This window comes from Streptomyces cirratus, from assembly GCF_014650775.1.
Classification (GTDB): Bacteria; Actinomycetota; Actinomycetes; order Streptomycetales; family Streptomycetaceae; genus Streptomyces; species Streptomyces cirratus.
Map to the genome: position 1 here is coordinate 114,071 of NZ_BMVP01000010.1, position 57,671 is coordinate 171,741.

Annotated in this window: 41 protein-coding genes (1 of these 41 cut by a window edge); 9 read left to right on the plus strand and 32 right to left on the minus strand. The window is 72.1% G+C overall.

Features of this window, described 5'->3' with window-relative positions; all coding sequences use genetic code 11:
• Positions 1–1,119: the 5' portion of a CobW family GTP-binding protein gene (locus IE207_RS23125; RefSeq protein ID WP_229873911.1), read on the minus strand. Its footprint begins 24 nt before the window's first position; 1,119 of the gene's 1,143 nt are visible here — the first part of the coding sequence; its start codon is at positions 1,117–1,119; its stop codon lies beyond the left edge, outside the window.
• 14 nt (positions 1,120–1,133) lie between these two features.
• The gene (locus IE207_RS23130; RefSeq protein ID WP_190186277.1) at positions 1,134–2,285 is read right to left on the minus strand and encodes a citrate synthase/methylcitrate synthase; all 1,152 of its coding nucleotides are present in this window, start codon (positions 2,283–2,285) and stop codon (positions 1,134–1,136) included.
• 70 nt (positions 2,286–2,355) lie between these two features.
• Here IE207_RS23130 and IE207_RS23135 point away from each other — a divergent pair, with 70 nt between their 5' ends.
• From IE207_RS23135 to IE207_RS23145, 3 genes are all read left to right on the plus strand, one after another.
• Positions 2,356–3,603 carry a citrate synthase gene (locus IE207_RS23135; protein WP_190186193.1) on the plus strand — a complete coding sequence of 416 codons (1,248 nt, stop codon included), beginning with the start codon at positions 2,356–2,358 and terminating at the stop codon, positions 3,601–3,603.
• 890 nt (positions 3,604–4,493) lie between these two features.
• On the plus strand, positions 4,494–6,110 hold the full coding sequence (locus tag IE207_RS23140) for an ATP-binding protein (RefSeq protein ID WP_190186194.1): 1,617 nt from the start codon (positions 4,494–4,496) through the stop codon (positions 6,108–6,110).
• Positions 6,107–6,811 carry a DUF7342 family protein gene (locus tag IE207_RS23145; protein ID WP_190186195.1) on the plus strand — a complete coding sequence of 235 codons (705 nt, stop codon included), beginning with the start codon at positions 6,107–6,109 and terminating at the stop codon, positions 6,809–6,811. Before IE207_RS23140 ends, IE207_RS23145 begins: the two co-directional genes overlap by 4 nt.
• Before the next feature lie 90 nt (positions 6,812–6,901).
• Here IE207_RS23145 and IE207_RS23150 read toward each other — a convergent pair whose 3' ends face one another.
• The 3 genes from IE207_RS23150 to IE207_RS23160 form a co-directional block, all read right to left on the minus strand.
• Positions 6,902–8,494 (minus strand): monocarboxylic acid transporter, encoded by a 1,593-nt coding sequence (locus IE207_RS23150; RefSeq protein ID WP_190186196.1) that lies wholly within the window; start codon positions 8,492–8,494, stop codon positions 6,902–6,904.
• A complete protein-coding gene (locus IE207_RS23155) occupies positions 8,491–8,976 on the minus strand; it encodes a DUF485 domain-containing protein (protein WP_190186197.1) in 486 nt (161 codons plus the stop codon). Before IE207_RS23155 ends, IE207_RS23150 begins: the two co-directional genes overlap by 4 nt.
• Positions 8,977–9,129: 153 nt before the next feature.
• A complete protein-coding gene (locus IE207_RS23160; protein WP_190186198.1) occupies positions 9,130–11,250 on the minus strand; it encodes a DNA gyrase/topoisomerase IV subunit B in 2,121 nt (706 codons plus the stop codon).
• 446 nt (positions 11,251–11,696) lie between these two features.
• Here IE207_RS23160 and IE207_RS23165 point away from each other — a divergent pair, with 446 nt between their 5' ends.
• Positions 11,697–11,933 (plus strand): DUF7455 domain-containing protein, encoded by a 237-nt coding sequence (locus tag IE207_RS23165; protein ID WP_030239625.1) that lies wholly within the window; start codon positions 11,697–11,699, stop codon positions 11,931–11,933.
• 90 nt (positions 11,934–12,023) lie between these two features.
• On the opposite strand, the gene IE207_RS23170 is transcribed toward IE207_RS23165, so the two are convergent.
• The 7 genes from IE207_RS23170 to IE207_RS23200 all read right to left on the minus strand — a co-directional run bounded on the left by IE207_RS23170 (position 12,024) and on the right by IE207_RS23200 (position 23,003).
• Positions 12,024–12,986, minus strand: coding sequence for a S1 family peptidase (locus IE207_RS23170; RefSeq protein ID WP_190186199.1), 963 nt, complete (start codon positions 12,984–12,986; stop codon positions 12,024–12,026).
• A 124-nt stretch (positions 12,987–13,110) separates the two neighbouring features.
• Positions 13,111–14,685, minus strand: a complete 1,575-nt coding sequence (locus IE207_RS23175) for an RNA polymerase sigma factor (protein ID WP_190186200.1) — start codon at positions 14,683–14,685, stop codon at positions 13,111–13,113.
• Positions 14,686–15,120: 435 nt separating this feature from the next.
• Entirely contained in the window at positions 15,121–16,008 is an 888-nt protein-coding gene (locus tag IE207_RS23180; RefSeq protein ID WP_190186201.1) for a FadR/GntR family transcriptional regulator, read from the minus strand.
• 205 nt (positions 16,009–16,213) lie between these two features.
• On the minus strand, positions 16,214–18,187 hold the full coding sequence (locus IE207_RS23185) for an ATP-binding cassette domain-containing protein (RefSeq protein ID WP_190186202.1): 1,974 nt from the start codon (positions 18,185–18,187) through the stop codon (positions 16,214–16,216).
• Positions 18,188–18,456: 269 nt separating this feature from the next.
• On the minus strand, positions 18,457–19,203 hold the full coding sequence (locus IE207_RS23190) for an NUDIX hydrolase (RefSeq protein ID WP_190186203.1): 747 nt from the start codon (positions 19,201–19,203) through the stop codon (positions 18,457–18,459).
• A 69-nt stretch (positions 19,204–19,272) separates the two neighbouring features.
• On the minus strand, positions 19,273–21,240 hold the full coding sequence (locus IE207_RS23195) for an amylo-alpha-1,6-glucosidase (protein WP_190186204.1): 1,968 nt from the start codon (positions 21,238–21,240) through the stop codon (positions 19,273–19,275).
• Between the two features lie 500 nt (positions 21,241–21,740).
• Positions 21,741–23,003 carry a DUF4192 domain-containing protein gene (locus IE207_RS23200; protein WP_190186205.1) on the minus strand — a complete coding sequence of 421 codons (1,263 nt, stop codon included), beginning with the start codon at positions 23,001–23,003 and terminating at the stop codon, positions 21,741–21,743.
• A gap of 131 nt (positions 23,004–23,134) precedes the next feature.
• On the opposite strand from IE207_RS23200, the gene IE207_RS23205 reads away from it, so the two are divergent.
• Together IE207_RS23205 and IE207_RS23210 are read left to right on the plus strand one after the other, a co-directional pair.
• The gene (locus IE207_RS23205; protein ID WP_190186206.1) at positions 23,135–25,294 is read left to right on the plus strand and encodes a RecQ family ATP-dependent DNA helicase; all 2,160 of its coding nucleotides are present in this window, start codon (positions 23,135–23,137) and stop codon (positions 25,292–25,294) included.
• Between the two features lie 214 nt (positions 25,295–25,508).
• A complete protein-coding gene (locus IE207_RS23210; RefSeq protein WP_190186207.1) occupies positions 25,509–26,138 on the plus strand; it encodes a hypothetical protein in 630 nt (209 codons plus the stop codon).
• 265 nt (positions 26,139–26,403) lie between these two features.
• Here the strand turns inward: IE207_RS23210 and IE207_RS23215 are convergent, their stop codons facing one another.
• The 3 genes from IE207_RS23215 to IE207_RS23225 form a co-directional block, all read right to left on the minus strand.
• The gene (locus tag IE207_RS23215) at positions 26,404–27,060 is read right to left on the minus strand and encodes a hypothetical protein (protein ID WP_190186208.1); all 657 of its coding nucleotides are present in this window, start codon (positions 27,058–27,060) and stop codon (positions 26,404–26,406) included.
• A gap of 59 nt (positions 27,061–27,119) precedes the next feature.
• Entirely contained in the window at positions 27,120–27,830 is a 711-nt protein-coding gene (rnhB, locus tag IE207_RS23220) for a ribonuclease HII (RefSeq protein WP_190186209.1), read from the minus strand.
• Positions 27,831–27,911: 81 nt separating this feature from the next.
• A complete protein-coding gene (locus tag IE207_RS23225; RefSeq protein WP_190186210.1) occupies positions 27,912–28,514 on the minus strand; it encodes a TetR/AcrR family transcriptional regulator in 603 nt (200 codons plus the stop codon).
• Between the two features lie 140 nt (positions 28,515–28,654).
• Here IE207_RS23225 and IE207_RS23230 point away from each other — a divergent pair, with 140 nt between their 5' ends.
• Positions 28,655–30,208 (plus strand): MFS transporter, encoded by a 1,554-nt coding sequence (locus IE207_RS23230; RefSeq protein ID WP_190186211.1) that lies wholly within the window; start codon positions 28,655–28,657, stop codon positions 30,206–30,208.
• 113 nt (positions 30,209–30,321) lie between these two features.
• Here the strand turns inward: IE207_RS23230 and IE207_RS23235 are convergent, their stop codons facing one another.
• The 6 genes from IE207_RS23235 to nrdR all read right to left on the minus strand — a co-directional run bounded on the left by IE207_RS23235 (position 30,322) and on the right by nrdR (position 37,227).
• Positions 30,322–31,236: an ADP-ribosylglycohydrolase family protein gene (locus IE207_RS23235; protein WP_190186212.1), complete on the minus strand. Its 915-nt coding sequence runs from the start codon at positions 31,234–31,236 to the stop codon at positions 30,322–30,324.
• A gap of 11 nt (positions 31,237–31,247) precedes the next feature.
• Complete coding sequence (locus IE207_RS23240; protein WP_190186213.1) at positions 31,248–31,907, minus strand: histidine phosphatase family protein; 660 nt, start codon at positions 31,905–31,907, stop codon at positions 31,248–31,250.
• A gap of 72 nt (positions 31,908–31,979) precedes the next feature.
• Positions 31,980–32,585, minus strand: coding sequence for a YdbC family protein (locus tag IE207_RS23245; protein ID WP_190186214.1), 606 nt, complete (start codon positions 32,583–32,585; stop codon positions 31,980–31,982).
• 32 nt (positions 32,586–32,617) lie between these two features.
• Entirely contained in the window at positions 32,618–33,460 is an 843-nt protein-coding gene (locus tag IE207_RS23250) for an arylamine N-acetyltransferase family protein (protein ID WP_190186215.1), read from the minus strand.
• A gap of 219 nt (positions 33,461–33,679) precedes the next feature.
• Positions 33,680–36,565, minus strand: a complete 2,886-nt coding sequence (locus IE207_RS23255; RefSeq protein WP_190186216.1) for a vitamin B12-dependent ribonucleotide reductase — start codon at positions 36,563–36,565, stop codon at positions 33,680–33,682.
• A gap of 146 nt (positions 36,566–36,711) precedes the next feature.
• A complete protein-coding gene (nrdR, locus tag IE207_RS23260) occupies positions 36,712–37,227 on the minus strand; it encodes a transcriptional regulator NrdR (RefSeq protein ID WP_136212708.1) in 516 nt (171 codons plus the stop codon).
• 470 nt (positions 37,228–37,697) lie between these two features.
• On the opposite strand from nrdR, the gene lexA reads away from it, so the two are divergent.
• Positions 37,698–38,489: a transcriptional repressor LexA gene (gene lexA, locus IE207_RS23265; RefSeq protein ID WP_190186217.1), complete on the plus strand. Its 792-nt coding sequence runs from the start codon at positions 37,698–37,700 to the stop codon at positions 38,487–38,489.
• Between the two features lie 117 nt (positions 38,490–38,606).
• Here lexA and IE207_RS23270 read toward each other — a convergent pair whose 3' ends face one another.
• The 5 genes from IE207_RS23270 to IE207_RS23290 all read right to left on the minus strand — a co-directional run bounded on the left by IE207_RS23270 (position 38,607) and on the right by IE207_RS23290 (position 47,659).
• Entirely contained in the window at positions 38,607–40,577 is a 1,971-nt protein-coding gene (locus IE207_RS23270; RefSeq protein WP_190186218.1) for an ATP-dependent DNA helicase, read from the minus strand.
• 52 nt (positions 40,578–40,629) lie between these two features.
• On the minus strand, positions 40,630–42,357 hold the full coding sequence (locus IE207_RS23275; protein WP_190186278.1) for an IucA/IucC family protein: 1,728 nt from the start codon (positions 42,355–42,357) through the stop codon (positions 40,630–40,632).
• Between the two features lie 282 nt (positions 42,358–42,639).
• On the minus strand, positions 42,640–43,329 hold the full coding sequence (locus tag IE207_RS23280; RefSeq protein ID WP_229873913.1) for a GNAT family N-acetyltransferase: 690 nt from the start codon (positions 43,327–43,329) through the stop codon (positions 42,640–42,642).
• A gap of 33 nt (positions 43,330–43,362) precedes the next feature.
• Entirely contained in the window at positions 43,363–45,630 is a 2,268-nt protein-coding gene (locus tag IE207_RS23285; protein ID WP_190186219.1) for an IucA/IucC family protein, read from the minus strand.
• Between the two features lie 619 nt (positions 45,631–46,249).
• Positions 46,250–47,659, minus strand: a complete 1,410-nt coding sequence (locus IE207_RS23290; protein ID WP_373304756.1) for a diaminobutyrate--2-oxoglutarate transaminase family protein — start codon at positions 47,657–47,659, stop codon at positions 46,250–46,252.
• Between the two features lie 288 nt (positions 47,660–47,947).
• On the opposite strand from IE207_RS23290, the gene IE207_RS23295 reads away from it, so the two are divergent.
• A complete protein-coding gene (locus tag IE207_RS23295) occupies positions 47,948–49,126 on the plus strand; it encodes a trypsin-like serine peptidase (RefSeq protein WP_190186221.1) in 1,179 nt (392 codons plus the stop codon).
• Between the two features lie 84 nt (positions 49,127–49,210).
• On the opposite strand, the gene hflX is transcribed toward IE207_RS23295, so the two are convergent.
• From hflX to miaA, 6 genes are all read right to left on the minus strand, one after another.
• Positions 49,211–50,716: a GTPase HflX gene (hflX, locus tag IE207_RS23300; protein ID WP_190186222.1), complete on the minus strand. Its 1,506-nt coding sequence runs from the start codon at positions 50,714–50,716 to the stop codon at positions 49,211–49,213.
• A gap of 242 nt (positions 50,717–50,958) precedes the next feature.
• Positions 50,959–52,455, minus strand: coding sequence for a M1 family metallopeptidase (locus IE207_RS23305; RefSeq protein WP_190186223.1), 1,497 nt, complete (start codon positions 52,453–52,455; stop codon positions 50,959–50,961).
• A gap of 131 nt (positions 52,456–52,586) precedes the next feature.
• Positions 52,587–54,674 carry a RelA/SpoT family protein gene (locus IE207_RS23310; protein ID WP_190186224.1) on the minus strand — a complete coding sequence of 696 codons (2,088 nt, stop codon included), beginning with the start codon at positions 54,672–54,674 and terminating at the stop codon, positions 52,587–52,589.
• 152 nt (positions 54,675–54,826) lie between these two features.
• Positions 54,827–55,702 (minus strand): diaminopimelate epimerase, encoded by an 876-nt coding sequence (gene dapF, locus IE207_RS23315; protein WP_190186225.1) that lies wholly within the window; start codon positions 55,700–55,702, stop codon positions 54,827–54,829.
• A gap of 23 nt (positions 55,703–55,725) precedes the next feature.
• Entirely contained in the window at positions 55,726–56,352 is a 627-nt protein-coding gene (locus IE207_RS34175) for a hypothetical protein (protein ID WP_190186280.1), read from the minus strand.
• A 111-nt stretch (positions 56,353–56,463) separates the two neighbouring features.
• Positions 56,464–57,402 (minus strand): tRNA (adenosine(37)-N6)-dimethylallyltransferase MiaA, encoded by a 939-nt coding sequence (gene miaA, locus IE207_RS23325; RefSeq protein ID WP_190186226.1) that lies wholly within the window; start codon positions 57,400–57,402, stop codon positions 56,464–56,466.
• Positions 57,403–57,671: the final 269 nt, after the last annotated feature.

Sequence of the window (57,671 nt, forward strand, 5' to 3'; positions counted from 1 at the left end):
AGGGGCGTCGGCCACGGCGTCCTCGTCCCGGACTTCCGGGACGGGCCGGGCGACGTACCGCAGCACGCCCCACATGCTCTCGGGGCTCACCTGCCGCGGCTGCGGCTCTCGGCACGCCTCCAGATCGCGGAGCAGGCCGGCGCCGTCCATGTCGGAGCCGATCAGGACCAGCTGCGTCAGCCGTGCCTCGCCCCGCCCCCAGGGGGCGGTGGCGAAGCGGAGGAAGCGGCCCACCGCCTGGACCTCGTAGCGTTCCTCGTGCCCGGGGACGCCGAAGTCGACGAAGCCCTTGATGCGGTAGAGACCGGCCGGCCGGCGGTCGAGGAAGTCGATGAACCGGCGCGGGTGCATCGCCTGCTCCGATACGAACTCCACGCTCTCGTACCCGGCGTGGACGTGTCCGGCGTGGTCTTCCCCGTCGTCGGCGGCCTCCCCCGCGAGCAGGTCCTCGAAGGACAGTTGACCCTGCGGCTGGGTCCATGGACGGCGGTCGAAGAGCAGTTCGGGGTCGATGCGCCCGTGGTCGACGGCCACCACCGGGGTGCCGGGCGCGCACAGCGCGGCGAGTTCCGCCTCGATGCGCGCCCGCTCGGCGGCGTCGATCCGGTCGGTCTTGTTCAGGACCACCAGATCGGCGACCCCGAGGTGGCGGTCGGTCTCCGGGTGCCTGGCCCGCGTCGCGTCGAACTCCGCGGCGTCCACCACCTCCACCGTCCCGCCGTACCGGATCAGGGGGTTCTCGCTGGCCATGAGCATCCGGATCAGCTCCTGGGGCTCGGCCAGACCGCTCGCCTCGATGACGATGACGTCGATCCGGTGCGCGGGGGCGGAGAGCTTCTCCAGGTACGCGTCGAGTTCGCTTCCGTCGACCGCGCAGCACAGACAGCCCCCGCCGAGCGAGACCATCGAGTCGCCGAGCTGCCCGGCGACCGCCATCGCGTCGATCTCGATCGCTCCGAAGTCGTTGACGACGACTGCGATGCGCGTGCCGCCCCGGTGGGCGAGGAGATGGTTGAGCAGGGTGGTCTTGCCGGATCCGAGGAATCCGGCGAGGACCACGACGGGGATGGTGGGAGCGTTCCGGTCGGGCTGCCTGGTGGTGGGTGATGTGGGGTGCACCCGGCCGATCGTAGTCAGCCGAGCGCGGGAACCGGCTGGGGCGGGGTGGGACCGCTGTAGCGGGCGGCAGGACGGATGATCTTCGAATCGGCGGCCTGTTCCAGGATGTTCGCGCTCCAGCCGACCACGCGGGCCGCGCAGAACGTGGGGGTGAACATCTCGCGCGGCAGTCCGCACAGTTTCATGACCACGCCCGCGTAGAACTCCACGTTCGTGTGCAGCTCACGGCCCGGCTTGAGCTCGGCGAGGATCTCCTCGACGTGCCGTTCGACCTCGACGGCGAAGTCCACCAGCGGCCCGCCGAACTGCCGGGCGATGTCGCGCAGCATCCGGGAGCGCGGGTCCTCCGTGCGGTACACGGGGTGGCCGAAGCCCATGATCCGGTCCCCGGCGAGCACGCGTTCGCGGATCCACGGATCGATACGGTCCGCCGTGCCGATCGCGTCGAGGGTGTCCAGCGCCCTGCTCGGGGCGCCACCGTGCAACGGCCCGGAGAGTGCCCCGATCGCCCCGGTCAGACAGGCGGCGACGTCGGCGCCGGTGGAGGCGACGACGCGGGCGGTGAAGGTGGAGGCGTTGAAACCGTGGTCGATCGTGGAGATCAGGTACTGCTCGACGGCGCGGGCCTTGGCCGGCTCGGGCTCCTGTCCGGTCAGCATGTAGAGGTAGTTGGCGGCGTACGGGAGGTCGTCGCGCGGGTCCACCGGCTCCAGGCCCTGCCCGAGCCGGTGCAGCGCGGTGAGCAGGGTCGGCACCGCGGCGCAGGCTGCGAGGGCGTCGGCCGCCCGGCGGTCGGGGGTGAGGTCGTAGACGGGCCGGAAGCCGGCGGAGGCGCCGAGCAGGGACAGTGCCGTGCGCAGCCCCGCGAGCGGGCCGGACAGGGCGGTGGCCCGGGCCAGGGCCGGCAGGGCGTCGCGCACCTCGGCGGGGAGACGGCGCAAGGGCGCGATCTCCGCGGCGAAGGCGGCGCGTTCGGCGGCGTCCTCGGGCAGGGCGCCTCGGAACATCAGCTGCCACACGTCCTCGAAGCTGCGGCTCGCGGCGAGCTCGACGGCCGAGTACTGGCGGTAGTGGTAGAAGCCTTCGAGGCCCCGGACATCCCCGAGCTGCGTCTCGGTGACCACAACGCCCGCGAGTCCGCGGGGTACTTCGACGGTGAGGTTCATGGATCGACCATCCAGCATGGATTCGATCCTTGTCAATGTTGATTGAATCAATCTATGTAGGGTGTCTGTCATGAACGAGCAGGCGGACGGCGAGCGACGGCTCACCACCCGGCAAGCGGCGGAAGCACTCGGGGTGAAGCCCGCGACGGTGTACGCCTACGTGAGCCGGGGGCAGCTGACCAGCCGGCGGGACGCGGTCGGACGGGGCAGCAGCTTCGACGCGCGCGAAGTCGAGGCACTGGCCCGGCGCAACCGGCGCGAGGCGGCCGGTCCGGCGGCCGCCTCGGGGGAACTCTCCGTCCGGACCTCCCTCACCCTGATCGAGGACGACCGGTACTACTTCCGCGGCGTGGACGCGGTGGAACTGGCTTCCCGGCACCGCTACGAGGAGGTCGCGGAGTGGCTCTGGACCGGGAAGCCGGCCCCCGGAGCCCGCTTCACCGCGCCACCTGAGGCCCTGGCCGCGGCGCGGCGCTCGGTGGCCGCTCTGCCCGAGCACAGCGGTCCCGTCGACCGGCTCCGGGTGGCGGTCGCCGCCGCAGCCGTGGCGGATCCGCTGCGGTTCGACCTGTCCGAGACCGCCGTACTGGGCTCCGCGCGCTGTCTGATCCCGACGCTGGTCGGGGCGCTGCCCGAGGTGGGGCCCGCCCAGTGGGGCGGCGACACGCGACTGGCCCGGCGGCTGTGGTCCCGGCTCACCCCGCAGGAGCCCGACCCGGACGCCCTGGCCGTGCTGGATCTCGCGCTGGCTCTGCTGGCCGACCACGACCTGGCCGCCTCGACCCTGGCCGTGCGCGTGGCGGCGTCGGCGCGGGCGCACCCGTACGCGGCGGTCTCGGCCGGACTCGGGGCCCTCGAAGGGCCCCTGCACGGAGCCGCCGGACGGCTGGCGCACACGATGCTGGTGGAAGTCCTGGAGCGGGGCGGGGCCGCGCCGGTGGTGGCGGAGTACCTGCGGGCGGGACGCCGGGTACCGGGGCTCGGCCACCGCCTGTACCGGGGCCAGGACCCGCGGGCGGAGGCACTGTTCGCGCGGCTGGAGCAGCTGCCGCAGGCCTCCCGTGCGCTGGGGGCGGCCCGGGACGTGGCCGAGGTGATGGCCCGCCACGGCGGCGGGCTGTACCCCAACGTCGACCTGGCGGTGGCGGTGCTGACGGTGTCGTACGCCATGCCGGCCGAGGCGGGCGAGACGGTGTTCGCGGTGTCCCGGACGGCGGGCTGGATCGCCCACGCCCTGGAGGAGTACCAGGAGCGCCCCCTCCGCATGCGCCCCAGCGGCCACTACACCGGCCCCCGCCCACCCCGCCCCCTCCCCTGACGCGAGGGCACGAGCCGGGACGTGCGGCGCGGCGGGAGGTGTACGACGGCGCGGAGGGGTCGACGGAAGCCGAACCGGCAGCCGTCACCACCGCCGAAGTGGCGGGAGCACCCGGACGGCCCTTACGGGTCGGCCTCTCTTCGGACCGGTGGCACCGACGGCTGCGTCGTCGCCGGAATCCCCCGGACGCGGCCGGCCCTCGGTGTCACGGGCGGCGCCGCGGGCCGGCCGATCAGCGCCTACGCGCTCCCGACCCGTTGGCCGCACAGCACCCTGTTCCTCACCGGCTTCGCCGCCTTCACCACCGGCAACCTCGTCACCGCCTTCGACCCGCCCTTCGCCCCGGTCTGCGGCATGGCCCTGACCGCACGGGTGCCGGCCGCGCTCGGCGGCGCCGTGCCCGCACCACCGGAGCGCCGCGGCCGCGCCGTCGCGGCAGTGATGGCCGGCCCCAGCGCCGCGACCGGGCTGGGCACCCGAAAACCGTGGCGGCCCATCCTTTCGACCGCCGCGGCGTACCGGCGCTCGGCGTCCTGCGCGCGCCCGGCGAGGTGCGCCGCCGGGCGGGGCGCACGAAGCCTCCGCACCAGTTGCGCGTGCTGCCCGGCCGCGGTGACGTCCCTCACTGCGGCCGGGCGCGACGGAACGGATGAGAGCCGGTACGGCCGGCCACCGGTTGCCACCCCACCCGGCGCGGACCGGCGCCACGGCCCCGCCCAGCGGTATCCGGCAGCGCCAGCCCGGCCAGACGAACCGCTCACGACCGGCCAACGGCCCCGCCGCACACGCGCCAGCGGCGTCCGCCAACGGCGAGAGTCCACGCCCGGCGGGCCGGACCGTAGTGCGGGCGAGGATTCCGCTTGTGCCGGAGCCGACCTACGGTGCTACCCATGCGGTTCCTCCTCACCAGCGCTCGGCGCCTCGGGCTGCCCAGACGGGCCGTCTCCCAGATCCTGCTGACGCAGCTCGCCATCGCCGCCGGGGTCGCGGTGCTGGCCACCGGGCTGTTCCTGGCGCCGCTCAGCTCGCAGCTCGACGACCAGGCCATGCGCCGCGCCCTCGCGATCGCCCAGAGCGCGGCGGCCGACCCGGCGCTGGCCTCCGGCCTGCTGGACTCCGCCCCCGTCCCGGACAGCCCCGTACAGGCGGCCGCCGAGCGGATCCGCCGGGCCACCGGCGCCGAGTACGTGGTCGTCGTGGACCTGAACGGGATCCGCCGCTCCCACCCCAGCCCCGACCGCATCGGCAAGCCCGTCTCCACCGACCCCGGCGACGCCCTCGCGGGCCGCGACGTGATGGAGATCGACGAGGGCACCCTGGGCCGCTCGGCCCGCGGCAAGGTCCCGCTGCTGGCCGCCGACGGGGAGATAGTCGGCGCCGTTTCGGTCGGCATCGCCTACGACAGCGTCCGGGACCGGTTGGTCGGGGCCATCCCGGGCCTGCTCGCCTACGCGGGCGGTGCCCTGGCCGCCGGGGCCCTCGCCGCCTACCTGCTTTCGCGCAGGATCCAGCGGCAGACCCGCGACCTGGCCTTCTCCGACATCTCCGCCCTGCTGACCGAGCGGGAGGCGATGCTTCACTCCATCCGCGAAGGCGTGATCGCCCTCGACCGCGACGGACGGATCCGCCTGGTCAACGACGAAGCCGCCCGGCTGCTGGGCCTGCCGACACACTCCGCCGACGCGCTCGCGGGGCGCGCGCTGGACGACGTACTCGGCGCGGGCCGCACCACCGACGTCCTCTCGGGCCGCGTCACCGGCCGCGACCTGCTGACCGTCCAGGGCGCCCGGGTGCTGGTGGCCAACCGGATGCCCACCGAGGACGGCGGCGCCGTCGCCACCCTGCGCGACCGCACCGAGCTGGAGCACCTGGCCCGGGAGCTGGACTCCACCCGCGGCCTGATCGAGGCCCTGCGCGCACAGGACCACGAGCACGCCAACCGGCTCCACACCCTCCTCGGCCTGCTGGAGCTCGGCCTCCACGAGGAGGCGGCGGACTTCGTGACCGAGGTCGCCGGGGTGCACCGCAGCACTGCCGAGCAGGTCACCGAGAAGGTCCGCGACCCGCTGCTGGCCGCCCTGCTCGTGGGCAAGGGCGCGGTCGCCGCCGAGCGGGGCGTTTCCCTGCGCCTCGCCGACCGCACCTCGCTCCCGGACAGCCTCATCGATCCGGGCGGCCTCGTGACCATCACGGGCAACCTGGTCGACAACGCCCTGGACGCGGCCGCGGCCTCGGCGGCGCCGTGGGTCGAGGTCGAGCTGCGCGCCGAAGGGCGCTCGGCGCTGCTCCACGTCCGGGACAGCGGTCCCGGCATCCCCGCCGGCCGTGGCGAGGAGATCTTCACCGAGGGCTGGTCGACCAAGCAGCCCTCGGCCCACCGCGAACGCGGGCTGGGGCTCGCTCTGGTGCGCCGCCTGGCGGAGCGGCAGGGCGGCGCGGTCCGGGCCGGCGGGACAGCGGACGGAGGGGCGGAGTTCTCCGTCGTACTCCCGGAGGCCCTGCGATGAACGAGACCCCGATGCACGTATTGGTCGTCGACGACGACATGCGTGTTGCCCGGATCAACGCGGCGTACGTGGCGAAGGTTCCCGGCTTCCAGGTGTCCGCCGAAGTCCACTCGGCGGCCGAGGCCCTGGAGTTCCTCGATTCCCATCCGGTCGATCTGATCCTCCTGGACCACTACCTCCCCGACGAGAACGGCCTGGACCTGGTGCGCCGCCTGCGCCAGAACGGCCACCGCACCGACGTCATCATGGTCACCGCCGCCCGGGACCTGACCACCGTCCAGGCCGCCATGCGCCTCGGTGCCCTCCAGTACCTCGTCAAGCCGTTCACCTTCACCGGGCTCCGCACCCGGCTGGAGGCGTACCGGACCCTGCGGCACGCCCTGGAGGCCGGCGGCGAGGCCGAACAGGCGGAGGTGGACCGCCTCTTCGGGGCCCTGGCGGCCGCCGAGAGCCCCAACGACCTGCCGAAGGGCCACTCGCCGACCACCGCCGAACTGGTCCGCCAGGTCCTGCGCACCGCCGACGGGCCCCTGTCCACCCAGCAGATCGCCGACCGCGCGGGCATCAGCCGCCAGACCGCCCAGCGCTACCTCAAGCTGCTGGACCGCTCGGGGCGGGTCACGCTCGCCCTGCGCTACGGCGAAACCGGCCGCCCGGAGCACCGCTACAGCTGGCGCCCCCAGGACCGCGGCCCGGCGTAGGCCCTGTCCGGGCGCCGGAGAAGACCGCCCGGCCAGAGGCCGCCCCGCACCGGGCCCGCGTCACACCGCGACCCGTCACACCGCGACCCGTCACACCGCGCCCGCCCCGGTCAGCGACCGGACCTCCGTCTCCGCGTGCTTCGCCGCATCCGGAGCCTCCGCCGAGGTGAGCGTGCCGAGCCAGCCCGCGAGGAACCCCAGCGGGATCGACACGATCCCGGGGTTCTGGAGCGGGAAGTACTGGAAGTCCGCTCCCGGGAACAGGGAGTCCGCACTGCCGGAGACCACCGGGGACAGCACGACCAGCAGCACCGCCGGCACCAGCCCCCCGTACACCGACCAGACGGCCCCCCTCGTGGTGAACTCCCGCCAGAACAGCGAGTACAGCAGCACGGGCAGGTTCGCGGAGGCGGCCACCGCGAAGGCCAGCCCGACCAGGAACGCCACGTTCAGGTCCTGGGCCAGCAGGCCCAGGGCGATCGCCACCGCCCCGATCCCGACGGCCGCCACCTTGGCCACCGCCACCTCGCTGCGCTGCCGGCCGTGGCGGCGCTTGAGCGACGCGTACAGGTCGTGCGCGACGGACGCCGAAGACGCGAGGGTGATCCCGGCGACGACCGCGAGGATGGTCGCCAAGGCGATGGCGGCGACGAAGGCGAACAGCACCGCGCCCCCGGTCGAATCGATGCCCCCGCCTAGGAATCCCGCGAGCAGCGGGACCGCGGTGTTCCCCGAGGCGTTCGACGCCCGGACCTCGCCCGGCCCGAGCAGCGCGGCCGCTCCGAACCCGAGCACGATGGTCATCAGGTAGAAGCCGCCGATCAGCGCGATGGCCCAGACGACGGACCGGCGCGCCGCACGCGCCGTCGGCACGGTGTAGAAGCGGGACAGGATGTGCGGGAGGCCGGCCGTGCCCAGGACGAGGGCGAGGCCCAGGCTGATGAAGTCGAAGCGAGCCGTCCAGTCGGCCCCGTACTTGAGGCCCGGGCCCAGGAACCGGGCGCCGTGTCCGCTGCGCCCGGCTGCGGTGGTCAGCAGCTGATTGACGTCGCCGTGGAAGCGCAGCAGCACCAGTACGGTCAGGGTGACCGCGCCGCCCATCAGCAGTACGGCCTTGACGATCTGGATCCAGGTGGTGGCCCGCATGCCGCCGAACGACACGTAGACCACCATGAGCGCGCCGACGCCGATCACGATCAAGGTCTTGGCGGCGGTGCCCGAGCCGCCGATCAGCAGCCCGACCAGGCTGCCCGCGCCGACCATCTGCGCGACGAGGTACAGCACGCAGACCACGACCGAGGAAGTGCCGGCGGCGATCCGGACCGGCCGCTGGCTCATCCGGGCCGCGACCACGTCGGCCAGGGTGAACCGTCCGCAGTTGCGGACCAGTTCGGCGACCAGGAAGAGGACCACCAGCCACGCGACGAGGAACCCCACCGAGTACAGCATGCCGTCGTAGCCGAACAGCGCGATGAGGCCGGAGATGCCGAGGAAGGAGGCGGCGGACATGTAGTCGCCGGCGATGGCGAACCCGTTCTCCAGCGGGGAGAAGAGGCGCCCGCCGGCGTAGAACTCCTCCGCCGAGCCGCGCCGGTTGCGGCTCACCCACGTGGTGATGCCCAGGGTGATCGCGATGAAGACGCTGAACAGGACCAGCGCGAGGGCCTGGTGTTCGGTGCTCAACGCCCCTCCTCCCGGGCCCCGTTCCGCTGCCGGCCCCGTTCCTGCTCGAAGACGGTCCAGCGCAGGTCGAGCGCGGCCCGGTCCCGGCGCAGCCGCGCGTGCCGGGCGTAGGCCCAGGTCAGCAGGAAGGTGGTGAGGAACTGGCCCAGGCCCGCGAGCAGGGCCACGTTGACCGCGCCCACGACGGGCCGGGCCATCAGACCGGGCGCCGCGGTGGCGGCGATCACGTAGGCGACGTACCAGAAGAAGAAGCCGGCGGTCGCCGGGATGACGAACCTGCGGTAGCGGCTTCGCACTTCCCGGAAGGCCGCGCTGCGCTGCACTTCGAGGTAGATGTCGGACGCGCCGGGTGCGGGCCGGTCGCCGGCCATCGGGCCCGCGGTATCCGCCGCGGCGCCCTCTCCCCAGCCGACTGCCAGCGCGTCGTACCAGGGGTCGTCCAGCCGGATCGTTCCGGCATCACGACCTTCGTGCTTGTCCACCGAACTCTCCTTGTCCGCGACCGCATTGGCCGCGAGCCACAAGGATGGGGCAATGGGGGCTTTCCGGACGGCCTTACCGGCGCTCTTCACTCATTCAGGTGATGGGTGAGGAGTGAAGAGCGCCGGTGCCGGGATCCGCCCCGTGGAGTCGGCTCAGGCGTCGATGCGCGAACGGTCCAGGGTCGCGGCGGAGCCGGTGATGAACTCCTTGCGCGGGGCGACCTCGTTGCCCATGAGGAGGTCGAAGACCGACTCGGCGGAGTCCAGGTCGCCGATGTTGATCCGGCGCAGCGTCCGGTGGCGCGGGTCCATCGTGGTTTCCGCGAGCTGGTCGGCGTCCATCTCACCAAGGCCCTTGTAGCGCTGGATGGCGTCCTTGTACCGGATGTTCTTGCGCTGGTACTCCAGCAGCGTCTGGCGCAGCTCGTTGTCCGAGTAGGTGTAGACGTACTTGTCCTGGCCCTTCTTCGGCTGGACGAGTTCGATCCGGTGCAGCGGCGGCACGGCGGCGAAGACCCGGCCCGCCTCGACCATCGGCCGCATGTACCGCTGGAAGAGCGTGAGCAGCAGGCACCTGATGTGCGCGCCGTCCACGTCGGCGTCGACGAGCAGGACGATCTTGCCGTAGCGGGCGGCGTCGAGGTCGAAGGTCCGGCCCGATCCGGCTCCTATGACCTGGATGATCGCGCCGCACTCGGCGTTCTTGAGCATGTCCGAGACCGAGGACTTCTGGACGTTGAGGATCTTGCCGCGGATCGGCAGGAGAGCCTGGAACTCGGAGTTGCGGGCGAGCTTGGCCGTACCGAGGGCCGAGTCGCCCTCGACGATGAACAGCTCGCTGCGCTCGACGTCGTCGCTGCGGCAGTCGGCCAGCTTGGCGGGCAGCGAGGAGGACTCCAGCGCGGTCTTGCGGCGCTGGGCCTCCTTGTGCTGGCGGGCCGCGATGCGGGTCCGGGCGGCCGCGACGATCTTCTCCATGACGGCGCGGGCCTGCTGCTTGTCGTCGCGCTTGGTGGAGGTCAGGAAGGCCTTGAGTTCCCGGGCGACCACGGCGGCGACGATGCGGGTGGCCGCGGAGGTCCCGAGGACCTCCTTGGTCTGGCCTTCGAACTGCGGCTCGGCGAGGCGGACGGTGACGACCGCCGTCATGCCCTCCATCGCGTCGTCCTTGACCACGTCGTCCTCGGCGACGCGCAGCAGCTTCGCCGAGCGCAGCACCTCGTTGACGGTCTTGGCGACCGAACGCTCGAAGCCGGAGACGTGGGTGCCGCCCTTGGGCGTGGCGATGATGTTCACGAAGGACTTGACGTTGGTCTCGTACCCCGTGCCCCAGCGCAGGGCGATGTCCACGCCGAGCTCGCGCGTGACCTCGGTGGGGGTCATGTGACCGCGCTCGTCCAGGACGGGGACGGTCTCCTTGAAGGTCCCGGTGCCCGTCAGCCGCAGTACGTCGCAGACGGCCTTGTCCTGGGCGAGGTACTCGCAGAACTCGCTGATGCCCCCGTCGAAGCGGAAGACCTCCTCGGTCTTGCCGGCGCCGTCGATGGCCCGCTCGTCGCGGACGACCAGCGTCAGGCCGGGGACGAGGAAGGCCGTCTGGCGGGCGCGCTGGTAGAGCGTGTCCAGGTTGAGCCGGGCGTCCTTGAGGAAGATCTGCCGGTCGGCCCAGTAGCGGACCCGGGTGCCCGTCTTGCCCTTGGCGATCCGCTTGGTCTTGCGCAGGCCGTTGGCGGGGTCGAAGGGGCTGTCGGGGCCCTGCTCGGTGAACATTCCGGGCACGCCGCGGCGGAAGCTGATGGCATGCGTCGAGCTGCCGCGGTCGACCTCGACGTCGAGCCGGGCCGAGAGCGCGTTGACGACGGAGGCGCCGACGCCGTGCAGGCCGCCGGAGGCCGCGTAGGAGCCGCCGCCGAACTTGCCGCCGGCGTGCAGCTTGGTCATGACGACCTCGACGCCGGAGAGGCCGGTCTTGGGCTCGACGTCGACGGGGATGCCGCGGCCGTTGTCCCGGACCTCGACGGAGGAGTCCTCGTGGAGGATCACCTCGATGTGGTCGCAGTAGCCGCCCAGGGCCTCATCGACGGAATTGTCGATGATCTCCCACAGGCAGTGCATCAGGCCCCGGCTGTCGGTCGAGCCGATATACATGCCGGGGCGCTTGCGGACGGCCTCAAGACCTTCGAGGACGAGCAGGTGCCGCGCGGTGTAGTTGGAACCGTCCCGGTCTGCTCCGGACAGCAGCGCGCTGGAAGGCACGGACGTGTCGGCGGTCACGCAGTTCGCTCCTCGCTGAATTTCTTTTCTGGCCCGGTTGGGCGCAGGGGTGGCTCGGTCGCCCGTCAGAGGGTACCGAGGCCTGGTAGAGCCGATGCAACGCCACCCTCGTCGCTTCCCCAGCCTAGTGCAGATCCGCACGGTTGTTCGATCCCCCGTGGGGGTGACGCAAACATCACGTTCCCTTCCACGCATGAACCATTTAGGGTTCGGGCACGTCCTCATGAACAACCGGCGCTCATGCCGGCGAGGACGGAACTGCAACAAGCGAACGACTGACAACGCGAAACCGTAAAGCAACGCAATACGGCTCCTTCGCCGCCAACCGGCAACAGCCGGCCAGCTTCGGAAGGAAGTTTCGAAAGAAAGCCGCGAGCGGGAACGTTTTCGGCCTGGTTGGATGTTGACCCTGGTACGACAGCTCGTCGAGCTAGAGAAGAGGCGACGTGACTACTGTTCTGACACCCGCGACCCCGCTGACGGCCGCTGACCGATGCGACCGTTGCGGCGCCCAGGCATATCTGCGCGTCGTCCTGCTGAGCGGCGGTGAACTGCTCTTCTGCGCCCACCACGGGCGTAAGTTCGAGCCGGAACTCAAGAAGATCGCCGCGGAAATACAGGATGAGACCGAGCGGCTTACGTCCGCTCCGGCTGCCAATGCCGCCGACACCGAGGACCGCTGACACAGGCCTACCCTCGCATCCGACGAGCCAGGACCGGCCAGGCCGGTCGACGGGCGGCTCCCCCTGAGACCCAGGGGGAGCCGCCCGTCCTCATTTTTCCCGGCCCTCCGGTGCGCCGGGCCGGTGCGCAGGCTTCACGGCCCTTCGAGGGGGGGCTGAGCGGCGCGCTGAGGCCCTCGGGGAGCCCATCACGGGCTGCTGCCGCTCGGACGGCTGCACGGCCCTCTCCGAGCTGCTCACGAACCCGGCCATCGCGGAGATCCGCGTGTACACCCCCGGGCTGTCGGCGCGCCCGCAGCCCCTCCCCCAGGACACCAGGCCGATGAGCCGCCCCCGCGCGACGAGCGGGCCGCCGCTGTCGCCCTGACACGCGTCCTTGCCGCCCTCCTGCTCGCCCGCGCACACCATGGACTCCGGCAGGTACTGCCCGTCCGAGTCGCCCGGGTACGCCTTGGCGCAGACCTCGTCCGACAGCACCGTGACACGTGCGGCGCGCAGCCCGTAGGCGTAGTCGCCGAAACCGCTCGTGTCGCCCCACCCGTACACCGCCGCCTGGGTGCCCGGCTCGTACGCCGGATGCCCGGTGCCGGCCACGGGGAGGACGGAGTGGGCCGGGACCGCTTCGGCGAGTTCCAGCACCGCGATGTCCCCCGAGTTGCTCTTGGGGTCGTACTCCGGGTTCACCCGGGCCGAGCGCACCGCGATCTCGCGCCCGTCGGTCGCCCGCAGCTCCGTACGCCCCGTGATCACCCGCAGGTCGGGCACCCCCTCGACGGGGCCGCCCAGCACCTGCCGCCCGAGGCAGTGGGCCGCGGTGACCACCCGGTCCGGGGCGATGAGGACGCCGCCGCAGAACTGGCCGCCCCGCGTACCCCCGAACCGGTCACGGCTGGCCAGGGCCACGACCCACGGACTGTCGGCGACCTTCACCGGCTGGCCGCCGATCACCACGCCGTCCGCGACCGCCCGGGGCAGCTGGGCCGGATGCGCCGCGGCCGCTCCCGCCACCAGCGTCAGCACGCCCGCCAGGGCACGGGCAAAGAAACGACGCATGAGGCCTCCTGACTCCAGGTGTGCATGACTCCACCCAGAGTGGGATGCCCGGTGGCCGTGCGCACCCGCGCGGCCACCGGCGCCGCCCTGCCGCCGCCCGTGAGGGGCAGGTCGGTCGGGCAGGTCAGTCGAGGTAGTCGCGCAGGACCTGCGAACGGGACGGGTGGCGCAGCTTCGACATGGTCTTGGACTCGATCTGGCGGATCCGCTCGCGGGTGACGCCGTAGACCTTGCCGATCTCGTCCAGCGTCTTGGGCTGCCCGTCGGTCAGGCCGAAGCGCATCGACACCACGCCCGCCTCGCGCTCGCTGAGCGTGTCCAGCACCGAGTGCAGCTGTTCCTGCAGGAGCGTGAAGCTGACGGCGTCGGCCGGGACCACGGCCTCGGAGTCCTCGATCAGGTCGCCGAACTCGCTGTCGCCGTCCTCGCCGAGCGGGGTGTGCAGGGAGATCGGCTCACGGCCGTACTTCTGGACCTCGATGACCTTCTCCGGGGTCATGTCGAGTTCCTTGGCCAGTTCCTCCGGGGTGGGCTCGCGGCCCAGGTCCTGGAGCATCTGGCGCTGCACACGGGCCAGCTTGTTGATCACTTCGACCATGTGCACGGGGATGCGGATGGTGCGGGCCTGGTCGGCCATGGCGCGGGTGATCGCCTGCCGGATCCACCAGGTCGCGTACGTGGAGAACTTGTAGCCCTTGGTGTAGTCGAACTTCTCCACGGCACGGATCAGGCCCAGGTTCCCCTCCTGGATCAGGTCCAGGAAGAGCATGCCACGGCCGGTGTAGCGCTTGGCGAGCGAGACCACGAGGCGGAGGTTGGCCTCCAGCAGGTGGTTCTTGGCGCGGCGGCCGTCCTCCGCGATGATCTCCAGCTCGCGCTTGAGCTTGGGCGCCAGCTTGTCCGAGTTCGCCAGCTTGTCCTCGGCGAAGAGGCCTGCCTCGATCCGCTTGGCGAGCTCGACCTCCTGCTCGGCGTTGAGGAGGGGAACCTTGCCGATCTGCTTGAGGTAGTCCTTGACGGGGTCGGCGGTGGCGCCGGCCACGGCGACCTGCTGCGCGGGGGCGTCGTCCTCGTCGTCCGAGATGACGAAGCCCTTGTTCTCCCCGCCGTCTTCTTCCTCCTCGGACTCGGCCTTGGCGACAGGCCCCTCTTCCGGGGTCTCCTCGTCGGTCTCGTCCGCGTCCTTCTTGGCCGCCGTCTTCTTCGCCGCCGTCTTCTTGGCGGTCGCCTTCTTGGCGGGCGCGGTCTTCTTGGCCGCCGCCTTCTTCGCCGCGGTCTTCTTCGCGACGGGTTCGGTTCCGAGCTCCTCCGCGAGGGCGTCGGCGATGTCCGGCTCCGCCGTCTGCGTCTCCGGTGCCGCGGGCTCGGCGGCCGGTGCGGCCTCCGTCTTCGCCGCTACGGTCTTGGTCGCCGTCCGCTTGGCCGGGCTCTTCGCTGCGACGCTCTTGCGGGGGGTGCGCTTGGGCGACTCCGCGGCACTGACCATCAGCGTCACACCCTCTTCCTCGAGGATCTGGTTGAGGCTGCGCAGAACATTCTTCCACTGGGTCGCAGGAATCTGGTCAGCCTCGAAGGCCCGACGCACGTCATCGCCGGCGATCTGCCCCTCGGCCTTGCCCCGCTCGATGAGCGCCATCACAGACTCGGAATCGGCGATCTCCGGCGGGAGCGTACGGGATGTGCTGGCCGACACGAACAACCTCTCGGAACGATGGGAACGGCTTCCGACCCCGGCCTGGTGGTGCTGGACCGTGGCCGACGACCACCGACTGGGGATGGGCCGGGGGCGCGGGCAGGGGCCGGGGAGCTGCACAGCACCCGCAAGGGCTGCTGTCTTCCCTCCGTCGGCCATCACCTCTTGAGTCATCGCGTGACGTCGCGGAGCGTTACGCCCAATCTTCGTGGTCCGAGTCACACCGCTTTCCGGCAATGCCGGTCATACGGTCATGAGCATGCTTCGTGGGGCGCCGCGCGAGTCACTTCGCGTGGCTGCGGCGGCCACCCACACGGGTGTCGCCGGGCCCGCTTCGGACCCGGCGACACTTGGTGGAACGCGCGCGGTGGAACGCGTGTGGCGACGCCCGCGCGGTGAACCCTGGCGCGGCGAACGCCCGCGCCGCGCCGCGTCGGCCTCTCAGTGCTCGCGCGGGGCCGGGACCACGCGCTCGACCTCCGGGTGCACGGTGAGCAGCTGACGCATGGCGTTCTCGGCGCCCGTCGCGTCCCCGGCCGCGAGTGCCTCGACCATGCGGGCGTGGTGCGCCACGCAGGTCTCGCTGGGGCGGTCGCAGGCAGTGACCGGGCTGCCGGAGACCTGGAGGGCGGCGGAGACGATGCCGGAGAGGTGCTCCAGCATGCGGTTGCCCGCGACCTGGATCAGCAGCGCGTGGAACTCGTTGTCGGCGCGCGCGAAGGTGATCGCGTCGCCCTGGCCGAGGGCGTGGCCCATGATCTCGACCATGTCGGCCAGCCGCTGCTGGATGTCGGGGCGGCCGTGGCCGGCGGCGAGGCGGGCGGCCAGCGGTTCGATGGTCCAGCGGAGTTCGCCCAGCTCGCGGCGCTGGTCGTCGCGCTGCGGGCCGAAGGCCCGCCACTCGATGATGTCGGCGTCGAGCAGGTTCCAGTCGGCGACCGGGCGGACTCGGGTCCCCACGTTCGGGCGGGCGCTGACGAGGCCCTTGGCCTCCAGGACGCGCAGCGACTCGCGGACGACCGTCCGCGAGACCTCGAAGCGCTGGCCGATCTCCTCGGGGACCAGGGGGCGGTCCGCACCGAGGTCGCCGGAGACGATCATCTGACCGAGCTGCTGGACGAGTTGGCCGTGCAGTCCACGGCCCCGACTGCCTGCCGCGCGGCGGCCTACACGGCTCAACTCCACGTCGGCGCCGTCCCAGTGGGGTGGCCCGACCCGGTCGGACCCGGGGGTCTCCGCGAAGGGGTAGCGGTCGAGTTCGCCCGGGCCGGCGAGACCGGAGTCGGTGTGGCGGGCGGCGGTCATCATGGTGTGCGCAAGGGTACTCACGAATCCTTTGTCGGCTGCGCCTCGATCGCCCTTGAGGTCTTTGGTGAAAAGCACACGAAAGGGTGATCGGCGCCACTTACTCAATTGACGACTTATCGTAAAGAACCGGGCCTATTGCGCGGAGTTGCGGTCCCTTTCGCGTGATGCGGACTCCAACGATCCCGTTGGCGCCCCGTCTCGCACCGGAACGGTCAGCATCGGTCTCTCACCAGCGCACTCGGCTACGCAGTCCTGTGAACCCATAGGCGCACAACAGGACGATCAACGACAACACCAGGGCCGTACCGACGGGTTGGGCCATCATCCGCAGGACGCCCAGCACGAAGCGGTCCGCCTCCGGGGGCCAGTGCGCCGCGGACATCCCCCGCAACCGCGAGACGATCCCGTCCACCGGGTACGCGGACGGCCCGGCCAGCGCCTTGCGCACCAGCGGCACGACCGCCACCGGCACTGCGAGTACCGCGGCCAGGCCGGCCGCCGTGGAGCGGAAGACGGCGGAGGCCAGGACGCCGGCCCAGGAGCAGCCCATGAGCAGGCCGGCCCAGCCCACGGCCGGGGCGATCCACTGCGCGGGCGAGCGCAGTGGGGCCGCTCCGAAGACCAGGCCGACGGCGCAGGCGTCGGCGAAGAGGGCGAGGGCGCCGATCAGCAGGGCGAGGACGGAGCAGACGCCGAGTTTGGCGGTGAGCAGCCCCAGCCTGCGCGGCACGGTGCCCCGGGCCGCCGCAAGGGCGGGGTAGCGGTATTCCTCGCCGAAGGCCAGGGCCCCGAGCAGACCCGCGCCGAGGGCTGCGGGCGGCAGCGGCAGCAGGTCGGGCCAGGCGGCGAGGATCCGGTCGCGCGGGGCGGCGCCGCTCCGGGCGAGCAGGACGGCGGTGATCGCGGAGGCGGCGATCACGACGGTCGCCGTGAGCCAGGGGGTGGCGGTGCCGAAGACACGGAGCAACTCGTAGCGCAGGGGCCGCAGCGGGCCGCCGACCCTGCGGACGGCCGAGGCCACGGGGCCGCCGCCTTGGGTGTCGCCCGGGACCGGCGGGAGGTCATGGGCGGACTCGGTCGCGGACCAGGTCTCGGCCCAGGCCCCGGCGGACAGTTCGGGGCCGCCGGGGAAGCCGTGCGCGGCGCGTGCCTCGGGGGCGACCTGCTGCCCGGCCTGGTGCCCGACCTGCTGCCCCGCCTGCTGCCCGGCCTCCTTGCGCGTCTCCGCACGGGCGTCGATCCGTACCTCGGCGCGCGCGTCGGTGGCGCGGGCTTCGGTGCGGGCCTGCGGGACCGGCCGGGCCGGTGCTCCCGCGTCGCCGGCGTCGCCCACGTCTCCGGTCTCGTCGGCGAGCTGGTGGACCAGGACCCCGTTGCGGAACGCCGCCTCGCCCACCTCCGCGCAATTGCTGCCGTACACGGACAGCCGGGTGCCGCTCTCCGCGACGATCTCGACGGCGCGCCGGGCGGCCCGGGCCTCGCGCCCCAGCACGTCGGCCAGCCGGGCCGCGTGCGGGGTGCGTACGGCGACCCTCGGCCGCAGCCGGGTCCGGGCGAAGTCCGCGGCGTCCTGGTCGGCGACGAGCCGGCCCGCCTCGATGGAGACGACCCGGTCGGCGCCTCGGGCCGCCTCCTTCGCGTCGTCGGTGGTGAAGAGCACCGCGCCACCGAGGGAGGCGTGCCGGCGCAACAGCCCGTAGAGCCAGTTCCGTTCGCGGGGGGAGAGTTCGGCGGCGGGTTCGTCGAGCAGCAGCGTGCAGGGGTCGGCGAGGAGCGCCGCGGCGAGTGCGAACCGGCGCTCCATCGCGCGCGAGAGGGAGCCGAGCCGGTGGTCGCGCAGGCCGGCGATACCGACGACCTCCAGCATGGTGTCGGCCCGGGCGGCCGGCACCCCGGCGGCGGCGCAGAGCATCCGCAGCTGGTTGCGGACGGTCCGCGACGGGTTGCCGGGCACGTCCCCGAGCAGGACCCCGACCTCACGGCCCGGATGCGGCAGCTGATGCAGCAGGCGGCCTCGGAAGTAAGTGACGCCGCGGCCCGGTTCGAGTCCGAGCATGAGCCGCAGCGCGGTGGTCTTGCCCGAGCCCGGCTCGCCGAGCAGGGCGGTCACGCACCCGGGGCGGGCCTCGAAGGTCAGGTCGTCCACGACGGGTGGAAGGTCTCGACGGGGTGTGCTGGTGAGTCCGATGGCCTGGAGCATCGCTTCTCTCGCGGGGGGTGAGACCGCTCTGCGGCAGGATGAGTACCGCAAGCAAGATAACGCGATATGTCCGATTTTCGGGGCAGGTAGGTCGTGGACCCGGTCGTGTCGCCACCCGAACACGTCCCCCACCGGGCGAGCCCGGCGAGTAGGGGCGGGGCGGCGGATCGCCCCGGCAGGAGCCGAGCCGGGGTGACGGCCCGCCCCGGCAGGAGCCGAGCCGGGGTGACGGGCCGCCCCGGGAGGAGCCGGGCCAAAGTGGCGGGGCGTCAGACCTCGGGTCGCAGCATCGGCGGGTTGAGCAAGGTGGCCCCGCCGGCCCGGAACAGCTGGGCCGGGCGGCCTCCCTGACGGGTCGTGGTCCCTCCCGCCGGCACCAGGAACCCGGGGGTGCCGGTGACCTTGCGGTGGAAGTTGCGGGGGTCGAGCGCCACGCCCCACACGGCCTCGTAGACCCGGCGCAGCTCTCCGACCGTGAACTCCGGCGGGCAGAAGGCGGTGGCCAGGGAGGAGTACTCGATCTTGGAGCGGGCCCGCTCCACACCGTCCGCGAGGATCCTCGCGTGGTCGAAGGCGAGTCCCGCGGAGGCCTGTTCACCGGCCTCGAGCAGTTCGTCGACGGGGGCCCAGCGCGCACTGTTGGCGTCGCCGCCCGCCCGGGGCGCGGGCAGGTCGGGGGCCAGCACCAGGTGGGCCACGCTGACCACCCGCATCCTGGGGTCCCGCTTCGGGTCTCCGTACGTGGCGAGCTGTTCGAGGTGCGCGCCGTTGCCCACGCCCGGAACACCCGGATCGTGCGCGCACAGACCGGTTTCCTCGGAGAGTTCCCTGGCCGCGGCCGCCGCCAGATCCTCTTCGTCGCGCACGAAGCCGCCGGGCAGGGCCCATCGGCCCTGGAACGGCTGCTCACCCCGGCGGACGACCAGCGCGCAGAGCGCGTGGCGCCGTACGGTGAGCACGACCAGGTCGACGGTGACGGCGAAGGGCGGAAAGGCCGACGGGTCGTAGGGCGACATGCCGCGATCATAGTCGTCTGCCTGACGATAAACAGAGCTTTGGTGACCCCGGAGACGGTATTGCGGAGCTTAGCCTCCCAGTTGCAGCGCATCAGCCGCCACCTCCACCATGGCGAGCCCCAGACGGCTGACCCGTACGGCGAACGGTTCCCCGGCCACCCGCAGGCCCGACAGGCGCAGGGCGCCGAGCGGGGCGCCCGCGAGGGGTGCGAGGGCGACCGTCTTGCCGGGGGCGTCGGGGCGGATCCCGGCGAGCGCGGTCAGGACGTGGATCCCGGCCGCCGCGGCCACCGCGGCGGGACGGCAGGCAGCGGGGTGCGGGTAGGGGGCGCTGCCCGCGGTGCGCTGCTCCGCCGCGTACATCTCCGGCAGCCGGTACCCGAACCTCTCCGCGGCGTCGAGCAGGCCCCGCAGCAGCCCCGCCGCCTCCTTCTCGAAGCCGGCCTGGGCCAGGGCCGCCACCGCGACCGCGCTCTCGTGTACCCGTACCGCTCCGGAGCGGTGACCGAAGGGGTTGTGGCCCGGTTCGCGGGCCGCCATGCTCCGCAGGCCCCAGCCGGAGTCCATGGCCGGGGCCCCGAGCAGCCGGGCGAGCTGTTCGGTACGGACCCGGTCGAGCAAGCCGTCGGCGAGTCGGCCGCCGCCCAGCAGTCCGGTGTCCAGCAGGTGCGCGGCGGCGCCCGTCAGCCGGGGCAGCGGCCGCCCGTCGGGGTGCAGGGCCGCGGCCGGGCGCCCGCCGTCGGGGCCGTCGATCCAGAACGCGGTCCGGAACCTGGCCCGTAGTCCGGCCGCCCACTCCCGCCATTCCTCGGCGCCGTCCCGCCCGCACCCGGCCAGCAGTTCGGCGCCGAGCAACGCGGCCCGGTGCGCGTGGGCCTGGGTTTCACAGCGCCGGGGTCCCGGGTCGGGGTCGGCCAGGAAGCCGTCCTCGCCCAGGGCCCCGCGCAGCCATCCGAGGCAGCGCTCCGCTGTCGGCAGCAGCCGGGCCACCTCCGCCTCGGGCAGCCCCCAACGCCACGCTTCGGCCAGCACCGCCGGGAAGGCGAGGGTGGCCTCCGTCCCGGTGCAGCAGGGCGGCAGCTGCGGTCCGGCCCCGCGCAGCGGCCCGGGGATCTTCCCGGCGTCGGGCCCTCGTCCGGTCGACTGGGTCCGGGCGAGGGTGCGCAGGGTGGCTCCGGCCAGGCCGGTGCCGAGCGGCAGGGCCATCCGGGCGGCCCACAGCGATTCGGCCGGGGCGAGACCGAGCCGCCAGGGGACCCCGGCCGCGGCGAAGGCGTCCCCCGGATCCGCGGGATCCCTCAGGAGCAGGGCTGCCAGATCCTCGGCGCTGGTACGGAACCAGGCCTCCGCCCTGGGGTCGTCCCCCTCGGCCCGCGCTTCGGACAGCGGGTTGGCCACCTGCCCGGCCGGGGCGCGCGCGGTGCGGACACCGGTGGTCCGGAGCTCGATGGTGCGGCTTTCACCCGGCCCGAGGTCGAGCTGCCAGCGGAGCAGGCCCGAGGAGGCGAGGGAGTCGTCGGGGGCCGGCTCCGCGGTGGTGACGGCATGCACCTCACCGGTGCTCCAGCGCAGCCCGGCGGCGTGCACCCCGGCCGGGAGCTCCGCTCCGGTGCGGCCGGCCGCCACGGCGGCCAGTTCCGCCAAGTCGGTGCCGAGCGCGAGCTCCACGGGCAGGCGCACCCGCCTGGCCGCATAGCTGTGCAGGGTGATCCGCTCGGTGCCGTCGGCGTGCCGCACCCGCTCGACGCCGATGTCCGGGTCCGGGCCGGCCTCGGCTCCAGTGCGGACGGTGGCGGTGAAGGCCGCCCGGTCCGCCCCGAGGCTGCGCCCTTGGACGGCGACCGGTTCCCGGCCCCCGACGCGCAGGACGCACCGGGAGAGCAGCCGGCGTCCCGCGCGGTAGATCCCGTCGAGTCCCCGACCGGTCAGTTGGCCGTGCTCGGGCGAGATGACCAGGCAGGGTGCGGCGACGCAGATGACGGCGCCGTGCACGGGCGGCAACTCGGGCCTGCGGGGCGGAGGTACGGGGTGGGCCATGCGTCGCCTTGTCTGCGCTCCGGTCCGTTTTGCTGGTCGGCGGGGCCGGTCACCCACCACCGCCCAGCTGAACGCCCCTACCCGTGCCCGGGTCACGGGCCCCGCCGACGCTCGAGCCGGATGCCGGGCCCAGGAGCCACCCCCGGAGATCCCCCGATCGGGTCGGCGGCGGCGCGGGACACCGGCCCTCCCCTGCCCGGCCCGCGAACAGCCGAGGGCCTGCGCGGGGCGCGGCTCAGGCCACGGGCCGCGCAAGGCCTGTGCATGGATCGGCCCGAGCCGCGAGCCGGCGACGGCCCGGGCAACGCAGGACCGGAGCGGTGACGCTCCCGGTAAGCGGTGACCGGGCAGCCCCCGCACTGCGCAGGCGACCCCCCGCAGCCGCACCACCGCAGCCCACCGCCGGAAGGGGCCGGGCCACCTTCCGCGGCATCCCCGGGGATCCGGACCACGGAGCGGGACGCCCCGCAGCCGCCCTCCCCCTGTCCCCCGCTGCCGGTTCACCGCTCGCTCCCCGCACCCCGGCGGGACTGGCGGCGGTCCGCCTTGGAGCGGCGGCCGGGTGGGCGGTTGCCCGTGGCCGGGCGCTTTCGGCGAGGTTCCCGGCGCCTGCGCTCCTCCCGCAGGCACTCCCTGAGTCCCTCCGGATCGATGCCTTCGTTGCAGGCGTGGTGGAGGAGCTGGGCGAACCGGTAGTCGGCGTCCGCCTGTAGCGCGAGCCCGAGCACGATCCGCGCGGTCGGCTCGTCACCGGTGGACCACGACACCCAGCCGGCAAGGGTCAGGGGGGCGGCGGCGTGTTCCCCGTACGCCCCGACGCAGCGCCGGGCCAGGGCCCGCCACAGCCGCAGGGCCGGCCCCGCCTCCTCGTCCTCCATCCATTCGGCGGCGATGTCACGGATCTCCCGGTCCTGGAGACCGATGATCAGCGCGGCCGCCTCGTCGTGGCCGAGCAGAGCGTCGTCCCAGCCGTCCGCTCCCGGGCCGGTCTCGGCCGGCGGCGCCAGCGTCAGCCGCCGCATCAAGCTCCTGGCCAGCGCGAGGGTCTCCGCGCCGACCTCCTCCCGGCTCGCCCCGTCGAGGATCTTCGGCACCAGGGCGACGGCCGCTCGCTCCAGGGCCTTCTCCTGCTCGACGGCTTCCGCACCGCCCAGAGGTGCCAGGCGGCCCTCGATCTCCTTGAGCGATCCCCGGACCTGGATCCCGGCGAAGGTGGCTGCGGCGGCCATGACCGAGGTGCCCGGCAGGGCCATCGGGTTGCCTTCCGCCGGGCAGCACCGCTCGTCGGGGCACGTGTAGGACCAATAGCGGCCGCCGGAGAGGCACAGGGCCTCCATGACGGGCACGTCGAGCGCCCCGCAGGCCAGCCGCAGCCGGTGGGCGAGCGGCCGCAGCCGGGTCATCACCCGCTGCGCGCTCTCCCCGCCGAGCGGGTCCTGACAGAGGTAGACGACGATCCCGTCGGGCTTGCCGCCCCGGCGTTCACTGCCCCGGATCAGGGTCTCGGCGACCTGGCGGGCGGTGTCCTCCCATTCCGAGGGCGACGCTGGGATGCCTACCCGAAGGCGCCCGCCGAAGCGGCCGCCTTCGCCGTGGACCGCGACGAGGACCAGGGAGTCGGTCGGGTGGAAGCCGAGCATGTAGGGCAGCGCGTCGGCCAGCTCGGCCGGACTGCGCAGGGTGATCTGGGACGCCGTGGGTGAACCGGAGGGGCTGGTGGACCGCCGTCCGGCCGGACTGGGTGATTCGTGGTTCTTCGTCATGCGTCGACGGTCCCGTGCCTGATCATTTCGCGAAAGGCCTGTGGATAACCCCCAAACTCGTCCAGTTTTCAACATCCACAGGCCCCGTGCGGCATTGGCGCGATGTCAGAGGCATCAGGTTGCATGGGGGCATGAACGCAGACCTGAGGTCCTCGGCCGATTCCGTACTCGCCCGCCTGGTGGGCGACCCCACGGGCACCGCTCGGCTGCGCGAGGACCAGTGGCGCGCGATCGAGGCCCTCGTCGCGGACAAGCGGCGTGCGCTGGTGGTCCAGCGCACGGGCTGGGGCAAGTCCGCGGTCTACTTCGTCGCCACCTCGCTGCTGCGCGCCGGCGGAGCCGGTCCCACCGTGATCGTCTCCCCGCTGCTCGCGCTGATGCGCAATCAGGTCGAGGCCGCCGCCCGGGCGGGCATCCACGCCCGCACCATCAATTCCGCCAATCCCGAGGAGTGGGAAGGGATCCAGGCCGAAGTCGCGGCAGGTGAGGTCGATGTCCTCCTGGTCAGCCCGGAGCGGCTCAACAACCCTGACTTCCGGGACCAGGTGCTGCCCAAGCTGTCCGCCGCAACGGGCCTCCTCGTGGTCGACGAGGCGCACTGCATCTCCGACTGGGGGCACGACTTCCGCCCCGACTACCGACGGCTGCGCACCATGCTCGCCGATCTGCCGCCGGGCGTCCCCGTGCTGGCCACCACCGCCACGGCGAACGCCCGCGTGACCGCTGACGTCGCCGAGCAGCTGGGGACCGGCGCCGGGACGGACGCCCTGGTGCTGCGCGGCCCGCTGGACCGGGAGAGCCTGAGCCTGTCGGTGCTCTCCCTCCCCGACGCGGCGCACCGGCTGGCCTGGCTCGCCGACCACCTCGGCGAGCTCCCCGGCTCCGGGATCATCTACACGCTGACCGTGGCCGCCGCCGAGGAGGTCACCGCCTACCTGCGTCACCGGGGTCATACGGTCTCCTCGTACACGGGCAAGACCGAGAACGCCGACCGCGAGCAGGCCGAGAACGACCTCCAGGCCAACCGGGTCAAGGCCCTCGTCGCCACGTCCGCCCTGGGCATGGGCTTCGACAAGCCCGACCTGGGATTCGTCGTACACCTGGGCTCACCCTCCTCCCCCATCGCCTACTACCAGCAGGTGGGCCGCGCCGGCCGAGGCGTGGAGCACGCCGAGGTGCTGCTGCTGCCGGGCCGTGAAGACGAGGCCATCTGGCAGTACTTCGCCTCCGTGGCGTTCCCGCCCGAGGAGCAGGTGCGCCGCACTCTCGACGTACTGGCCCAGGCGGGGCGGCCGTTGTCGCTGCCCGCGCTGGAACCGCTGGTCGACCTTCGGCGCACCCGCCTGGAGACGATGCTCAAGGTCCTGGACGTGGACGGCGCCGTACACCGGGTGAAGGGCGGCTGGACGTCGACGGGCGAGGCCTGGACCTACGACGCCGAGCGCTACGCGTGGGTGGCCAGGCAGCGGGCGGCCGAACAGCAGGCGATGCGTGACTACGCGTCGACCACCGGATGCCGGATGGAGTTCCTGCGCCGCCAGCTCGACGACGAGGAAGCGATGCCCTGCGGCCGCTGCGACAACTGCGCGGGAGCCCGCTTCACGGCGGAGGTCTCCAGCACCGCCCTGGACACCGCCCGAGGCGAACTGGGGCGTCCCGGCGTCGAACTGGAGCCCCGCAAGATGTGGCCGACCGGCCTCGCGGCCGTGGGCGTGGACCTCAAGGGCCGCATCCCGGCCGGGGAACAGGCTTCCACGGGCCGTGCGCTCGGCCGGCTCTCCGACATCGGCTGGGGCAACCGGCTGCGCCCGATGCTCGCACGGCAGGCACCGGATCAGCCGGTTCCGGACGATGTCGCGCAGGCGGTGGTGGCGGTGCTCGCCGACTGGGCGCGGGGGCCCGGTGGTTGGGCTTCGCAGGCTCCGGACGCTCCCGCACGGCCGATCGGCGTGGTCGCGTTGCCCTCGCGCAGCCGCCCGCAGCTGGTCGGCTCCCTGGCGGCGCGGATCGCCGAGGTCGGGAGGATGCCGATGCTCGGAGCGCTCTCCTACACGGACGAGGCCCCGGAGTTCGGGCTCCCCTCCTCCAACAGCGCCCAACGCGTCCGAGGGCTCCATCTGGCCTTGACCGTACCTCCTGCCCTGGCTGCCACACTGGCGCAGGCGGACGGTCCGGTGCTCCTCGTGGACGACCGCGCGGAGAGCGGCTGGACGCTCGCGGTGGCCGCCCGGCTGCTCCGCCGGGCGGGCGCGAAGGAGGTGTTCCCCCTGGTGCTGGCGCTCCAGCCATAACGAATGCGTCATGCGCGGCGTGGCGGGGCAAGGATATGAACGGCATACCGGCGAATTCCGGTCGGTGGCCCCAAATGCTCATTGCCCCATGCTCGCGGGCCACGCGAGAATCGGAGAGCTCCCGCTCGGCTCGTCGGCACTCTCCAGGGCCGTGCCGCGGCGCGCCCACATCCCAGCCGTGCCCGTTCGCGGGCGTGTACCCGAAGGGAGGACCGTGACCATCGGATTCGCCCCGCCCTCGACCACGTCCCTGACCACGGCCACCGGCGGCGCCAGCCGGCACGGCAGACTGCTCGAACCCGCCGAGTGGTCGGCCGCGGGGGTGCCCCTGCTGAGCAATCCGCGCGAGGTCGTCAGCGGGCTGCACTCCAGGCACCATCCCGTGCCGTCCACCGCCGTGATCGCCGTACTCGACCCGGAGGAACGGCTCGTGGCGAGCGCCTCGTTCGTGCAACGGTCGGTATCGGCCGACGGGTGGGAGTACCGCAACGCCCTGCTGTCCCGGCTGCGTCGCGTCCTGCCGCACGACCTGCGGCGCCGGACGCCGGTGCGCACGGCGGTGCTGCTGTACTGCCGCGAGGGCGACGAGCGGTGGACCGAGGAGGACGGCGCCTGGATGTGGGGGCTGCGGGACGCCTGCACCCTGCACGGGCTGCGCTGCGGGGCGTACATCACGCTGACGCGCGGAGGCTGGCAGGTGCTCGGCGAGGGCCGCGGCGGCCGCAGACCCAGCTCTGATTCCCGCCCCGAGTTCCTCGGCGCCACGTCGGCCGAACCGGCCCAGGCGCCCCTGCGCACGGTCGGCGGCGCGGCGGCGGCGCTGCGCCACACCGCCGCACGCTGAGCCCGTCCCGCCGCTACGGCATCCGCACGACAGCCTCGGCACCGCGCCCTCAGCCGGCGTCGCACGGCAGTCCCGGCACCGCGTCCTCGGACGCGCACACCGCGCCCTCGACACCGCCGTAGCGCGACACCGCCGTGGCTGGACACCGCCGTGGACCGAACCGCTCCGCTGAGCCGGGGCGAGCGGCGCGGTCAGGAGGCGGGGCTGCAGCGGGGCCGGCTCCCGGCCCGCCCCGCTCTCCCCGCTCGTACCGGAGTACGGGCCGTCAGACCCCCGCGCCGAGCACGGAGTTGATCTGCTGCGCGTCGCCGCACACGATCAGCAGTGCACCGGCCCGGGCGAGCGCGACCGGCAGCGCGCCGGCCACCGCGTCGACCGGACCACCGTTGGCCGCGAAGACCACGACGGGACGGCCCGCGGCGCGCTCGGCCTGCGCCGCGTCCGCATAGAACACGTCGTCCCGGGCATCGTGCTGCGCCCAGTACGCGGTCTCACCGAAGGACAGTTCGTGCGCGGCCCACGGGTGCGGGTCGCCGGTGGTCAGCACCAGGATGTCGCCGGGCGCGCGCCCGGTGTCGAGCAGCAGGTCGACGGCCTCCTCGGCCGCGTCCAGCGCGCCCTCGACCGAAGCCGGGATCAGCTGGACCTGGGGTACCGCCGCCGAGACGGAGGGTGTGGTGGGGGCTGCGGGTCCGGGGATGGTGGCCTGCGCCGCACGCTGCACGGGCGGGGCGGGCCTGGGGGCGCCTCCCGCGCGGCCGGCCGCTGCGGGGGAGGGCCCGGGGCGCCCGGGCCGGGGTACGGCTGCGGGACGCGGACCAGGTACGGGGCGGGGGGTCTGCGCGGTGCGGCTCGCGGCCGGCGTAACGCGGGGACCCTGGGCACTCTCGTGAATCTGAGGCTCCTCGGGGGTGAGAGGCATGAGTTGACATCTATCAAACACCGGTACGAAACGTACCGGCGGATGGCACGTGGACGCGATCAGAAATCGAAGCCGAGTTGGCCTCCGTTTTCCAGCTCCGTCGATTCCTCGCTGCGGCGCACCTTCTTGAGGTGCCGCCACTGGGGCAGGGCGTCGAGGTACGACCACGAGAGCCGGTGGTACGGGGTGGGGCCCAGCTCCTCCAGGGCCGCCCGGTGCACGGGCGAGGGGTAGCCGGCGTTCGCCGCGAAGGCGAAGTCTTTGACCGTGCCGGCCTGTTCGCCGAGTTCGGCCATCATCCGGTCGCGCCGGACCTTGGCGATCACCGAGGCAGCGGCGACCGCGATACAGGACTGGTCTCCCTTGATCACCGTACGGACCCGCCAGGGCGGTCCGAGGTAGTCGTGCTTGCCGTCGAGGATCACCGCGTCGGGCCGCACCGGAAGGGCCTCCAGGGCGCGCACCGCCGCGAGCCGCAGCGCGGCGGTCATGCCCAGCTCGTCGATCTCCTCCGGCGAGGCGTGCCCGAGGCCGTGGGCGGTGACCCAGCCCTCGAGGATGTCGAGCATCGCGTCCCGGCGCTTGGGGGTGAGCAGTTTGGAGTCGGTGAGTCCTGCGGGCGGCCGGCGCAGACCGGTGATCGCCGCGCACACGGTGACCGGACCGGCCCAGGCCCCTCGTCCGACCTCGTCGACCCCGGCGATGACCTTGGCGCCGGTGGTTGCACGGAGGGAGCGCTCGACGGTGTGGGTGGGTGCTTCGTACGGCATGGCGCCAGCAAGGTTACGCCGCCCCGAGCCGCCTGCACACCCCGCCCCGGGCCGGGGACACGGGCGGGGTTCGCCGCGGGGTCACACCCGGAGCATCGGCACCATCACCTGGTCGATCAGCTGGGCGATGTCCCCGTCGTCCCATTCGCTTCCGTACATCTTTGCGCGGTACATCAGCATTGCGGGAATGACGTCGACAATGAACGGAATGTTGGCGTCCGGCCGGACTTCCCCGCGGTCGATCCCGCGCTGCACAAGGGCCTGAATCACCGCCTGAGCGGGTTGGTGCAGCCCGTTCCAGATCACGCCGCGGAACCGGTCCGCATGGTCGGAGTCGCATTCGTGAAGAACCGCGCGCAGGGCCACACCGGTGGGCGAGCGCATCACGTCGCACATCCGCGCGCACAACCCGTAGAGGTCGTCCCGGATCGACCCGGTGTCCGGGATCCGGTCCAGCGGCGGCAGTCCGGCCCCCAGCACCTCGGCCACGAGGGCGGCCTTCGACGGCCAGCGCCGGTAGAGCGCCGCCTTGCCCGTCCGGGCGGCTGCGGCGACGCCCTCCATCGTGAGCGCGTTCCAGCCAACGGTGCTGAGTTGCTCCAGGGCCGCGTCCAGGATGGCGCGTTCGAGCTCCGGGCCCCTCCTGCGGCCCGCAGGCTCCTGCGACCAGGGGGAACCCGTCATGCTCCATACCTCCGACCGGCCCGCGTGCCCATCGCACGTATTTTCAGCCTTAGTGAACGCTTGCGTTCACTAAATGTAGCTCCTACCGTGGTGCGCGAGTGAACGGATGCGTTCACTATTTCACTTCGGGGGGATCCTCAGTGACAAGCGTTCAACTCGACAAACCTCGGATATCGGGAGCCGCCCGCCACCCGGGCCGTCCCGGTGTGGCGCTCGCGGTGATCGCCGCGTGCCAGCTCATGGTCGTGCTCGACGCGACGATCGTGAACATCGCGCTCCCGCACATCCAGACGGCGCTCGCCTTCTCCACCACCGACCTGTCCTGGGTGCTCAGCGCCTACACCCTCACCTTCGGCGGCCTGCTGCTGCTCGGCGGCCGGGCCGGCGACATCCTCGGCCGACGCCGGGTCTTCATGACCGGAATCCTGCTTTTCACCCTCGCCTCCCTCCTCGGCGGATTCGCCCAGGAGCCCTGGCAGCTCCTGGCCGCCCGCGCGCTCCAGGGAGTCGGCGGCGCCATCGCCTCACCGACCTCGCTGGCGCTGATCACCACGACGTTCGCGGAAGGTCCCGAACGCAACCGGGCGTTCGGGGTGTTCGCCGCCGTCTCGGCCGGTGGCGGCGCGATCGGACTGCTGGCCGGCGGCATGCTGACGGAATGGCTCGACTGGCGCTGGGTCCTCTTCGTCAACGTGCCGATCGGCGTCCTGATCGCCGTCCTCACGCCGATGTTCATCAGCGAGTCCGAACGCCACCCGGGCCGTTTCGACATCGCCGGAGCGCTCACCTCCACCGGCGGCATGGCCTCGCTGGTCTACGGATTCATCCGCGCGTCCGAGGACGGGTGGCGCGACTCCCTCACCATCGGATCCTTCGCCACCGCGCTGGTGCTGTTGGCGCTGTTCGTCGTCATCGAGTCCCGGGCGCGCGAACCCATCATCCCGCTGCGGATGTTCGCGGACCGCAACCGCGCCGGCACCTACATGATCATGCTCGGACTCGCCGCGGCGATGTTCGGCATGTTCTTCTTCATCGTCCAGTTCGTGCAGAACGTGCTCGGTTTCTCACCGATCCAGTCCGGTCTCGGCTTCCTGCCGGTGACTGTCGCCATCGTCACCGCCGCCGGGCTCTCGCAGCGGTTCCTGCCCCGCTTCGGCCCCAAACCGTTCATGGTCGCCGGGTCCGCGCTCACCGGTTCGGGCCTGGCCTGGCTGAGCTTCATCGAGACGGACAGCTCCTACGTGTCCGGGGTGCTCGGGCCGATGGTGCTGTTCGGCTTCGGCATGGGCCTGAACTTCGTGACCCTCACCCTCACCGCCGTCTCCGGCGTGGCCCCGCGCGAAGCGGGCGCCGCCTCGGGGCTGCTCAACGCCAGCCAGCAGGTCGGCGGCTCGCTCGGCCTGTCCATCCTGGTCACGGTCTTCGGCACCGCCAGCCGTGAGGAGGCCGCCAAGCAGTTCCCGGCCTTCATGGCGAAAGCGGACCCCGGTCAGCTGGCCGCCTTCAAGGAGACCGGCCGGCTGCCCGACCCGTGGGGCGACCTCGTCCTCACCCAGGGCATCTCCACCGCGTTCCTGGCCGCCGTCGTGATGGCCGGACTCGCCCTGGCCACCGCTCTGCTGGTGATCCGGGTACGCAAGAGCGACTTGGAGGCCCTCAACGGAGCCGCCGCCGAGGCCGGTCCGGCGGCCTGAGCGGGCAAGACCGTACGCGGACCCGGGCGAGCCGGAAACAGCCGGCTCGCCCGGGCCGCATCACGCGTCCGCCGCCGCTGCGACGCCGCGGTCCTCGCGAGTCGCCCCGGCCCTCAGCGCGGAGCCTGCGGCAGCCACGCCGGAAGGGCCTCGGTCCGCGCCAGCCATGCCTGCGGCAGCACCGCGTCACCTCGGGCGCCCAGCACCCCGCCGACGATGGCACAGGTCGTGTCCACGTCCCCGCCCACCTGCGCGGTGGTCCAGAACGCCCGCTCGTAGTCCTCCAGCGAGCGCGCCGCCGACCACAGGGCGAACGGCACCGTGTCGTGGGCGCTGGTGCGACGGCCGCAGCCCAAGACCGCCGCGACCGTGGTGGCGTCGCCGTAGTCCAGCATGTCCCGCGCCCGACGCAGTCCCGCGCCCACCGCGCTGCGCGGCACCAGCGCGATGACCCCGTCCAGCAGGTCGGCGGCCTTCGGCGGCCCCGCAGCATCCGCCGCGAGCGCGGCCGCGGCGGCGACGGCCATCGCCCCGCACACCGCCTCGCGGTGCTGGTGGGTGGTGTACGCGGAGATCTCCGCCTGGTGCGTGGCCTGCTCCGGGTCGTCCGCGTACCAGGCGCCGAGCGGTGCGATGCGCATGGCGGCGCCGTTGCCCCAGGAGCCCTGTCCATTGAAGAGCGCGGCCGCCAGGGTGCGCCAGTCCTCACCCTCGCGGATCAGCCGCAGCATCCGGTTGACGGCGGGCCCGTAGCCGCGGTCGAAGTCGTGGTGGTGGGCGAACGAGGCGGCCAGCGCGTCCTGGTCGATGCGACCGTGTTCGGCCAGGACGGCCATCACCGAGCAGGCCATCTCGGTGTCGTCGGTCCACTGCCAGGTCTCGCTGCCCGCGGGCAGCTCGCGCCGCTTGAGCAGCGGATAGTTCACGGGGACGAAGTACTGGGAGCCCAGGGCGTCCCCCAGGGCCAGCCCGCGAAGGCTGGACATGGCGCGTGCGTAGCGCCTCTGGGGAGTGGAGTCAGCGGTCATCCCGCGTCACTCTAGTCGTCGAGGTCGTAAGGCTCCGGTGTGGTCCACCGCTCAAACGGGCGGTCCAGGCGGTACCGGCCGTCCGGACCCAGTACGAGTGACCTGAATTCACCGTTCCCCGGATTGGACAGGGCCTCGAACTCGGCCACCGACCAGTGGAACCAGCGCATGCAGAACAGCCGCATCGTCAGTCCGTGCGTCACGAGCAGCACGTTCTCGGGGTGGTCCGGAGCCTCGAAACTGCGGTACAGGCTCTCCAGGAAGGACCCGACCCGGTCGTACACGTCGGCGCCGGACTCGCCCTGCGCGAAGCGGTAGAAGAAATGCCCGTACGCGTCCCGGTACGTTTTCTGCAGGCGTACGTCTTCGTGGTCCTGCCAGTTCCCCCAGTCCTGCTCGCGCAGCCGCGGTTCCTCCCGCATGCGGACCCGCGTCGGGTCCAGTCGCAGCTCGCGGAACGTCTGCAGGGTCCGCCGGTAGGGGGAGACGTAGGCGCTGATGCGCTCGTCGCCGAACAGCTCGCGCAGCCGCGCACCGGTGTGCCGGGCCTGCTCCCGCCCGACAGGCGTCAGCCGCAGGGCGTGGTCGGGCTCCCGCTCGTACACCGTGTCGTCGGCATTGCCCTGGGATTCCCCGTGCCGGACGAGGACGATGCGCCGTGGTCGTACCATTCCACGACCCTATTCGGCCACCGGCGCGCGGTTCGAACGGGCACGCCGGTCGGGCCACCGTTCGTCTTACGGTCATACCGTCCAGGAGGGTTCGAGGTCGACCACGTCACCGGTGAGCGCCTCCACGTCGGCCTCGGTCTGCGCGCGCAGCGAGAGCCGCTCGACCCGCTCCTGCCGGTACTTGCCGTGTTCGGCAGCCGCCCGCCACATCGACAGCACCAGGAACTCCCGCCCCGGGGCTTCCCCGAAGAGGCCACGGATCATGCCGGGCGACCCGGCCATGGCCGGGTTCCAGACCTTCTCCTGCATCAGGGCGAAGTGCTCCACGCGCCCCTCCCGCACCCGGGTGTGGGCGACCCGGACCACGTCGGCGTCGGAGAAACGGGGCTCGAAACCGGTCTTCACATCGAAGCGGTAGTCGAAGAGCGTGACCCGGGCGTCGGTGAAGGTGCCGTTCTGGGAGGCGGCCAGCCGGTCGTGCGAGCGCGCCATGAAGGAGTCGTAGAAGGAACGGCTCTCCCAGAACGCGAAGACGTGCGCCACCCCCTGCCGGCCACGGCTCCATCCGCCGCCCTGCCCCCGGAATCCGGGCTCGCCCGGCAGCCCCGCCCATTTGCGCTGCCCACGCTCGAACCCGCGTCGGTCCGTCACCGTGCAGCGAATCCACTTGACCAGCACCGCGCCATCGTACGGGCCCGGCGTGGCCCGGGTCAGTCCTCGGCGCGGAAGATCCGCACGAGATCAGCCGCGTCCCGCTCGGACAGCCGAAGACCGAACTCCCGGGCGAGCAAGGGGATCAGCTCCTCGGCGCTCACGGTCCGCCTCTCCACCCGCCCGTCCGGGTGCCAGTGGGACAGCTCACGCCCCAGGAGCGCCACCCGGACATCCCGGCCCGGCAGTTGGACGATGACCTTGCCGAGGAAGGCGGAGCGCGGGTGGGAGGAGCTGTAGTGGTTCAGCACCACGTAGTCGACGGGGTGGTAGGGCTGCGGGGTGAATGCGTAGAGGTCGCTCCAGGTCCCCTCGCGCAGCCACCTCAGCACGAGGAGTCCGTCCTCCTCCTGGTGGACGGCGTACGTCCACTCGCCCTGCCGTACCTCGGCTCCGGGCCGCCCGAGCGGGACGGGCTCGAAGGGGCCGGGATACCCGTATCCCGCGTCGCACAGCCAGGGTTCACCCCCGACGGTGACGACGAGGACGGCGTGCGTCACCGGCAGCAGGCGGTCCCCACGGGCCCGGTTGCGGGCGCCGCGCCCCTCGACCTCGAATCCGAGCCGCTGGAGGGCTGCGGCCAGCAGCGAGTTCTGCTCGTAGCAGTAGCCGCCGCGGCGACGGTGCACGAGCTTGTCCTGCAGCGACTTGACGTCCAGCTCGACGGGGCGGCCCAGCGTGACGTCCAGGCTCTCGAAGGGGATGGCGGCGGTGTGCGCCCGGTGCACTGCGTACAACGTCTCCAGGTCGGGTTCCAGTTCCCGCCCCGGGCCTTCGCCGCCCGTCCCGATGCCGATCCGCGCCAGATACGCGTCGAGGTCCAGCTCGTCACCGCTCCACATGGCTCTTCCACTCCCCCGTGTGAAATCCGCGAGCCCCGACGATCGCGACGCCCCCACACCATGATCGTCGCGCCGCACCGCCCCCGCCACCCCACGCGGAGGTTCGGGCGAGATCACGCTCGACACAACCGCCGCGTCGACAAAACGCACGGTGGGGTGTCCGTGTATCCCGGACACCCCACCTGAGCAGCTAATTCACGCCCACCAAGGGGCTCACATTCAGCTGCAGCCGCTGGTCGAGCCGCAGCCCTCGCAGATGTAGCAGGAGCCGGCGCGCTGCATCTTGGTGCCGCAGGAGAAGCAGAGCGGGGCGTCGGCCGAGACGCCGAGCTGCATCTCGACGAGTTCGGCGCTGGAGTGCGCCGTCTTCGGGGCCGGGGCGGCGATGGCCGGCTTCGGCTCCGAGGGGACCGCCGCGAGCGGCGCCGACTGGGCCAGCGACTCCGTGTCCAGCTCCTCCTCGTCCAGCGGCTCGTACGAGCCGGTGTCGAGGTGGCGCTGGCGCTCCTCGGCGGTGTGGATGCCGAGCGCCGAGCGGGTCTCGAACGGCAGGAAGTCCAGCGCCAGGCGGCGGAAGATGTAGTCGACGATCGACTGCGCCATCCGCACGTCCGGGTCGTCCGTCATGCCGGCCGGCTCGAAGCGCATGTTCGTGAACTTCGAGACGTAGGTCTCCAGCGGCACGCCGTACTGGAGACCGACGGAGACGGCGATGGAGAAGGCGTCCATCATGCCCGCGAGGGTGGAACCCTGCTTGGACATCTTGAGGAAGACCTCGCCCAGGCCGTCGTCCGGGTAGGAGTTCGCGGTCATGTAGCCCTCGGCGCCGCCGACCGTGAACGAGGTCGTGATCCCCGGGCGGCCCTTCGGCAGGCGCTTGCGGACCGGGCGGTACTCGATGACCTTCTCGACCGCCGCGCGGATGGTGTCCTCCGCCTTGGCGGTGACCTCCTCCTTCTCCTCTTCCTTCTTCTTCGCGGAGAGGGGCTGGCCAACCTTGCAGTTGTCGCGGTAGATCGCGAGCGCCTTGACGCCCATCTTCCACGCCTCGAAGTAGATCTCCTCGATCTCCTCGACGGTCGCCGACTCCGGCATGTTGACCGTCTTGGAGATGGCGCCGGAGATCCACGGCTGGATCGCGGCCATCATGCGCACGTGGCCCATCGGGGAGATGGAACGCTCGCCCATCGCGCAGTCGAAGATCGAGTAGTGCTCGGTCTTGAGGCCCGGGGCGTCGACGACCACACCGTGTTCGGCGATGTGGGAGACGATCGCCTCGATCTGCTCCTCCTGGTAGCCCAGGCGGCGCAGGGCCTGCGGGACGGTGCCGTTGACGATCTGCATCGAGCCGCCACCGACGAGCTTCTTGAACTTGACCAGGGCCAGGTCCGGCTCGACACCGGTGGTGTCGCAGGACATCGCCAGACCGATGGTGCCGGTCGGGGCGAGGACGGAGGCCTGGGAGTTGCGGAAGCCGTTCTTCTCGCCGAGGCGCAGGACGTCCTGCCAGGCCTCGGTGGCCGCGGCCCAGATCGCGTTGTCCAGGTCCTCGGTGCGCGGCGCGACGGCGTTGGCGTCGGCGTGCTGCTTCATGACGCGCTTGTGCGACTCGGCGTTGCGGGCGTAGCCGTCGTACGGTCCGACGATCGCGGCCAGCTCGGCGGAGCGCCGGTACGCCGTACCGGTCATCAGCGAGGTGATCGAGGCGGCGAGGGTGCGGCCGCCGTCCGAGTCGTAGGCGTGGCCCGTCGCCATCAGCAGGGCGCCGAGGTTGGCGTAGCCGATGCCGAGCTGACGGAAGGCGCGGGTGTTCTCGCCGATCTTCTGCGTCGGGAAGTCCGCGAAGCAGATGGAGATGTCCATCGCGGTGATGACCAGCTCGACGACCTTGGCGAAGCGCTCCGCGTCGAAGGACTGGTTGCCCTTGCCGTCGTCGTTGAGGAACTTCATCAGGTTCAGCGAGGCGAGGTTGCAGGACGTGTTGTCCAGGTGCATGTACTCGCTGCACGGGTTGGACGCGGTGATGCGGCCGGACTCGGGGCAGGTGTGCCAGTTGTTGATCACACCGTCGTACTGGATGCCCGGGTCGGCGCAGGCCCACGCGGCCTCGGCGAGCTTGCGGAAGAGCGCCTTGGCGTCGACCTTCTCGATGACCTCGCCGGTCATGCGGGCACGCAGGCCGAACTCGGCGCCGTTCTCGACGGCCGTCATGAACTCGTCGTTCACGCGGACGGAGTTGTTGGCGTTCTGGTACTGGACGGACGTGATGTCGTCGCCGCCCAGGTCCATGTCGAAGCCCGCGTCGCGCAGGGCGCGGATCTTCTCCTCTTCCTTCACCTTGGTTTCGATGAAGGCCTCCACGTCCGGGTGGTCCACGTCCAGGACGACCATCTTGGCCGCGCGGCGCGTGGCGCCGCCCGACTTGATCGTTCCTGCGGACGCGTCGGCGCCGCGCATGAAGGAGACCGGGCCGGAGGCGTTGCCGCCGGAGGAGAGGAGCTCCTTGGAGGAGCGGATGCGGGAGAGGTTCAGGCCGGCGCCGGAGCCGCCCTTGAAGATCATGCCCTCTTCCTTGTACCAGTCGAGGATCGACTCCATGGAGTCGTCGACGGCGAGGATGAAGCAGGCGGAGACCTGCTGCGGCTGGGGCGTTCCGACGTTGAACCACACCGGGGAGTTGAAGCTGAAGATCTGGTGCAGGAGGGCGTACGTCAGCTCGTGCTCGAAGATCTCGGCGTCCGCGGGCGAGGCGAAGTAGTCGTGGTCCTCGCCGGCCTTCGTGTAGGTCTTCACGATCCGGTCGATGAGCTGCTTCAAACCGGTCTCGCGCTGCGGGGTGCCGACCGCGCCGCGGAAGTACTTGCTGGTGACGATGTTGACCGCGTTCACCGACCAGAAGTCGGGGAACTCGACGCCACGCTGCTCGAAATTGACCGAGCCGTCGCGCCAGTTGGTCATGACGACGTCACGGCGCTCCCAGCTCACCTCGTCATACGGGTGCACGCCCGGGGTGGTGTGGATGCGCTCGATCCGCAGGCCGCTCTTGGTGGCCTTGGTTCCCTTGGCGCGGGAACCTCGTGCCGAGCCGCTCGCCGTCTCTGTCATGCTCCGCCTCCCATATGCGGGCAAAAACGCCCTGAAGTGCCAGCGATATTCCGCAGCACGGTGCCGTGTGTCTGTATCTACGAATTACGAATCTTCGGATCTCGCCTGGCCGACCGGGCCGGGGCCGCACACTGCGGCCCGTCCGGTCAGTCGGCGGCGGAGGCGGGCACGGGAACGACCGCAGGGGTCCCGCCCGGCTCGCACTCATGGGGGTGAGGCCGTCCGTCGCGGAGCTCCGCGATGGCGGTCTCGAAGTCTTCAAGGGTGTCGAACGCTTTGTACACCGACGCGAACCGCAGGTACGCGACCAGGTCGAGTTCCTGCAACGGACCGAGTATGGCCAGACCCACGTCGTGGGTGGTCAGCTCGGCGCTCCCGGTGGCGCGCAGCGCCTCCTCGACCCGCTGGCCGAGCTTGGCGAGGGCGTCCTCGGTGACCGGCCGCCCCTGGCACGCCTTGCGGACTCCGGAGATGACCTTGGAACGACTGAAGGGTTCGGTCACACCGCTGCGCTTGATCACCATCAGCGAGGCCGTCTCCACCGTCGTGAAACGACGGGAGCAGTCGGGGCACTGACGGCGCCGGCGGATCGACGTGCCGTCATCGGTGGTGCGGCTGTCGACGACCCGGCTGTCGGGGTGCCTGCAGAAGGGGCAGTGCATGGTTCCCTCACCCTCCCTCTTCGGCACGACTGATCACCTCACCGGGCCCCTGAACGGCAGGAACGAGGCTCTGCCGGGGGCTGGTGAAGCAGCCACAAGCATATGCGATGCCGGGAGCCGGAGCGGACCCGGGACCACAACTTCTGGGTGGCAGCGCTCATCCAACCACTAGATCTTGGGTTGTGGTGGATTTACGGGCCGCCGCGTGTCGTGATGTCCGTTGCCGGGTTCCCGGTGCCGGCGGTGCCACACTGGGCCCGGGCCCGCACGGCGGCGATCCGACCCGGAAGGGTACCGTAGGCGGCATGGGGACGGCCGAACCCGCGTTCGGTCAGACTGTCGGTCCATACACCTCTCGATGTGCTCCGGGTGGACGATCTGCGATATTTCACTCGAACGTGTGTTTGGCGCAACCTTTCGAAAGCAACTACCGTTGTCCAGCTAGGGAGAACATTTCGAGAGGGGCCGACGTGACCACGACCGCAGACAGTGCCACCATCACTGCCCAGAACCGCTCCCAGAGCCGACTTGAGCCGGTGCATGCCATGAACGACGCACGTCAGAACCCGGAGGCGGAGCCCGTACGCCCCGCACGCTCGCTGCCAGGGCGACCTCCAGGCATTCGCGCCGACAGCTCCGGACTCACGGACCGGCAGCGCCGGGTCATCGAGGTCATCCGCGATTCGGTGCAGCGCCGGGGCTACCCGCCGTCGATGCGGGAGATCGGCCAGGCGGTCGGCCTGTCGAGCACGTCGTCGGTCGCCCATCAGCTGATGGCCCTGGAGCGCAAGGGGTTCCTGCGGCGCGACCCCCACCGCCCGCGTGCCTACGAGGTACGCGGCTCGGACCAGCCCAGCTCACAGCCCACCGACACCACCGGCAAGCCCGCCGCCTCGTACGTTCCCCTCGTCGGCCGGATCGCGGCCGGTGGCCCGATCCTCGCCGAGGAGTCGGTGGAAGACGTCTTCCCGCTCCCCCGCCAGCTGGTCGGTGACGGCGAGCTCTTCGTCCTCAAGGTCGTCGGTGACTCGATGATCGAGGCGGCGATCTGCGACGGCGACTGGGTCACCGTCCGCCGTCAGCCCGTCGCGGAGAACGGCGACATCGTCGCCGCGATGCTCGACGGCGAGGCCACCGTCAAGCGGTTCAAGCGCGAGGACGGCCACGTCTGGCTGCTTCCGCACAACGCCGCGTACCAGCCGATCCCCGGCGACGAAGCAACCATCCTCGGCAAGGTCGTCGCCGTGCTGCGCCGGGTCTGAAACCCGTCGCCCCCATCCAGCTCCGGGACCTCTGCGCCGGTCCCGGAGCTGCTTCGTGCCGTCACGGCCGCCGGCCGCGATATTGCCCGGCGGCCGCACTATTGCCCAAAGGCTGCGTTATTTGCCGTTGGCCTGGGCCGAGGCGTCGATCGCGGCGAGCGAGCGGCGGACCTGGTTGCGGTCCGTGGTGTACCAGAAGTCAGGCAGCGTGGCGCGCAGGAAAGTCCCGTAGCGAGCCGTGGCCAGCCGCGGGTCGAGGACGGCGACGACACCCCGGTCCCCGGTCGCCCGTACGAGCCGGCCCGCGCCCTGGGCCATCAGCAGGGCGGCGTGGGTGGCGGCGACCGCCATGAAGCCGTTGCCGCCGTGCTCCTCCACCGACTTCTGCCGGGCGCTCATCAGCGGGTCGTCGGGACGGGGGAACGGGATCCGGTCCATGATCACCAGCTGGCAGCTGGGCCCAGGCACGTCGACCCCCTGCCACAGCGACAGCGTGCCGAACAGACACGTCTTCGGGTCCGCCGCGAACGCCTTGATCAGCTCGCCGAGCGTCTCCTCCCCTTGGAGGAGGATCGGGTTCGCCAGCCGCCCGCGCAGTTCCTCGGCAGCCGCCTTGGCGCCGCGCATGGAGGAGAACAGCCCGAGGGTCCGGCCGCCGGCCGCCTCGATCAGCTCCGCGAGCTCGTCCATCATGTCGCCGCGTGTTCCCTCGCGGCCGGGTGTGGCCAGGTGCTTGGCGACGTAGAGGATGCCCTGCTTGGGGTAGTCGAAGGGCGAGCCGACATCAAGCCCCTTCCAGACGGGCACGTCGTCGCCGGCCACGCCTTCCGGTGACAGGCCGAGCGAGCCCGCGACGCCGTTGAAGTCGCCGCCGAGCTTGAGCGTGGCGGAGGTGAGCACCACCGAGCGGTCTTCGAACAGCTTCTCGCGCAGCAGGCCGGACACCGAGAGGGGGGCGACCCGCAGGGTGGCGCCGAACCGGTCGTGGCGTTCGTACCAGACGACGTCGTACTCCGAGCCGAGCACGATCCGCTCCGCCACCGCGTGGACGCTTTCCACCGCGGCCAGGGCCTGCTTGCGGACGGCGTCCTCGTCCTGGACGGACTTGTCACGGGTGGACCCGATCGCGGAGATCACGTTGCGCGCGGCGTCACGCAGGGACATCAGCGCGTACCCGAGGTCTTCGGGGACCTCCTCCAGCCGGCCGGGCAGGGCCAGCTCCATGACGCGTTCGAAGGACTCCGACGCCGTCTGGAGGGAGTCGGCGGTCTTCTCGTCGACGAGCTTGGCGGCGCGCTTGACGGCCCGGTTGACCTGGCCCGGGGTGAGCTCGCCGGTGGCGACCCCGGTGACGCGGGAGACCAGCTCGTGCGCCTCGTCCACGATCAGCACCTCGTGCTGGGGCAGCACGGGGGCGCCCTCGATGGCGTCGATCGCCAGCAGGGCGTGGTTCGTGACGACGACGTCCGCGAGCTTGGCCCGCTCGCGGGCGGCCTCGGCGAAGCACTCCGCTCCGTACGCGCACTTCGTCGCGCCCAGGCATTCGCGGGAGGAGACCGAGATCTGTCCCCAGGCCTTGTCGGAGACACCGGGCGTGAGGTCGTCCCGGTCTCCGGTCTCGGTCTCGTCCGCCCAGTCCCGCAGGCGCAGCAGGTCCTGACCCAGCTTGCTGGTGGGCGCGGCCGCTTCGAACTGGTCGAAGAGGCCTTCCTCCTCGTCCTGTGGCGCGCCCTCGTGAAGGCGGTGCAGGCACAGGTAGTTGGATCGCCCCTTGAGCATGGCGAACTGTGGGCGGCGGCGGAGCTGCGGATGCAGCGCCTCCACCGTCCGGGGCAGGTCGCGTTCGACGAGCTGCCGCTGGAGGGCCAGCGTCGCGGTGGCGACGACGACACGTTCGCCGTGCGCGAGGGCCGGCACCAGGTAGCCGAGGGACTTACCGGTGCCGGTGCCGGCCTGGATCAACCGGTGGGAGTTCTCGTCGATCGCTTCGGCGACGGCTTCGGCCATGGCCACCTGGCCGGGCCGCTCCGTGCCGCCGACGGCGGAGACGGCGGCGTGCAGCAGGTCGGGGAGGGAGGGCTTCGTCATAGCACTGCCAACCCTACGGGGCCGCACCGACAGGAACCGCATCGTTGATGGATCACGGGCCGTGGAGGGGGTTCGCAACGGTGCCGTGGGTGACCGCGTGCGGACGGTCCGGGCGGTCGCGGTAGCCGTCCTCGTGGAGCCGGTTCCGGTTGAGGCACAGTCGGTCGATCCGCTCCGTGAGCAGGTCGAAGAGCTCGTAGCGGTCCTTGAGCTCGGGGAAGCGGGCCTGGTGGCGGAGGATCTGCGCCCGGGCGAGGGACCAGAACTCGTCCTCGGGAACCCCCATCCGGTCTTCGCAGATCGCGGACAGGTAGCGGAAGACGCCGACGAACAGTCCGGAGTGGATGAACTGCGTGAGGTAGGCGGGCGGCTCGGTCAGCAGGGCGGCGCGGACCTCGTCGGGCATCGCCTCGTGCTCCGGAAGCGGCTCCCGGCTGATGTTGACGTCGTCCACGAAGTCCTTGACCGCGAGCCGGACGGGTACGTCCTCCTCGTCGAAGATCACGATGGTGTTCTCGCCGTGCGGGGAGAAGACGGTGCCGTACCGGTAGAGGAAGTGGAGCAGCGGGGGCAGCAGGGCGGCGAAGAGCCGTTCGAGCCACACGACGGGGGTCAGCCCGGAACGGGCGACGAGCTCGGCGGTGAAGGAGCGCCCGCGCGGGTCTGTGTGCAGCAGGGAGGCCAGGGTGCGGGCCCGCTCGCCAGGGGCGAGCCGGCCGGTCAGCGGCTCGCGCCAGATCGCGCCGAGCAGTTCCTTGTACTGGTACGGGACCTCGGGCAGCCGGTCGTAGACGGGATGCCGGACGGTCACGGAGGCCACCTCGCCGAGGAGGACGACCCGGCACTCGTCGCGCAGGAACGGGTCCCCGTCGCGGAGTGAGTGGATCCAGGCGGTGACGGCGGGGGCGGCGAGGGTCAGGTCGCAGGGCAGCCCGCGCCACACCATGGTGTTGAGGACGGAGAGCGGCAGCTTGACGCTGTGCCGTTCGGGCCGGGTCAGGTTGAGGAAGGTGCGGATCGACTGCTGCGGCAGACGTACGTCGGGATCCGCGGGCAGGGGCACCAGCGCGCCCGACGCGAGGTCGGGTGCGAAGAGCGGGAGCACTATCTCGTCCCACTGCCAGGGGTGCACGGGGAGGTAGAGGTAGCCGCGGGGGTCGAGGCCGCGGTCGCGCAGGGTCCGGTCGAAGGCGGCTCGGGTGACGGCGTCGAGCTCGGCGGAGTAAAGGCGCGCGGGGTCTTCCATTCCGGCGGTTCCGCGGTACTCGGCCAGGGAGGTGTGGGCGGCGAGCCAGGGCAGCCGTTGGCGGGCGCGGGATTCGGGGGCCCAGGCGGCGGTGTCGGCCGCGGACATCCCGACGCGGCCCTTGTTCATCACGAGCCAGGGGTGGCCGGTCTGGTGGCCTTCGAGCGCGGCGTAGTCGAGGTCGGCGAGGACGTCGGCGGTGAGGGCGTGGTGGTCGAGGCGGGCATCGGCGGACAGGGTGGCGCTGAGTTCGCGGACGAGGTGCCCGAGGGTCCCGCCGTCGACGCCGAGGAGGGTACGGGCGCGGACCAGGAACTCGAACGGGTCCCCGAAGGTGGTCGGGGGCTGCGTGGAAGGGGGTGGCGGGGTGAGGGTGATGGTGGCGGCGTTGACGTCCCAGCTGCCGTAGGAGCGGCGGCGGGCGCGGAAGCCGAGGCTGCTGCCGTCGTCCAGGGCGAGGCTCCAGGCGTCGCCGGCTGCCGCGGGGGCCGGGACGGGGCTGATGATCTCCTCGTAGGCGAATTCACCGAGCATCTTGGCGAGCAGTCGGCGGGTGGCTGACTCCCAGGTCACGCCGTTGATCTCAGGCGGCGTGCTGGGGTGCTGGGGCGACGGCACCACCCCGTCCGGGAAGTGGGGATCTGTGGAGCCTGAGGCGGCGGAGAAATTCGACACGGGACTCCTCGGGTATCGGGAACTTCGGTCCACGGCGCGGAGTTTTCAATTGCAGAAGCGTTGATTGCAGAAGCGTTGATTGCAGAAGCGTTGATTGCGGAAGCGTCGAGCGATGGCGGTGCGAGAACTGCGGGGCGGCAATCAGAGGAGATTGCGCAGCGCCCGTTCACGGATCATCAGCGCGGCACGCTTCTCGGGGAGGTCGATTTCCGCGGAACAGCGGAAACCGGAATTCAGGAAGGCTGATACGGAGGGGGTGTTACGGATGTCCGGTTCGGCGATCACGCGAGCACAGCGTGGCCGGTTGTCGAACACCAGGTCTGCGACCGCGCGGAGCAGTGTGGTGCCCAGACCGCGGCCGCGGTTCGTGCCGTCCCCGATCAGCAGGTGGATACCCGTGTCGTGGGGGCGCGCCGGGTAGTGGCGGGCGAGCGGGTCGAGGTCGGCCCGGTAGAGCTCCCAGTAGCTCATCGGCGTGCCGTCGAGCAGACCCAGGCAGGGGATGCTGCGGCCGTCGCTGTCGAGCTGTGCCCTCAGGTGGGCGGCCGTGACGGTGGCGGGGCCGGCGAGTTCCCAGAAAGCGGCCACCTCGGGATCGTTCATCCAGCGGGTGAGGAGTTCCAAGTCTCGACGCGGTCGTACGGGTTCCAGGCGGAACGCCCCGACCGGGGTGGCGACGGCGCTCCACGCGGCCGGTGAGTCGAGGAGGTCCGCCTCGGCGAGCAACGGCAACCGCTGGGCATTGAGCCGGGGTTGGGAGGCTGCGCCGATGACCGTCGCAGTGGCGTCGGCCGTGCGGGTGGGACCGATGGGGGTGCGGGTGGAAGGCATCGGCTCTTCTCCGAGTCGGTGGGGCGCGTCGTTTCAGTCGAGGAGGGGGTTGGTGATGGTGACGTAGACGGACTGGGTGTCGACGGGGCCGACGAGTTCGTCGAGGCCGCCCAGGCGGGTGAGCAGATTCGCCTTGCAGCGCAGGGTGGGTGAATCGAGCAGCAGCGAGGGGAGCGGACCGAGGCGGGACGCCTTGCCGAGGAATCGGCGGAAGGCGGCGAGCAGGACGCGTTCATCCGCGAGGTTCTGCGAGCCGAAGGCTCCGATGAGGCCGAACACGTTGTTGATGCCGAGGTAGTAGGCGAAGCGTTCGTCGGTGACGGCGTCGGAGACGAAGGTGTCGCTGACGTTGCCGATGCCGGGCAGCCTGAATTCCAGTTCCGCGCGGTGGGAGTCGCGGAAGTAGTAACCCTGGTTGTCGCGGTAGCGGCCGCCGACCGGCCAGCCGGCGGGATCGAGGAGCACCAGGGTGTTCTGCTGGTGGGCTTCGAGGGCGATGCCCGCGAGCGCGTCGAGGCCGAGGACCGGGAGCACGACGTGGTCGAGGTAGCGCAGGAACCACTCGGCGGCGACGGCCCGGGTGGGCCGGCCGGTGGACGCGGCGAGCCGGGAGACCGTCTCGGCGAGGCGTGAGCGCATCGTGGTCCGGCCGGGCCAGGGGCGGGGAGCGGTGAGTGCGGCGATGCAGACGGGGTCGTCGCCGGAGCGGAAGGGGTTGTGGCGAAGCAGGGCGTCGAGTCCTGGGACGGGCGGGCCGTCAGGGGTGTCGACGGCGACCCAGGCGGGGTCGCGGACGATGTCGAAGCCGGGGTGGGCCGCCTGCCACTGTTCGGCGAGGCCGGCGCGCAGCAGCCTGTGCACCTCGACTCCGCGGTGCAGTTCCTTGCGGAGGTTCTCACGGCGGGAGTTGGTGATCCGCAGGCCGAGGGACAGCTTGAGCATCGCGGGGGAGCCGGGGCGGTGGACGGTGCGGACGGAGGAGGTGGGGTACCAGGGGTCGCCGTACGGTCCCAGGTCGGTCAGGAGTCCCGCGTCGCGGAGGGCGGCGACGGCGGGGCGGTCCAGCAGGTCGCGGGCCTGCCAGGGGTGAAGGGGCAAGGGAGTGGTCCCGGCGGGCATCGGCAGGCCGGGGGCGAGGCGGGAGAGGAGCTGGGTGGCGGGGACGGGACGGCCGCGTTCGGTCCAGGCGGAGTCGGTGGCGAGGACGGAGGGGGCGATGGCGAACCAGTGCAGGGGGAAGGAGCCGTGGAGTTCGGGTGAGTAGCGGCGTACCTCGGCTTCCGAGAGTCCCTCCCGGCTCTTGGGGTCGGGCTGGAGGGGGTGACCGAGGAGGAGGGACTGTTCGGCGGTGAGGAAAAGGTCCGTGGCGATGGGCTCGGGTGGGATGGGTCGTTGACGCCGGTCGGCGATGAACTCGGCGGTGCGGCGCACCGAGTCGGCGACCCGGCCGACGAGGTCGGCGGCGCGGCCGGTGCCCTCGCGGGCGATCAGGGCTGCGAGGGTGACGGCGTCCAGGGCGGGGGCGTCTGCGGGGGCGCCTTCGAGGCGGGCGGGGGCAAAACGGTGCCAGCCGGTTGGGGACCAGTGGCGGACGGCGACGAGCAGTGCAACGCCGGATGCGGGGAGGGGGATGCGCAGGAGGGTACCGACGGGTCCGTCGGGGCGACCGATGCCGCTTTCGCGGACCCAGCACCGCAGCAGGTTCTCCACCGTCGCAGCCTCGGCGGCGATCCCGGGGTCGGGGTGGTCCAGCAGATCGGGCAGCGCCGCGGGATCGGGGCCGAGGAGCGCGGCCCCGGCCGCCCGGGTCCGCGGAACCGGCCGCTTCTGCCGGGGCACGCCAACCGCCACGGGGGCCGCGGGCCGACCCCGCTCCCCCGGCAGCGCCTCGGCGGCGCCCGGGGCCGGGTCGGACGGCGGGCGCGCGGTACTTCCGTCGGCCTGCTCGGGACCGGGCACCGGGGACGGGCCCGCATTGGGGTGGCGCCCCGCGGCCCCGCCGGGGAACGGCGCACCGACCGGGTCGTGCCCCGGGCCCGGCAGGCCCGCCTGGGCGGTGCCGTTGCCCGCGGCCGGGTCGGCCGCCTCGGCCCCGAAGTCCGGGCCGGTGCCCACACTTTGGTTGGAGGCAGCGTCGATGCTCCCGCCGTTGTCCCGGGGCGTGCCCGGCGTGGCGCCGGGCGTCCGGGCGTCCAGCGGGGACGGGCTGCCACCCTCGCCCACGGGTGCGCTGACGGCGGGGCCACCGCCCGGGCCCTGACCCGACGCTACGCCGAAGCCCCCGTCGGGAGCCGAGAGCATGTCAGCCCCGGCCCCGGGAGCCGGGGTGGCAGCCTGGCCTGCGGCTACGCCCAGAGCGTGGCCCGGGGCCGGCGCCGACCTCGGCTCTGCGGCCGCAGTCGGGGCGGGCCCGGGGGCGGGGCCCGCTGCTGCGTCCAGAGCAGGGACCGAGACCGGCATCGGTTCGGGCGCTGCCGCCGTGGTCGGGGTGGGGGGTGGGGTGGGCATCGGGGACGGGCTCGTGCCGTGGGCGTCGGCGGGGCTTCCGGCGGACCCGGGGGCTGCGTCCGCGTCGGAGGCATCAAGGCCCGGGCCCCGCCCGGCCCCGGGAACCGGGGCGGCGGCCCCCTCTGAGACGGCACCGCGGGCGGCGCCCGGGGCCGGTGTCGGCCTCGGCTCTGCGGTCGGAGTCGGGGCGGGCCCGGCGGCCTGGCCTGCGGCTACGCCCAGAGCAGTGCCCGGGGCCGGTGTCGGCCTCGGCTCTGCGGCCGGAGTCGGGGCGGGCCCGGCGGCCAGGCCTGCGGCTGCGCCCAGAGCAGGGACCGAGACCGGCATCGGTTCGGGCGCTGCCGCCGTGGTCGGGGTGGGTCCCGGGGGTGGGGTGGGGGGTGGGGTGGGCATGGGGGGTCCTTGGGGTAGGTCAGTGGGGCCGGCGGGCGGCGGGGACGGCGTCGGTCAGCCGGTCGAGGACGGCTCCGGCCTGCTCGTCGGTCAGAGTCAGTGGTGGCAGGAGCCGCACGACGCTGGAGTGACGGCCACCGAGTTCGACGATCAGGCCCCGCTCCAGGCACTCCCGGCGGACGGCCGCGGCGAGCTCCGGGGCGGCCGCTCCGGTGTCGGGGTCGACGACTTCGAGGCCGATCATCAGACCGCGGCCCCGGACGTCCCCGACGCAGGGCTGGTCGGCGGCGAATCCCCGCAGCCCCGTCAGCATCCGCTCCCCCAGCACGGCGGCCCGCTCCGCAAGACGGTTCTGCCGGACGTAGGCCAAGGTGGCGGTCCCCGCCGCCATGGCCAGCTGGTTGCCGCGGAAGGTGCCGGCGTGGGCACCGGGCGCCCAGACGTCGAGCTCCGACCGGTACACGATCACGGCCAGCGGCAGGCTGCCCCCGATCGCCTTGGACAGGACCATCACATCGGGCACGACCCCGGCATGGTCGACTCCCCAGAAGGCGCCGGTGCGTCCTACCCCCGTCTGCACTTCGTCCGCGATCAGCGGGATTCCCCGTTCGGCGGTGATCTCCCGCATCCGGCGCAGCCAGCCGTCCGGTGCCGGGTGGACGCCGCCTTCACCCTGGACCGGCTCCACGATCATCCCGGCGGGCGCCGGTACCCCGCCCTTGGGATCGTCCAACAGGTTCTCGGTCCACCGCGCGGCCAGCTGCTCCCCCTCGGCACCCGGGACCCCGAACGGCGGGCGGTGGTCCTGGGGGAACGGCAGTCGGGTGACCCGTACGGCTTCGGCGCCGCCCGAGGCCTCCAGCGCCCCGGCCGTCATGCCGTGGTACGCCCCCGTGAAGGCCAGCAGCCCCGAGCGCCCGGTGGCGGTGCGGACCAGTTTGAGCGCGGCTTCGACCGCGTCCGTGCCGGCGGGCCCGCAGAACTGGATCCGGGCGTCCGACGCGAGCGCGGGCGGCAGGTTCGCGAACAGCTCGGTGGTGAACGCGTCCTTCACCGGGGTCGCCAGGTCCAGCACGTGCAGCGGAGCCCCCGAGTCGAGCACTCCCCGGATCGCTTCGAGCACCACGGGGTGGTTGTGCCCGAGCGCGAGCGTGCCCGCGCCGGAGAGACAGTCGAGGTAGCGCCGTCCGTCGGCGCCTTCGATCGTCAGCCCCCGGGCCCGTACCGGGACGATGGGCAGGGAGCGCGCGTACGTCCGTGCGGCGGATTCCCGTAATGCCTGCCTGCGCAGGATGACTTCGGCCTCGGCTGCGGTCCGCTCGGTCAAGGGCCTGGTCAAGGGCTCAGCCAAAGACTCGGCCAAAGTCTCGGTCAAAGGCTCGGCCAAAGGTTCGGTCAAAGACCCGGTCAAGGGCTCGGTCCACGCCACGACTGTCGGTCCTCCCGCCCGGATCTCTCTTCCGGATTGCGTCTCGAACAGGAACGCTGCTGCCCCATCCCCCGTACGTACCAACGACGGTGACGGCGACGGATCACGGGTGGGCGGAAGATCCTTGGCCGTGCGGAACGCCGAAGCGAGTCGGTGGAACCGCGGCCCCGGCCTGTGTCGTCCTGAACCGCAGCGGCATAGTGGGGTGCTGCACCCGGCGCGCCCGAAAGGCGAGCCGGCCGCACCGCACCCCGTTCAACGCCTCGAACCACCAGGGGGACTTACGACATGCGACCGAACCGACCGGTCACCGCGACCCTGTGCGCGGCCGCGCTCCTGCTGACCGCCTCGGCCTGCGGACCCGGCGACGGTGAGGCCGGCGGCGACGCCAAGCCGACCGTGGCGGCCAGCTTGCCGTCCGGCGCCACCGACGGGATCACGATCCCGGACGACATCAAGGAAAAGCTCAAGCAGCACGGCATAGACATGGAGAAGTGGAAGGGGGGTGCGTGGAAGAACTGGAAGCGGGAGGACTGGCTCCGCGAGGCGGGCGACTACATCAACCCGATCATCGAGGGTCTCTGGGACCCGGACCGGATGCGTGACGCCGACAAGACGCCGCAGCCCCCGGCCGTCGACCCGGACGCCGGCAAGGACCAGGGCGTCACCGACCCCACCCCCGCGCCGGTTGCAGCGAAGCAGGCGGCGGCGCCGTACCACGCCAACGTCCCGGCCTCCGGCAAGGTCTTCTTCGACGGGCCCGAGGGCTCGATGGTCTGCTCGGCAACGGTCGTCAAGGACCCCGCCCACCCCGGCAAGTCCAACCTGGTCTGGACGGCGGGCCACTGCGTGCACGCCGGCAAGGCCGGTGGCTGGTACCGCAACATCGCCTTCGTCCCGTCCTACAACAACGTGGGCAAGACGGCGCCGGAGCTCAAGGGCGCCCCGCGCGACCAGGTGGCTCCGTACGGCGTGTGGTGGAGCGACTGGGCGCAGACCTCGGACCAGTGGATCGCGACCGGCGGCCCGACGGGCGGTGCGGGCGCCCCGTACGACTTCGCGGTGCTGCACGTGACCCCGGAGAAGGGCGCGGGCAAGTCCCTGGAGGAGACGGTCGGTTCGGCGCTCCCGGTGGAGTTCGCCGCTCCGGCGGTGCAGAAGGTCGCGAGCATCACGGCGACGGGTTACCCGGCGGCGGCCCCGTTCGACGGTCAGCGGGCGTTCCAGTGCACGGACAAGCCCGGCCGGCTGTCGCTGACCGCTGCCGCCCCGGTGATGTACCGCATCGGCTGCACGATGACCGGCGGTTCCTCGGGCGGCGGATGGATCGCCACGGGCTCCGACGGCAAGCCGGCGCTGGTGTCGAACACGTCGATCGGTCCGGCGAAGGCGGGCTGGCTGGCCGGCCCGCACCTCGGTCCGGAGGCCAAGGGCGTCTACACCGCGGTGAGCAACAAGTTCAAGTAGGAGCAGTGACGCGGCACCTGCAGAGGTGACATGAGTGAGGGCCCCCGCCCGAGGCGGGGGCCCTCACTCATGCCGCATGGACGGTCAGTGCTTCGCGGGCACGTACGGTGCCAGGTCCGCCGCCAGTTCCTGGTGGACCCGCGCCTTGAGCAGGGTGCCCTCCGGGGTGTGCTCCTCGGAGATGACCTCGCCCTCGGCGTGCGCCCGGGCGATCAGCGAGCCGCGGGTGTACGGCACCAGCGCCTCGACCTCGACCTCGGGCCGGGGCAGCTCGGTGTCGATGAGCGCGAGGAGTTCCTCGATGCCCATGCCGGTCCGGGCGGAGACGGCGATGGAGTGCCGCTCGATGCGCAGCAGGCGCTGGAGGACCAGCGGGTCCGCCGCGTCCGCCTTGTTGATCACCACGATCTCGGGCACGTTGACCGCGCCGACCTCGCGAATGACCTCGCGGACCGCCGCCAGCTGCTCCTCCGGGGCCGGGTGCGAGCCGTCCACGATGTGCAGGATGAGGTCGGAGTCGCCGACCTCCTCCATCGTGGAGCGGAACGCCTCGACCAGGTGGTGGGGCAGGTGCCGGACGAATCCGACGGTGTCGGCCAGGGTGTAGACCCGGCCGGAGGGGGTCTCGGCCCGGCGCACCGTCGGGTCGAGGGTGGCGAACAGTGCGTTCTCCACCAGGACGCCCGCGCCGGTGAGGCGGTTGAGCAGCGAGGACTTGCCCGCGTTGGTGTACCCGGCGATGGCGACCGACGGCACCTTGTTGCGGCGCCGTTCCTGCCGCTTGATGTCGCGGCCGGTCTTCATCTCCGCGATCTCCCGGCGCATCTTCGCCATCTTCTCGCGGATCCGTCGCCGGTCGGTCTCGATCTTGGTCTCACCGGGGCCTCGGGTGGCCATGCCGCCACCGCCGCCGCCACCCATCTGCCGGGACAGCGACGCACCCCAGCCGCGCAGCCTGGGCAGCATGTACTGCATCTGCGCGAGCGCGACCTGCGCCTTGCCCTCTCGGGACTTGGCGTGCTGGGCGAAGATGTCGAGGATGAGGGCGGTCCGGTCGACCACCTTCACCTTGACGACGTCTTCCAGGGCGATGAGCTGGCCGGGGCTGAGCTCGCCGTCGCACACGACGGTGTCGGCGCCGCTCTCCATGACGATGTCGCGCAGTTCGCGGGCCTTGCCGGAACCGATGAAGGTGGCCGGGTCGGGCTTGTCGCGGCGCTGGATCACGCCGTCGAGTACGAGAGCACCTGCCGTCTCGGCGAGGGCCGCGAGCTCCGCGAGGGAGTTCTCGGCGTCGTCCACGGTGCCGGAGGTCCAGACGCCGACGAGTACGACGCGCTCCAGGCGGAGCTGTCGGTACTCGACCTCGGTGACGTCCTCCAGTTCGGTGGAGAGGCCGGCGACGCGCCGCAGGGCCGCGCGCTCGGAGCGCTCGAACTGTTCGCCGTCGCGGTCTCCGTCGATTTCGTGGCTCCAGGCGACGTCCTCTTCCATCAGGGCATCGGCCCGAAGGCTCTCGGTGAAGCTCGGCGAGTCCTGCACGTCCTGTGCGTCCCGCGCGTCCTGGGAAGGGGAAGAAGAGGAGGTCATTGGATCCTTACGTCGATTCGAATGCGTCCGCGCCGGCCGCTGCCGAAGCTGCCGCCGTGCGTGACATGACACGGTCGTGACATAGCACTGCCATGTCCAACGTGTCACACCGCCCGGAGATTCCCGGACCCGGGGGGCCCGCGGGCGCGCGGACCCGCCTGTCGATGGTGACATGCCCGTTCGGCGCCCGTCACACGCTTTTCCCACGGGAGTCACCATGAGTCACCTGGCCCCTCCCGGTCTCAGGCCTTCTTCGGGACCTCCTTGACCGCGGCCTTGGGCCCCGCCGGGGCTGCCTTGGGTGCCTTCGCACTCCATTCGGGGTGTCCCGGCATCGGCGGGGTCGTCGCACCGTACAGCCACGGCTTGAGGAAGGGTTCCAGGTCCCGTCCGGCCTCCCGTGAGGCGAGGCGCACGAAGTCCTCCGTACCGGCGGTGGAGTCCGCGTGCTCGGCGACCCAGCGCCGCTCGACGCGGTCGAAGGCGTCGGCGCCGATCTCCTGGCGCAGGGCGTAGAGGATCAGCGCGGACCCGTCGTAGACCACCGGCCGGAACAGTCCGATCTTCTCCCCGGGCGGGGCCGGCTTCGGCGCCGCCGGGGGGCCGCCGGCCGCCCGCCACTGGTCGGAGCGCTGGTACGCCTCGCGCATGCGCCGCTCCAGGGAGTACTTGCCGAGGCCGTCCGCGTAGAGGGCCTCGTACCAGGTCGCGTGTCCTTCGTTGAGCCAGAGATCGGACCAGGTGCGCGGGGTCACGCTGTCGCCGAACCACTGGTGGGCCAGCTCGTGGACCATGACGGACTCGACGTACCACTCGGGGTAGGCGCCGGCGGTGAACAGGCCGCTCTCGAAGAGCGAGAGGGTCTGGGTCTCCAGCTCGAAGCCGGTCTTGGCGCGCGCGATGAGCACCCCGTAGTTCTCGAAGGGGTAGCGCCCGACGCGCTCTTCCATCCACGCGATGTGCGCGGGGGTCTTCTTGAGCCAGGGTTCCAGCCGCTGCCGGTCTGCGGCGGGCACCACGTCGCGCAGCGGCAGCCCGTGCGGTCCGGTGCCGAACGGCACGGCCGAGGAGCCGACTGAGACCTGGGCGAGCTCGGTGGCCATGGGGTGCAGGGTGCGGTACGTCCAGGTGGTGGGCTGTCCGGAGCGCCGGACCGGGCGGGCGGCGGGCAGTCCGTTGGCGACGGCCGTCAGACCCGCCGGAACGGTGATCCGGAAGGTGAAGAACGCCTTGTCGGCGGGGTGGTCGTTGCAGGGGAAGACCCGGTGGGCGGCGTCGGCTTGGTTGGCCATGGCGAGCCCGTCCTCAGTGGTCACCCAGCCGCCGTCGTCACGGCCGCGCGGGTCGCTGGTGTGCCGTACGACGACGCGCAGCGGCGTGTGCGCGACGACGGGGTGCGCGGGCGTCAGTACGAGGTCCTCCCCGGCGCTCTCGAAGCGCGCGGGCTCACCGTTGACCTCGGCGGACGCGACGGTGCCGTGGGTGAAGTCCAGGTTGACCCGCTCCAGGTCTTCCAGGGCCCGGGCGTCGATGACGGTGACGGCGTCGAGCGGGCTGCGGTTGTCCTTGTAGGTGAGGGACAGGTCGTACGAGAGGACGTCGTAGCCGGGGTTGCCGAGCTCCGGGAAGAGACGGTCACCGATGCCGAGTGCCTTCGGCGGCGGCAGCACCGCGGCGACGAGGGTGAGGGAGGCCGCGGCGAGCAGCGCGGCGCGCAGGCGGGGGGAGGTGAGCTGCATCCACCATCGCTTACCAGTGCCCGGCTCCCCCTTGCGACCGGCGCGCGACGGCGCCACCCGAACGGGGTCGCCGGACCGTGGACCGGCCTACGCGAGGATGCCCGGGCCTGCGTGCGGACCGATGGGCCCGGCTACGCCCTGCTGACGTCGTACACGCCCGGCACGTCGCGCATCGCCCGCATCAGCGCCGGCAGACCCGCAGCGTCCGGAAGCTGGAGGGTGTACGTGTGCCGGACCCGCTGTTCGACGGGCGGCTCGACGGTCGCGGAGACCACCTCGACCCCCTCGCGGGCGATCGCTTCGGTCAGGTCGGCGAGCAGGTGCGGGCGGCCGAACGATTCGGCGAGCAGGGTGACGCGGCAGTCCGCGGTGGCCCGCCAGTGCACGGCGACCGAGGTGCGGCCCACGGCGCGCATCTGGGCCACGGCCGGGCACCGGACGCGGTGCACGGTGACGGCCCCGCCGCGTACGACGAACCCGGCGACGGCGTCGGGCGGCACGGGGGTGCAGCAGCCGGCCAGCCGTACGTGCGCGTTCGGGAGGTCGGCGACGGCGTTGCCGCTGCCTCCGCGCGCCCCCACCACGGACAGGGGCGCCCGCGCGGCGGTGGTGGTGGCCGCGGCGTCGTCGGGGTGGGTTGCGAGCCAGCTGCCGATGGCGATGCGGGCGGCCGGGGTGGCGGCGTGCTCCAGCCAGTCGGCGGCCGGCCCGGAGGAGGAGTCGTGGGAGAGCAGCAGTTGCACGGTGTCGCCGTCGGAGAGCCGGGACGACAGTGAGGTGAGGCGCCCGTTGACGCGGGCGCCGATACAGCCGTGGGCCGCCTCGCCGTACTGGGCGTAGGCGGCGTCGATACAGCTGGCACCGCCAGGCAGGGTCAGGGTGCGCGGGGCGGCGGCGGCGCCGTCCACCGCGAAGACGGTGACTTCCCGGTCCTGGGCGAGTTCGGCGCGCAGGACGGTCCAGAAGGTGTCGGGGTCGGGAGCGGACTGCTGCCAGTCGAGCAGCCGGGACAGCCAGCCGGGCCGGGTGGGGTCGACGCGCTCCTCGTCGCAGTCGGCGGCTTCCCCGGTGGTGTACGGGTTGCCGAGGGCCACCACACCGGCTTCCGCGACGCGGTGCATCTGCCGGGTCCGGACGATGACTTCGGCGACGTGTCCGTCGGGCGTGGCGACTGCGGTGTGCAGCGACTGGTAGAGGTTGAACTTGGGGACGGCGATGAAGTCCTTGAACTCGGAGACCACCGGGGTGAAGCAGGTGTGCAGTTCGCCGAGCACCCCGTAGCAGTCGGCGTTCTCGCCGACGAGGACGAGGATGCGTCCGAAGTCGGAGCCGCGCAGCTCGCCGCGTTTGCGGGAGATGCGGTGGACGGAGACGAAGTGCCGTGGGCGGACGGCCACTTCGGCGGTGATACCGGCATCGCGCAGGACGGCGCGTACGGAGTCCGCGATGGCGGGCAGCGGATCGTTCTCGCCCGCGTGGGCGGCGATGAGCGCGCGGGTCTGCTCGTACTCCTCGGGGTGCAGGATCGCGAAGACGAGGTCTTCCAGCTCGGTCTTGAGGGCCTGTACGCCGAGCCGTTCGGCGAGCGGGATGAGGACGTCGCGGGTGACCTTGGCGATACGGGCCTGTTTGTCGGGGCGCATCACGCCGAGGGTGCGCATGTTGTGGAGCCGGTCGGCGAGTTTGATGGACATGACCCGGACGTCGTTTCCGGTGGCGACGAGCATCTTGCGGAAGGTCTCGGGTTCGGCGGCGGCGCCGTAGTCGATCTTCTCCACCTTGGTGACGCCGTCGACGATGAAGCAGACCTCGTCGCCGAACTCCTCGCGGACCTGTTCGAGCGTCACCTCGGTGTCCTCGACGGTGTCGTGGAGGAGGGACGCCGTCAACGTGGTGGTTTCGGCGCCGAGTTCGGCGAGGATGAGGGTGACGGCGAGGGGGTGTGTGATGTACGGCTCACCGCTCTTGCGCATCTGGCCGCGGTGGGAGGTCTCCGCGAGCAGGTACGCGCGCCGCAGGATGGACAGGTCGGCGTCCGGATGGTGGGCACGGTGGGCTTCCGCGACGTGCCCGATGGCGTCGGGGAGCCGGTCGCGGGACGGCGGGCCGAGCAGGGCGGCGCGTCCGAGTCGGCGCAGGTCAAGCCTGCTGCGGCTCCGTCTGCGCAGCTCAGGGCGCGCTTCGGGGTGTGCTTCGGGGTTCGTGGCCTCTGCACTCATGGGAACCTCCGGCGGCTTCGACCGGCGGTGGCGGGCATGGGGTGAGCCCTCAGGGCCGGTGCCTGATGTTACCGACCCCACCACGTGCCGCAGTCCACCTCTCGCACAGCGTGAAACGGATCACCCATTAGAGGGAAGCTCCCCGACAACGCCTAGGCGAAGGCGGTTTGGGTGAGCCAGCCCGCCTCGAACTCTCCCGAGGCCACGATGACGGCGGGTCCGGTCATGTCGATCCGGCCGTCGGGGTGTTCGGTGATGAGGAGCGTCCCGCCGGGGAGGTCGACGGTGTAGGTGACGGGCTGCCCGGTGCGGGCCGGGTCGGCGCCGTCCCGGCGGATGGCGGCCACGGCGACGGCGCACGCGCCGGTGCCGCAGGAGCGGGTCTCGCCGGAGCCGCGCTCGTGGACGCGCATGGCGACGTGCCGGGGGCCGCGGTCGACGACGAACTCGACGTTGACCCCTGTGGGGTAGGCGGACGCCGGGCTGAACGGCGGGGCGGTGTACAGGTCTCCGGCGTCGTCGAGGCTTTCAACGAACGCCACCGCGTGCGGGTTCCCCATGTTCACGTTCCGCGCGGGCCAGGTGCGCTCGCCGACGGAGACGGTGACGTCGCCCTCGGGCAGTTCGGCGCGGCCCATCGACACGGTGACGTCGCCGGTCTTGTCGAGGTGCACGTGCTTGACGCCGCCGCGGGTGGCGACGGCGAGGTCGCCGGGCTCGACGTGGCCGGCGTGCTCGAGGTAGCGGGCGAAGACGCGCACGCCGTTGCCGCACATCTCGGCGATGGAGCCGTCGCTGTTGCGGTAGTCCATGAACCATTCGGCTTCGTCGGCCATGTGCGCGGCCTCGGGGTGGGCGGCGGACCGCACCACATGCAGCACTCCGTCCGCACCGATGCCGGCCCGGCGGTCGCAGAGCTTGGCGACGGCGCCCTCGGGCAGCTCGATGGCGTTGTCCGGGTCCGGGACGATCACGAAGTCGTTCTCGGTTCCGTGGCCCTTGAGGAAGGAGAGGGTGCTGTGCGTCACGGGCCCATCGTAAGCGACGGGCCTCAGCGCAGCCGGGCCACCCGGTACACGGCCAGCGCTACGACGACCAGCGCGACCAGCGCGTACAGCGCGGCCATGCGCCAGTCGGGGATGCGGCTGCCGCCCCGGGGCCGGAGCCCGGGCAGGCTGTAGCCGACCCGGCGCGCGGCCATCATTCCCCAGCCGGCGGCGCAGGCGCTGATGAGGAAGCCGAGCATGGCGACCACGGCTCCGCCGTCACCGAACTCGAAGGCGAGGGGGAAGGCGAACATGAGCGAGCCGGCGGCGGCCAGCATCACGATGGGGGTGAGCTGCCAGATCCGCAGGCGACGCTGCGGGCGCAGTTCGACCTCGAACTCGGGGCCGGTGGCGCCCTCGGCCGGGGCGTCCGGGCCGTCGGGGGTCAGCCGCGCGGGGTCGGCGGGCAGCCCGAGCGAGCCGGGACCGTCGGGCCCGGCCGACTGCGGCCCGGGCTCCTGTCGGGGCACCGGCCCGGAGGCAGGGTCCACACCGGACGGCCCGGCGAACTGCGCTGCGGGCCCTGCAAGGGCCGGAGCGGGCCCGGCAGAGTCCGCGGTCCCGCTGTGAAGCATCGGGTCCGCTTCCTGTCCGGTGTCTTCCCGCCCAGTGTCACGAGGGCCGGCCTCCATAGCCACGCGCCCTCCCCACTCGGACTTCGTACGCCGCTGTTCAGCAGTTTGATGATGGCATGGTCCAGAGGCCGAGACGGGCGCACGGGGCTTCCCGATGCCATCACGTGATCAGGCTGTGACCGCTCGTTCGACCAACGACTGCGCGAGTCCGGGGAGTTCCCCCCGGTCCGCGGCCGCTCCGCTGAGCCAGTGCACGCGCGGGTCCCGGCGGAACCAGGAGTCCTGGCGGCGGGCGAACCGCTTGGTGGCCCGTACGGTCTCGGCCCTCGCCTCGTCCTCGGTGCACTCGCCCGCGAGGGCGGCCAGCACCTGCTGGTACCCCAGCGCACGGGAGGCGGTGATCCCCTCGCGCAGCCCCCGGGCCTCCAGCGTCCGGACCTCGTCGACCAGCCCGGCCTCCCACATCCGGTCCACCCGCAGGGCGATCCGCTCGTCCAGCTCCGGCCTGGCCACGTCGACGCCGATCTGGACCGTGTCGTAGACGGACTCGTGGCCCGGCAGGTTGGCGGTGTACGGCTGCCCGGTGATCTCGATGACCTCCAGGGCGCGGACGATCCGGCGGCCGTTGCTGGGCAGGATGGCGTGGGCGGCGTCCGGGTCGACGGCGGCCAGCCGGGCGTGCAGGGCGCCGGGGCCGCGCAGGGTGAGCTCGTCCTCCAGGCGGGCCCGCACGGCCGGGTCGGTGCCGGGGAAGTCCATGGCGTCGAGCGCGGCGCGGACGTACAGCCCGGAGCCTCCGACGAGGACCGGTGTGCGGCCCTCGGCGAGCAGGGCGTCGATCTCCGCGCGGGCGAGGCGCTGGTACTCGGCGACGCTCGCGGTCTCGGTGACGTCCCAGACGTCGAGGAGGTGGTGCGGGACCCCTCCGCGTTCTTCGGGCGTCAGCTTGGCGGTGCCGATGTCCATCCCCCGGTACAGCTGCATGGAGTCCGCGTTGACGACCTCCCCGCCGAAGTGGTGGGCCAGGGCTACGCCCAGGTCGGACTTTCCGGCCGCGGTGGGACCGACGACGGCGATGACCCGCGGGGCGGGAGCTGCATTCCTCACTGCCACAGTCTCGCAAACCCTGCGGCGGATACCCGATCGAGTGACGTGACGGGATGTGGTCGGAGTCGTTGCCTTGGCGGGGTTCCGGGCCCGGCACGCCCGGGGGAGGCCGGTCCGGCCAAGGCGGAACTCCACTCACACGAAGAACGTTTATGGGAGTAGACATGGGTGTTTTCAGCCGGTTTTTTGGCCGTAAGGATCAGGGTTCGACCGAAGAGGCCGCTCCCGGAGAAGTGACGGCCACGCCCGAGGAAGCGGAGGCAGTGGTG

Bases quoted from the DNA above. Each gene is read 5' to 3' on its own strand.
- hflX (WP_190186222.1), bottom strand. From the start codon at position 50,716: ATGACCTCCTCTTCTTCCCCTTCCCAGGACGCGCGGGACGCACAGGAC.
- IE207_RS23170 (WP_190186199.1), bottom strand. From the start codon at position 12,986: ATGCGTCGTTTCTTTGCCCGTGCCCTGGCGGGCGTGCTGACGCTGGTG.
- IE207_RS23135 (WP_190186193.1), top strand. From the start codon at position 2,356: ATGAACGAGCAGGCGGACGGCGAGCGACGGCTCACCACCCGGCAAGCG.
- IE207_RS23130 (WP_190186277.1), bottom strand. From the start codon at position 2,285: ATGAACCTCACCGTCGAAGTACCCCGCGGACTCGCGGGCGTTGTGGTC.
- IE207_RS23215 (WP_190186208.1), bottom strand. From the start codon at position 27,060: ATGCCTCTCACCCCCGAGGAGCCTCAGATTCACGAGAGTGCCCAGGGT.
- IE207_RS23310 (WP_190186224.1), bottom strand. From the start codon at position 54,674: ATGAGTGCAGAGGCCACGAACCCCGAAGCACACCCCGAAGCGCGCCCT.
- IE207_RS23240 (WP_190186213.1), bottom strand. From the start codon at position 31,907: ATGGTACGACCACGGCGCATCGTCCTCGTCCGGCACGGGGAATCCCAG.
- IE207_RS23145 (WP_190186195.1), top strand. From the start codon at position 6,107: ATGAACGAGACCCCGATGCACGTATTGGTCGTCGACGACGACATGCGT.
- IE207_RS23235 (WP_190186212.1), bottom strand. From the start codon at position 31,236: ATGACCGCTGACTCCACTCCCCAGAGGCGCTACGCACGCGCCATGTCC.
- IE207_RS23185 (WP_190186202.1), bottom strand. From the start codon at position 18,187: ATGCTCCAGGCCATCGGACTCACCAGCACACCCCGTCGAGACCTTCCA.
- IE207_RS23285 (WP_190186219.1), bottom strand. From the start codon at position 45,630: ATGCTCTCGGCTCCCGACGGGGGCTTCGGCGTAGCGTCGGGTCAGGGC.
- IE207_RS34175 (WP_190186280.1), bottom strand. From the start codon at position 56,352: ATGGAGGCCGGCCCTCGTGACACTGGGCGGGAAGACACCGGACAGGAA.
- nrdR (WP_136212708.1), bottom strand. From the start codon at position 37,227: ATGCACTGCCCCTTCTGCAGGCACCCCGACAGCCGGGTCGTCGACAGC.
- IE207_RS23305 (WP_190186223.1), bottom strand. From the start codon at position 52,455: ATGCAGCTCACCTCCCCCCGCCTGCGCGCCGCGCTGCTCGCCGCGGCC.
- IE207_RS23195 (WP_190186204.1), bottom strand. From the start codon at position 21,240: ATGGCCCACCCCGTACCTCCGCCCCGCAGGCCCGAGTTGCCGCCCGTG.
- IE207_RS23205 (WP_190186206.1), top strand. From the start codon at position 23,135: ATGAACGCAGACCTGAGGTCCTCGGCCGATTCCGTACTCGCCCGCCTG.
- IE207_RS23270 (WP_190186218.1), bottom strand. From the start codon at position 40,577: ATGACGAAGCCCTCCCTCCCCGACCTGCTGCACGCCGCCGTCTCCGCC.
- IE207_RS23275 (WP_190186278.1), bottom strand. From the start codon at position 42,357: ATGCTCGGTGAATTCGCCTACGAGGAGATCATCAGCCCCGTCCCGGCC.
- IE207_RS23225 (WP_190186210.1), bottom strand. From the start codon at position 28,514: ATGACGGGTTCCCCCTGGTCGCAGGAGCCTGCGGGCCGCAGGAGGGGC.
- IE207_RS23250 (WP_190186215.1), bottom strand. From the start codon at position 33,460: ATGTGGAGCGGTGACGAGCTGGACCTCGACGCGTATCTGGCGCGGATC.
- IE207_RS23295 (WP_190186221.1), top strand. From the start codon at position 47,948: ATGCGACCGAACCGACCGGTCACCGCGACCCTGTGCGCGGCCGCGCTC.
- IE207_RS23280 (WP_229873913.1), bottom strand. From the start codon at position 43,329: ATGCCTTCCACCCGCACCCCCATCGGTCCCACCCGCACGGCCGACGCC.
- IE207_RS23140 (WP_190186194.1), top strand. From the start codon at position 4,494: ATGCGGTTCCTCCTCACCAGCGCTCGGCGCCTCGGGCTGCCCAGACGG.
- rnhB (WP_190186209.1), bottom strand. From the start codon at position 27,830: ATGCCGTACGAAGCACCCACCCACACCGTCGAGCGCTCCCTCCGTGCA.
- IE207_RS23190 (WP_190186203.1), bottom strand. From the start codon at position 19,203: ATGTCGCCCTACGACCCGTCGGCCTTTCCGCCCTTCGCCGTCACCGTC.
- IE207_RS23255 (WP_190186216.1), bottom strand. From the start codon at position 36,565: ATGACAGAGACGGCGAGCGGCTCGGCACGAGGTTCCCGCGCCAAGGGA.
- IE207_RS23200 (WP_190186205.1), bottom strand. From the start codon at position 23,003: ATGACGAAGAACCACGAATCACCCAGTCCGGCCGGACGGCGGTCCACC.